Origin of the sequence: Faecalitalea cylindroides (genome assembly GCF_028321995.1) — a bacterium.
In the GTDB taxonomy this organism is placed as follows: Bacteria; Bacillota_I; Bacilli_A; order Erysipelotrichales; family Erysipelotrichaceae; genus Faecalitalea; species Faecalitalea cylindroides.
In genome coordinates this window covers 559-58,229 of the sequence record NZ_JAQLXG010000003.1, presented here as the reverse complement: position 1 = coordinate 58,229, position 57,671 = coordinate 559, and the positions used below count along the sequence as shown (strand labels likewise).

The following is a 57,671-nucleotide window of genomic DNA, read 5'->3' as shown; positions in this document are numbered from 1 at the left end:
TGTATTCTGACTATGCTCCAATGACGTTGGATGAGTGGATCGAAATTGATAAAAAAAGGCGACAAAACCCAGAATCAAATGTTATAATGTTATAAAAAGAAAAGGACAATGATTATGGAGAAGTTAACAACAAAAAAAGGTGGAAAAGCACTTTACATTCAAATCAAGGACATCTATCGAGATAAGATTTTGTCGGGTGAATTAAAACTAGGGGATAAGATTGAAAGTGAGATGGAAATCCAACAAAAGTATAATGTGTCCAGGATCACAGCAAGACAAGCTATCTTAGATCTTGAAAAAGAAGGTATGGTCAAAAGAGGCCGAGGCAAGGGAACTTTTGTTATTTGGCAACCGGCAATTGAAGAGGAATTGTCGCACATCATGTCTTTTACAAAAGAAATGGAACATCGCAATCGAGTGCCGGGAACCAAGGGCTTGAGTGTTTCAATTGAACCATTACCAGAAGGGTTTGGTTCACATTCAAAAGAAAAAATGTATTGTATACGCCGAGTGAGAACTGCAGATGATGTAAAACTTGTTTATTTTGTATCATATTTTCCTTTATCAACAAATTTACCACTGGATCCAGATGAATTTTCAGAATCTATTTATGAAATCCTGGATTATACAGGAACAGGGTTGCCAGTACGTATTGAAGAAAAAATTAGTGCACAGATGCCGGATAAAGAAGTACGCGATGCATTGAATATTCCTAAAACTCTGCCTGTTTTAGTTCGACAGCGCCTTTCTTATAGCGCAACAAATGAATTGATCGAATATACGACATGTTACTATCGCGGTGATCTTTACACATATTCTATTTCAACAACAAATCAGTCTGCTGAGTAAGTAGACTGATTTTGTGTTATATTATAGTTATGAAAAAGAGTTTAGTTATTATTTTTTCCATACTCTTAGTGATAAATATTGGCTTATTCTATTATTTGTATGGATATGAGGAAAACGAACCGGCAAAAACTGAAACAATTGTTAAAAAAACATCTAACAAAACAGGCAGTTCTTCTTTCTCTTTTGTCGGTGTAGGGGACAATTTAATTCATGCGGCAATCTGGTATGAACAAAACAGTCAAGGTCTTCCTTTTGATTTCACGGATATATACGAGTATACAAATCCCTATACCCAGAATGCAGATCTTGCATTTATTAATGGAGAAACTATCTGTGCCCCTGGGTATGAATTAAGTCACTATCCAGTATTTAATGGGCCTACTGAAATATTAGATGCGGTACATAGTGCTGGATTTGATTGGATGGCTCTTTCCAGCAATCATTCAATGGATATGTCATCGGATGGACTGATTGCCGAAATCAATTATTTAAAAGAGAACTATCCAGATATACTTTGGACAGGAAGTCATGATACAAAAGAGGATGCTTCTAATTATCGTGTAAAAGAAATCAATGGCATCAAAGTTGGTTTGTTAGGTTATACCTATGGTTTAAATGGCTATAACTTACCTGAGGATAAACCTTGGTTGATAGATTTGATCGATAAAGACAAGATAAAGCAAGATATGGAAGAAATTTCTAAGATCAGTGATGTTCAGATTGTCAGCATGCATTGGGGCCAAGAATACAATACTTCAATCACAGAAGAACAAGATCAATTGGCAAATTATCTAAATGAATTAGGTGTTGAAGTTATAATTGGTCATCATCCACATGTTATTGAACCGGCCGAAATCATTTCAACAGAAAATCAAGATACTTTAGTTTATTATTCCTTAGGAAATTTCTTAAGTGCCCAAGATAGTGCAGAAGGCATGGTTGGAGGAATGGCAAGTTTTACTTTGAATTATGATTTTGATACACAAAAGACAACATTCGATGATGTGAAATTTATTCCAACGATAACGTATTATGATTCAAATTACTATAATTTTAAAACGATGACAATTCATGAATATAATGATGAATTCGCCGCAAGTCATTGTGTAACGGCGAATGGAATCGATATTTCCAAAGCATGGGTTCAGAATTATGTGCAGTCGATCATGCAGAATCCAAAGGGAATTGAAATTGTACTCGAATAGTTTATGAAATTATGGAAATTCGTTCTAAATGAGCATATTTTTGATATAATATAGTAGTTAGTGAAAGGTTTGTGATTTTATGGATGTGAAAAAATATAATATTAAAGATTTAACATTAGCTTATTTCAACAAAAAATCGCAAATATATCGTTCAGGTGGCTATAAACAGGCACATGTTTTAACTCGGGATAAAGAGGATTATATAAATCATTTTTTTGCCTTTCTGATTGATATTAATATATGTTTATTACCTGTATATATATGGGTCATTGAGTTTCTGTTAATATTATGTGGTTTGATTTCTCCACATTTTTTCGATTTATTGTTTTATATTATGTATGGCTGTTTGTTTGTGGTGGCTGTACTTTTGTTAGGTTTGTTTACCGCACGTTCTAAAGGTCAATCCTTTGGATATGTTTTGACAGATCTAAAACTTGTAAGACGTGACAAACGAGAAGCCATGGCTTTAAATTTGATCATGCGTCAGGCTTTAGGTATTGGGATTCCTTTGATGATCTTAGGTTATTTCTTTGGAACGCCGGGAATTTTGGCATGGTGGTTGTTAAATGGAATTATCGTATTGATTACACCAAATCAACAGTCTTTATTTGATCTTGTCTTTGGGCTTGTTACTGTAAATGAACCAGAAATTAATATTACCTTTGACAATAAAAAACCGAAACCAAAAGTACAGCATGATATTTGTCCTATCGATTTACATATCCGCTCTAATTACAGTGATGATGGATATTATGATGTGGAAGAAATCTTTAAGCAGGCTAAGCAGTTAAAAATGGAAGTGATTTCTATTACTGACCATAACTGTGCAAGAGCGAATGCGGCAGCAACTCGATTTGCTGAACTTTATGGAATTCAGTATATTCCAGGGGTTGAATTAGATGCTCAGTACAACGGAACTCGTGTTCGCGTGCTAGGATATTATATAGACTGGACAAAAGATATCTTTGAAATATTAGAAAGTGATTCATTACTCCGTGAAAAGGAATGCTCAATTCAACGTGTGAAGAAATTTGAAGAGTTCAGTGGTATTTCTATTGATGTAGATTCTATAATTTCAAATTCTCGCTTCCAAACAATTACCGCAACAGATATTACCAAGATGGTTTTCAATAATGAAAGAGTTCGTTCTATGTCTTTTGTGAAAAGATACATAGATCAAGCTTCAACACAATCCGAAGCTATGGCACGATTTAAACGGGATTTATTTGGAAAAGGTGGTCCATGTTATGTCAAAGGTAATTATCCTGAGCTGGATTCAGCTATTGAAGCTATTCATCAAGCTGGTGGTATTGCAATCCTTTCCAGCTGGCAGCTGGACAACATTTCAGATGAAATGATCGAAAGAATGATTTCTCTAGGCATTGATGGTGTAGAAGTGTTCAGCCCAAATGTTCACGATGAAACAATTGCAGCGGTTTTAAAAATTGTTCAAAAACATAAATTGCTAGTTTCCTGTGGTAGTGATTATCATGGTCCAACAAAACCAAATCGACGACTTGGAGAAACAAATTGTCCTGAAAAAGGATTGGCACTTGTCAAGATCCTTACTAAGGCGGTGAAAAAAGACTGATAAAAATGCTTCATTTTGGAGCATTTTTTCTTTTTTTAGGCTAAAATATGAAAGATGTAGAAAGGAAAAACAAAGTGTCAATAGAAAGAGTAAGAGAAGAATTTAGTTTGTTAGGAATTGATGATCGTATTGTTGAACTCGATGCAAGCAGCGCTACGGTAGAATTGGCAGCAAAAGCTTTAGGATGTGAACCTAAAAATATCGCAAAATCTTTGGCTTTTTTAGTTGGAGATCAGCCTATCTTAATTGTCGCAAGTGGTCATGCCAAGATTGATAATGCCAAATATAAACATTATTTCGGCAAGAAAGCTAAGATGATGCATGGAGATCAGGTTGAAAAATATATAGGTCATGCAGCAGGTGGAGTCTGTCCTTTTGGACTGAATGAAGGTGTCAAAGTTTATCTCGACGATTCTTTAAAAACTTTACAGTATGTATTTCCAGCTTGTGGCAGTTCGAATTCCTGTATCAAATTAACAATAGAAGAACTAGAGCGATATAGTCATTTTATTGAGTGGATCGATGTATGTGGATAAGAGAGGGGAAAATGGAGAAAAAAACTAGATAAGGAGATACCAGTTAGTAATATCAGTGATGAAAAACTTTATTGTTTGAATGGTCGCGTTCCTTTAAAAAAGGCAATTCCTTTTGGCTTACAGCATGTTTTAGCAATGTTTGTATCAAATTTAGCTCCAGTTTTAATTGTTTGTTCTGCCGCATTTATTCAAGGGACTAATGAACATTTAACACCAGCCGAGATTACTGAAATCTTACAGTGTGCCATGTTTGCTGCAGGACTGGGAACGATTATGCAATTATATCCAGTATGAAAGATAGGATCAAAATTACCGATTGTGATGGGTGTCAGCTTTACTTTTTTAGGAAGTCTTTTAGTGATTAGCACTAATCCAGATCTTGGTTATGAAGGCATGGTTGGTGCTATTATCATGGGTGGAATCTTTGAAGGAATAGTTGGGTTAAGTGCTAAATATTGGAGAAGATTTTTAACTCCCGTGGTATCAGCCTGTGTTGTCATTGCAATTGGTTTATCTTTGTTATCGGTAGGAATGGATTCCTGGGGAGGAGGCAGTGGCGTCGAAGATTTTGGAGCATGGTATCATTTATTTGTTGGAACGTTTACTCTAATCGTGTGTCTGGTTTCGCGTTATTTACTAAAGGGTGTGTATAAAAACTTGAATATCTTGGTTGGTTTAGTTTTAGGGTATTTAATGGCTACTGTTTTTACCGTAAGTGGTATTGCTCCAATGTTAGACTTTTCATCAGTTTCACAGACGATTTCTCAGGTCGGATATTTCAGCCTTCCAACACTCGTCTTTTTTACAGAACATAAACCAATTTTTGATATTGGTGCTTTTTTCACAATCGCAATCGTATTTCTTGTATCTGCTGCCGAAACAACAGGTGCAACAACGGCTGTTTGCACGGGAGCTTTACATCGTGATATCAAGGTGGAAGAATTACAAGGATCGTTGGCCGTGGATGGTTTTTCAAGCTCTATTTCCGGTTGTTTTGGTTGTTTGCCTTTAACCTCATTTTCACAAAATGTTGGTCTTGTGACAATGACTGGAGTAATCAATCGATTTACGATTTGTATAGGAGCTTTAATTCTAATTCTTGCTTCTTTATTTTTACCACTTGGTGCTTTCTTTAATTTGATTCCTCAATCCGTATTAGGAGGATGTACAGTCATGATGTTTGGCTCTATCATGTATGAGGGTATCAAAATGTTGAAAGATTGTGTCTTTGATGATCGAACTATGATCATTGTATCTTTGTCATTTTGTATTGGAGTGGGTCTTACGCAAACCACAGGGAATTTTTTCTCAGCTTTCCCACAGGCAGTTGGTGATGTTTTTAATGGCAATGCAGTTGCAGGCGTATTTATTGTCTCGTTATTATTGAGCTTATTTTTGCCAAAAGAAAAAAATGAAAAATAATTCTCTTTACAAATCTTAGAAATTCAAGTAATATAGTCCTACGATGAGGGAGTAGTCTCACAATAGTGTGATTTAGCCAACAATCTCGAATGTAAATTCTGGCTAATCTTAAAGACAAGACTCGTCAAAGTTTTTCTTTGACGTATCTTGTCTTTTTTTAGGAGGTTTGTATGAAAGAATACCAAAAAAGTATACAGGAAGTCTTAAGTGAGTTTGATGCCAGTCGAAATGGTTTGACATCTTTTCAGGTTGATGACAGACAAAAACAGTATGGTCTAAATGAGATGGATCAGCAGGAAAAAGAAAGTCCGCTACAGATTTTCCTTTCCCAGTTTAAAGATTTACTGGTCATCGTTTTGATCGTTGCCGGTTTTATTTCTATGGCAACAGGAGAAATTGTGAGTTCAATCGTAATTTTTATCGTTATTACGATCAATGCTATTTTAGGAACTGTTCAAACTTTAAAAGCTAGAAAGTCTTTGGAAAGTCTTTCTAAGTTATCAATGCCACATGTTAAAGTTATTCGTGATGGTCAGCTTCATCAAATCGTTTCCAATGAATTAACGATTGGTGATCTTGTTTATGTCGAAGCGGGAGACGTAATCGAAGGAGATGGCCGTTTGATCGAATGTGCTAATCTACAAGTGAACGAAAGTGCATTAACTGGAGAATCTTTGCCACAAGAAAAACAACTGGAAGTGATTGCAGGGGAAGTGGGGATTGCCGATCAAACGAATATGGTATTCTCCAGTGGTCTGGTTACCAATGGAACTGGTAAATATATTGTTACCAAAATTGGTATGAATACGGAGATTGGAAAAATCGCAACTATGTTAGAAAACGCTAAAGAAAGAAAAACACCTTTACAGTTAACATTGGAAGATTTTTCTAAAAAATTGACAATCAGTATTTGTGTAATTTGTGCCATCATTCTAGCTATGAATGTTATCGTTGCTCATGAAGATATTTGGGATGCCTTATTGATTGCAGTTGCTTTGGCAGTGGCAGCAATTCCAGAAGCATTAAATTCTATTGTAACGATTGTGTTATCTATTTCTACACAGAAAATGGTTAAAGAACATGCAATCATTAAACAATTAAATGCAGTAGAAAGCTTAGGCTGTGTATCTGTTATTTGTTCCGATAAAACAGGGACCTTAACTCAAAATAAGATGAAAGTCATGGAACTATTCTTGAATAATGAAGTCATCAAACCGGAAATGCTGGATGTGAAAGATCATAGCCATGATGTGTTGTTGAAATCATGTTTGTTGTGTAATAATGCAGTATCGAATGGATCCACTCAAATTGGGGACCCTACTGAAATTGCCTTGTTAGATTTATTTGATCGTTATGGTGAAAAAGATGCAGATTACCATGTTGAAGCGATTCGAATCAAAGAACTTCCTTTTGATTCAACACGTAAGATGATGTCTATTAACTCGGAAAACCACCTTTATACAAAAGGGGCTGTAGATGTTATTTTGGATCGATGCGATCAGATTTTGATTCATGATAAAAAGCGCCCAATTACTGAAGAAGATATTAAATTGATCAAAGAGCAAAATGAAAGTTTTGCCAAAGAAGGACTTCGTGTATTGGGCTTTGCGTATAAAACGATGAAACCAAAAGAATTAAGTTTGGAAGATGAAAACAATTTAACGTTTGTAGGTATGGTTGCTCAAATGGATCCACCTCGTCTTGAAAGCAAGAATGCAGTTTCTAAGTGTAAGATGGCTGGTATCAAACCAATCATGATCACAGGAGATCATATCATTACCGCAACTTCAATTGCCAAAGAGATTGGAATCTTTGAAGATGGGGACATTTGTTTGGAAGGAAAAGAATTGGAAACAATGTCGGATTCGGCTTTAGATGAAATTTTATCAAAAGTATCCGTATATGCGCGTGTTGCTCCAGAACATAAAATTCGTATCGTAGAAGCATGGCAAAAACGCAATGAGATCGTTGCCATGACCGGAGATGGTGTCAACGATGCTCCAGCCTTAAAACAGAGTGATATCGGAGTAGCGATGGGTATTACCGGTACAGAAGTTTCAAAAGACGCAGCCAGCATGATCTTAACAGATGATAACTTTTCTACGATCGTTAAGGCTGTTATTACCGGAAGAAATGTGTACGCTAATATTAAGAATTCCATTACGTATTTATTGTCAGGAAACTTCTCAGCTATTTTAGCCGTTGTCTTTACTTCATTGGCATTGATGCCAACACCATTTATGGCAGTTCATTTATTGTTTATTAACTTAATTACCGATTCTTTACCAGCGATAGCTATTGGAATGGAAAAAGGAAAAGATGATGTGTTGAAACAAAAACCACGTAAGCGTGATGATTCAATCTTGAATGCGAAAACAATGATCAAAATTGGCTATGAAGGTTTGATCATATTTTCCGGTGTTATGGCGGCTTACTTTATTGGATTGCAGACAAGTGATCTTATGGCAAGCACGATGGCTTTTTCAACTCTATGTCTTTCTCGTTTGTTGCATGGTTTCTCTTCAAGAGGAAATGCTCCATTCTGGAAATTAGGTAAGAATGAATCTAGTATTTATGCTTTCTTAACTGGTGCTGTACTTCTTGTGCTGATTTTATTTATTCCAAATATGCACGGATTATTCTCAATTGGTCCAATTACTTTAATACAATTCTTTATTGTTGTTGGATTATCATTAGCAACTTTTGTTATTGTGCAGATTACCAAAGTAATTCAGTATAGAGGCTAAAGATATGAGTGATAAAAAACAAAATGCTGTAAAAACAGGAATCACGTTTGGCAGTGCATTAGCTATGGTCATTAGTTATACGACATGGAAATCTGTCGGATGGGCCATTTTTCATGGTTTATTGAGCTGGGTATACGTTATCTACTTTATTTTACGTTACTAGAATACGATTTAACTTGCTCAAAATGTCGGTGTTATCGTATAATACATGCATAAAACAGTGAAAAGAAGAGTAGTATCTTGTGATTGTTTCAAAGAGAGCGATTGTATGGTGAAAATTCGTAGCATAGCAGATATGAAGATGGTCTTGGAGTTTCTCTTTTGAGACGTAAGTTTAGAAAGGGACGTATTTCGACGTTATCGAATTGAGGTGCATTGTGCACAAACTAAGGTGGTACCACGAAAAGCTTTCGTCCTTTGATGGAAGCTTTTTTTATAGAAAGGAAATGAAATTATGTGTAAGAAAGAACCATTTTATTTAACAACGGCAATTGCCTATACTTCTGGACGCCCACACATTGGGAATACTTATGAAATTATTTTGAGCGATTCTATTGCTCGATTTAAAAGAGCACAGGGATATGATGTTTTCTTCCAGACAGGTACAGATGAGCATGGTATCAAGATCGAAGAAAAAGCGCGTGAAGCAGGTGTAAGTCCTCAGGAATTCGTAGATAAAGTAGCAGCTCAAATTAAATCAAACTGGGATCTGATGAATACAAGTTATGACTATTTTGTACGTACTACAGATGATTATCATGTAAAACAGGTACAGAGAATCTTTAAACGTCTTTATGAGCAGGGAGATATTTATAAAGGAGAATATGAAGGCTGGTATTGTACTCCTTGTGAAAGTTTCTGGACTGAATCTCAATTGGTTGATGGAAAATGTCCGGACTGCGGTCGTCCTGTAAAAAAAGCCAAAGAAGAAGCCTACTTCTTTAATATGCAAAAATATGCAGATCGTTTGATCCAATATATTGAAGATCATCCGGATTTTATTCAGCCAGAATCTCGTAAAAATGAGATGTTAAATAACTTCTTGCGTCCAGGGCTGCAAGATCTTTGTGTATCTCGTACTTCATTCAGCTGGGGTGTTCCAGTGGATTTTGATGATAAACATGTTGTTTATGTTTGGATCGATGCTCTAAGCAACTATATCACGACACTTGGATATGATGCTCTTGGTGAAAGTGATGAAAAATTCCACAAATACTGGCCAGGAACACATATCATTGGAAAAGATATCTTGCGTTTCCATACGATTTATTGGCCAATTATTTTAATGGCTTTGGATCTACCTTTACCTAAGAAAATCTTTGGACATCCATGGTTATTGATTGGTGATGGAAAAATGTCTAAATCAAAAGGTAATGTAATTTACGCAGAAGATTTAGTAGAACACTTTGGTGTCGATGCAGTTCGCTACTATTGTTTGCATGAAATGCCTTTTGCTCAGGATGGAACAATTACCTGGGAACTTGTAGTAGAGCGTATCAATTCAGATCTAGCCAATATCCTTGGAAACTTAGTATCTCGTACGATCGCCATGTCAAATAAATATTTTGGCGGAATGATCACAAATCCACAGGTAAAAGAAGCTGTGGATGAAGAGTTGATTTCTTTAGCTGAAAGCACAAAATCAAAAGTAGAATCGAAGATGGAACAATTCCGTGTTGGTGATGCTTTAGATGAAATCTTTACATTATTAAGAAGAACAAATAAATATATCGATGAAACAATGCCTTGGGCTTTGGCTAAGGAAGAAAATAAGAAAGATCGTCTTGCGACAGTATTATATAACTTGTTAGAATCTATTCGAATCAGTGCTGTTCTTTTGGAAAGTTTCCTGCCTGAAACAAGTCAGAAAATCTTGGATTATCTTAATACTTCTAAACGTGACTTTGATTCTATTGATACATTTGGTCAATTGGAAACTGGAATTCAAGTGGTAAAGAAACCAGAAGTTTTGTTTGCACGTATTGATGAAAAAGATTTTATGGAAAAACTAGCGAAGGAAAAAGAAGAAAAGGCAAAAGAAGAAAATGAGAAAGAAGAAAACTTGATTACGATCGATGATTTTGCCAAAGTTGAAATGAAGATTGGTACAATTGTGGATTGTAAACCACATCCTAAGACAGACCGCTTATTGGTTGAACAGATTGATCTAGGGGATGAAGTTCGTCAGGTTGTCAGCGGTATTGCCAAATACTATAAACCAGAAGATTTAATTGGTAAGCAGGTTGTTGTGGCAACAAATCTAAAACCAGTAAATCTTAGAGGCGTAGAGTCTAATGGTATGATTCTTTGTGCAACGAATGATAAAGAGCTTTCATTTTTAACAATTGAAAAAGAAGTGAAGAATGGATCTAAAGTTTCTTAATCATGAATGATAAACAAAAAGCTTTATTTAAACAGATACAGCTTGCTGGGTTAGGTATTGTAATTGCGGTATTTGGATTCTTCGTGAATCATACAGCTTTGATGATCATTGGGGCTGGTGTATTTATCTTTGGTATCGCTCGAACGATCCTAATAAAAAAGTTGATCGATGAATTAGAAGAAGATGATTGATCTTCTTCTTTTTATATGAAAAAGATCATATCACTTGGATATGATCTGGTTACTTGTGTAATTTCATATAGCTTGTTAGTCCGTATGCCGCTTTGGCTTTGGTAGCAGCATTTACGATTGCCATTTCAATGGCTTTAGTAGCCATAATACCGACAACATCAGGATCTGCTTTTACTTTTTTAGAGCCTAAGGCAAAAATCGTATCTCCATCATTAGATGTATGTACTGGGCGAATGCAATGAGCATAGCCATTATGGGCAACACTGGCAACTTTATTCATTTGCGCTTTGGTTAGATCAGCGTTTGTAATGATGCAACTGATCGTTGTATTAGCCATTGGATCTTTCATGATCTTTTCATACATTTCTAAAATGGCTTCTTCAGAATTGATTTCTAGATTGTTTTCTTGATCATAGATTCCAGCAATTCTCTTATCAGAATTAGGGAAATAAATGTCACCGCATGCGTTTAATGCAACGATCGCACCTACTTTTAAATCGTGTACTTGATATGCAGCATAACCTAGACCGGTTTTCATGGCTTTATCAAATCCTAAAAATTTACCCACACTAGCTCCTGTTCCGGCTCCTACATTGCCTTGTTCCGGCCTGTTTTTTTCTGCGTTGATACATGCTTGATAACCCATTTTTTTATCTGGGTATGCCTTTGGATTTGCTACGCTACAGTCAAATAAACTTGCTTGACATACAATAGGAATGGTGATTCCTTTCATTGCAAATCCTATATCATGCTCACTAAGATATTGCATGACACCACTGCTTGATTCCAGACCAAAGGCACTTCCTCCACTTAATACAACTGCATGGACTTCTTCAACCATATTTTTAGGATTTAATAAATCGGTTTCACGAGTTGCAGGTCCACCTCCTCGAACGTCAACTCCAGCAACGGCTCCTTCTTTTGAAATGATGACTGTACATCCTGTGGCGTTTGTATCATCCTGAGCATGTCCTACTTGAAAACCTTCGATGTCTGTAATGTTGATTTCTTTCATTGTTTTGGTTCCTTTTCTACTAAATCATAGATATCTTTTCGACGAATCTTCCAAAATGGCATTCGCTTACGAATTTTATCGATCATGGCTAGATCAATATCATAGACGATGTAATCATTTTGGTTGGCATCGATCAATACTTTTCCAAATGGATCACAAATCAAAGAGTGTCCATATGATTTAAATTGTTTATAAACATAATGCTGAGGATTTGCCCCGACGATGAAGACTTGATTTTCCATTGCTCTTGTCTGTAAAAGCGGTTGCCAATGTGCTTTTCCTGCACTTTCGTTAAAAGCGGCAGGGCAAAAAATCACTTTTGCCTGCTTCATTGCCAGTAATCTTGTCTCTTCGGGGAAACGAATGTCATAGCATACTAAGATACCAAATCGTCCGTATTTGGTATCAAATGTTTTGATTGAATTTCCTGGAGTGAACACTTCGCTTTCGCTGTAAAGCTTATGTCCTTCGATATTTACTTCAAATAGATGCATCTTATCATATTGACAAATGTGCTTTCCATTTTCAAAAATATGACATGTATTGTAAATCTTATTGTTTTCTTTTCTGGCAATTGTGCCTCCTATGATAATGATCTGGTGTTTTCTAGATTCTTCCTGTAACAGTTGATAGCATTTGTCATGTGTTTTGTAAGACAGCAAGATTTGTTCATTATCGTAGGGCGCATTCCACATTTCATTTAAAACAATGATTTCAGCATGTTCTTTTATGCATGATTGTATGTGTTTTGCGACAAAGGAAAGGTTTGCCTTTATATCAGAGCTGACTTTCACTTGTATGATACCTATTTTCATATTTATTCCAACTTTTAAAAATCTACGATTTTCGTATCATCATTATAGCAAAACTATTACTTTTTTACTATAATAACTATATCAGTAGTCAGCAAAGGAGAGATATTATGGCTATCGTTAAATTGGCTCCAGCTTTTAAAGATTATTTATGGGGTGGAACAAAATTAAAAGAGTCTTATGGAAAGAAAACAGATTTAGATATCGTGGCAGAAAGTTGGGAGCTTTCTACACATCCAGATGGTGAAAGTGTGGTAACTACTGGACCTTATGCAGGAATGAAATTATCTGAATACGTTAATGCCTTAGGCAAAGATTGTCTTGGGACAAAGGGGAATGCATTTGAATTTTTCCCAATTTTGATCAAATTCATTGATGCGAAACAACCATTATCTATTCAGGTTCATCCGGATAATGAGTATGCATTACGTGTTGAAAAAGAATACGGAAAAACAGAAATGTGGTACGTATTGGATTGTGAAGAAGGCGCTTCTCTTTATTTTGGTGTAAACAAAGAAGTGACAAAAGAAGAGTTTGCTCGTCGCATTCAAGATGGAACATTATTGGAAATCTTAAAAAAAGTTCCAGTTCATAAAGGTGATGTGTTCTTCATCAAAGCTGGTACGATCCATGCGATTGGGGCAGGTATCCAGATTTGTGAAATTCAACAGAATTCAAATACAACATATCGTGTATTCGATTATGGACGTGTTGGCAAGGATGGAAAACCTCGTGAACTTCATATTGAAAAAGCAATTGATGTTTCTAATCTATCTCCAATTGAATCAGACTTCAAGCCATGTGGTCCTCAAACAACAAATGGAGATGCAAAGACTGTCATGTTAGCAACATGTGATTTATTTACAACATACGAAACAACATTAAATGGTTCAACGACATTGAACGTAGATAAAGAAAGTTTTGGATCAATCGTAGTTCTTGAAGGCGCTGGCACAATCGAAAATAATGGTGAAACACTCACTTTTGCGAAAGGAGATTCAATTTTCATTGCAGCTAACAGTGGTGAAGTTAAGATCACTGGAAATTGTCAATGGATCTACAGCAGGGTTTAATACCCTGTTTTTTTAGAAATGATACGTGAATTATTAAGTTGGTATGATGTAAATAAAAGAGAACTACCATTTCGAAAGGATAAAGATCCGTATCGAATCTGGATCAGTGAGATCATGGCTCAACAAACTCGTATTGAAGCAATGCTTCCTTACTATGATCGGTTTATTGAAAAATATCCGGATGTCAAATCATTAGCCAATGCTGATGATGAAGAACTTCATAAAATGTGGCAAGGCTTAGGATATTATTCCAGGTGTCGAAATTTAAAGAAGAGCGCTATTGAATGTATGGAAAGATACGATGGAAAACTGCCAGGATCCAAAGAAGAATTAGTTAAACTTCCGGGAATCGGTCCTTATACAGCAGGCGCAATAGCTTCAATTGCGTATGATGAAAATGTCAGTGCAATTGATGGAAATGTCATTCGTGTCTTTTCTAGATTATATGATATTCATGAAGATGTAACACTTTCTAGTACAAAGAAGAAAATCGAAAAACTTGTGAATGAAAGTTTACCAGGCTCAGAATATATCAGTGATTATAATCAAGCTTTGATGGAGTTGGGAGCTTTGATTTGTATTCCACAAAATCCGCGTTGTGACAAATGTCCGTTACAAAATGAATGCGAAGCAAAAGATCCTTCATCTCTTCCTGTCACACCGCCAAAAAAGGGAAGACCTTGTCTTGAAAAACAAATTTTTATTTGGGTGTGTGACGAGAAGATTCATTTGAAGAAAAGAGAAGAAAAAGGCCTGTTGCATGGATTATATGGCTTTGATGAAACAAAACCGGAAAACATTATAAAAGAAATACGTTTAAATCCATATTCACATATCTTTTCACATGTAACATGGAAAATGGATGCCAAGGTTGTCTATGTAGATTCATGCGTAGATACATGTTTTTACACCCTTGATCAGATTGTTGAAAAATACGCAATACCTAGTGCTTTCAAACCGTTTTTAGATGAAATTATCGATAGAAAATTAGTTAAGTATAAGCCCTGAATGTAGGGCTTTTTTCTTTACAACATCTTAATACGGATATTGTTGATTTTTGGTATAGCGGGCATATAATTTACTTAGTAATACTAAGTAGGTGATGCGATGAATCCAAAGTATGAAAGACAATTAAAAAAAGGTGTATTGGAAATGCTGGTCTTAAAGCTTTTATCAAAAGAAAAGATGTATGGATTTCAATTGATTCAAAAACTCCAGTTATGTAACAGCAAGTATTTCTCATTAAAGGAAGGTACTTTATATCCGATTTTGTATCGTTTAGAAGATGATGGTTTAGTAAAAAGTGAAAAGATCGTAAACAAACCTAAAGAGCTAGCCAAAAAATATTATGTAATCACAGATCAAGGTGTTGAAGTTTTAAAGGAATTAGAAATTCTTTGGAAAGATTTTTCTAAGGAAGTATCAAAGATCATGGAGGATTAAGGATATGAATAAAGAAAAATATCTGCATAAAGTAATCAAATATCTGAGCTGTTCAAAAAAAGATAAAAAACGCATTTATGAAGATTTAAATTCGGATATTGATGAAGCTTTAGAAAATGGTGAAAGTTGGCAGGAGATTGAAATGCGATTTGGCAATCCAAAAGATTTAGCTGATGAATTGATGGAAAACTTGGAAGTGGATACAAAAGGCAGACACAAAAAGCTTTGGATTGGTTTGATTTGCGGTGTATGTGTTGTTGTAGCTATTGGTTTTCTAGCTTATAAGATGTTTATTCCAACGACAATTTTGTTAAAGGACTCCACATATTTTGATTATGATGAAGTTCATGATAAAGCAATGGAAGTGATCGAATATGCATCGAATGATGATTATGAAGCCATTGCCAATATAGGAATTGATGAATTTAAACAGGATTCTGTTAAAGAACAAATTAAAGAGACAATGACTATGATGAAACATGGAGCCTTTTTAAAAATTTCAAGTGAGCAGTATGTAGAGAATTCAACATTGACTTCTAAATATGCAGCTGCTTCGATCACGGTAATGTATGAAGACAATGCGATCACGTATACTTTGGCTTTTGATGAAAATTTGAATCTAAGCGCTTTCTATATGAAATAGAGATGATTTATATGACTTTGATTAAGAAACTTGCATTAACGATAGTTTTATTGAATGTTTTGATATTTTTATTAATTAATTTGATTTATACAGATGATATTTATCTTTTCTATAATGGTGTATCTATGGAGAATAATTTTAATAAACCATTTTTGGCAATCGGCTATCCAATGGTTTCAATTTTTATTTATTATTTTCTTTCCCATATGCCGGTATATCTATTTTCAAGTTCAAAAATGGTATGGGCTTTTAAAGGAACGATAGCAGTCTTAGATAATGAGAAAAATAGGAAAATTATTCAAAAAAGAGGAAAAGAATTATTCGAACAAGAAAATGTGTTGATTCAAAGCATAATTCTTATGGCAAGTTTTCAAGTCTTATTTCAACAAAATATCTCCAGTGTTTTTGTGTATAGCTGTCTAGGATTGATAATGGTTGCGATGGTGCGTACAGTGTATCTGATTCATAAAGAAACGATGTTTTCCTGAGGTGTAGAAATCATGAAGAAAATGATATTTTGTACATTGTTTATAACTGCAGTAATGTCGATTATGATCTTGATCATATATCAAAATGATATAGTGTGCATTACAATTCACTAGGACAAGCAGATGTTTATGCTCCTGCATATCAGGTGATTTTCTTACCACTATTCGGCGTTTTAATACATTTTTTGTTTTCTAGAATAAACAAGAGTCACGTGATCAAAGGTGAATCAATTCAATTGTTTCAATATCGTCTTCCTATAATGGTGACAAATAATAATGCATATAAGGTGCAAAAAGTGATTTCTGATTTTATTTGGAGCATTGATTTAGTGATTCAATTGATCATGTTATGGGTAACATTTATATTATTGATTCAAAAGAATATATGTTCATGGATGGGGTATATCTTTATTCTATTCATAGTTTTAAGTTTGATTTTATTTATATATCGTTTATATCGATATACATATCGATTCGATTAGGAGGATTTAATATGAGGATCGAATTAATCACAGGTTTATTATTTTTAGCGCTAAGTATTTTATTTCTTTTGGGTAAAGGTAGTTTTCTGATTGCAGGATATAATACTTCCAGTAAAGCAGAGAAGGCTAAATATGATGAAAAGAAGATATGTCGTTATGCTGGTATTGCTATGTTGATAGCCAGCATTGGACAATTTGTCCTTCTTTGGAACAAAAATTTAATGTGGTTAACCTTGCTTGTGAGTTTTATCGCTGTTGCCGTTGCCATTGTTGGTACCAATTTCTTCTCTAAGAAAAAAGTTGAGGATATGAATGAAGCAGAAATCAAACCATATGATAACAATGCCTCTAAGATTGTAAAGATTGGTAGTTTAGTGTTTACTTTTATTATTTTAGCTGGTGCTGGTGGACTTCTATTTGCTGGAGATGTCAGTGTAAGTGTTGGCAAGAATGCAGTAGAGGTCAATGCATTCATGGCTGCAGGTTCAACTGTCAAATATACAGATATAGAAGAAGTGTATTTATCGGATGATGTACATTATGGATCTCGTGTTGGCGGATTTGGCGGATTAAAGATTAGTTCAGGTAATTTTGAAAATGATGAATATGGAAGATATAAACTGTATGTATATAATGACAATGATACTTTAATTGTATTAAAAACAAACGAAGATAAATATATAGTTTTCAACCAATCAAGTCAAAAAAACACAGAGAAAGTGTATGAATCCATTTTAGAGAAGGTGAGTTAAGATGTTTTGGTTTATGCTGTTGATGAATTTGTTGATTCCATTAACGATGGTGTTCGTGGGTATTTACTTTAAAAAAGCAGCATTACCTGAAATTAATCCATTATTTGGTTATCGAACTAGACGTTCAATGGCAAGTTTAGAAGCGTGGCAGTTTTCAAATCGTTTAATGGGCTCGTACTGGTTTAAATATGGATTGGCTTTAAGTATGATTTCGATTATTTTTTCTTTCTTGTTGAAAGACCAAATAGAATATGGCTCCTTATTTATCATGCTTGTTCAGATGTGTGTAATGTTTTATACGATTTATTTGGTTGAAAAAGCTTTAAAACAAAAATTTGGAAATTAAAAAGAACGATCGCTTTGATCGTTCTTATTGTGTTATATAGGCGATGACTAATTTGATCGTGTTTTCAATTCCATCCCAATGTGTTCTCTCCATACCGTGACTAGCGTTGACTCCAGGTCCAACCAGTCCACCTTTAATATTGTTTCCACCTTTTAAGGCGGCTGAAACATCAGAACCATATTGAGGGTAGATATCTACTGCGTATTTTAGATTGTTTTCTTTTGCAAGCTTGATAAGCTTCGATGTGATTTCGTAATCATAAGGCCCACTAGAATCTTTAGCACAGATAGATACATCTTGTTCTGTGCAGGCAAGATCTAATCCTATGCATCCCATATCTACGGCAATGAATTCTTCAATGTCTTCTGGAATCCAACTGGATCCATGTCCAACTTCTTCATATGTACTAAATATAATTTTGATGTTACAGCTAGGTTGTATTTGATGTGTATGTAAATATTCTAATACTCCCATTAAAGCACTGGCAGAAATCTTATCATCCAAAAATCTAGATTTGATAAAGCCGCTTTCGGTGACTGTAAATTTAGGTTCAATGGCAATGATATCACCATTTTGGATACCTAGTTTTTCCGTATCTTCTTTTGAGTAAACAATTTCATCAATGCGAATTTCCATTGTGTCTTCTTTTCTTGGCGCGCTGGTCGCATCTGGGAATACATGGGCTGCTGGAGTTGTCGATAAAATCGTTCCAGTGTAGATTTTACCTTCGCGTGTCAAAATGCGACAATATTCACCGTCCAGTGTTGGCAGCATTGGTCCACCAATTCGTGTGAAGGCAAGTTTACCATCACTTTTGATTGAACGGACCATAAGTCCTAATGTGTCCACGTGAGCACTTAATCCTATTGTGTGGCTTGTGTCTTTGCCAGGTATGGAAACAATCAGATTTCCTTTATTGGATAGGGTTGTTTCAAAGTTAAACTTGGCAATATTTTCTTTTAGATAATTGATAGCTGATTTAGTATAGCTGCTTGGTGAATCAATGTTAATTAACTCGTTGGCAACTTTCAGCACAAATTCTTTGTTTATTGATTCCATTTCGAAATACCTCCGTTATTAGTATATAACTTTTTTGAATATTTCTATAATGAAAAAAATATTATTCTAGCGTTAAATGATTTTATTATGGAGTATAATAGAAATGAAAAAACTATTACATATGAATAATGATCATGAATATTTAAAGAAAGTTACAATAGGTATTCCGAAAAAACATAATGCGACAATTTATCTTAGTGAATATGATCCAAATTGGCCTTTGGTTTATAAACAACTTTCAAAGGAAATTCAATCGGTTTTACAAGAGAAAGTTATTTTGATCGAGCATGTGGGATCAACGTCTGTACCAGGTCTTTGTGCCAAGCCAATCATAGATATTTTATTAGAGGTCGAAAATAGTGCTGATGAAAACCAGTATGTTTCTAAATTAGAAAGTATAGGGTATGTATTGAAAATCAGAGAACCTGATTGGTATCAGCATCGTTGTTTCAAACATTTTGATCCTGAAGTGAATTTACATGTGTTTTCTAAAGACTGTAAGGAATCAAAACGAATGATTTGGTTTAGAGATCATTTAAGAAATAATGAAGCAGATCGAACACTTTATGCAAATACAAAAAGAGAATTAGCTTTGCGAAAATGGGAATATATTCAAGATTACGCAGACGCGAAGAGTCGTGTTGTATCGAATATAATGTCACATATGGAGGTGTTATCATGAGTGAAAAAATTATTACGATTACGCGTGAATTTGGTAGTGGAGGACGAACAATAGGGAAAAAAGTAGCCCAAAAACTGGGCATTCCTTGTTATGATGAAGAACTGCTGGAAAAGATGGTTAAAGAAAGTGGGTTCGTCAAAGAATATATTGAAGAACAAAGTGAAGATAGTGTTGGATGGTTAAATTCTATTCTTTCTTATAATGGTCTTACTATGACGAATCAAGATAAGCTTTGGGTCATTCAACAAAACCTGATCTTAGATTTAGCTCAACAAGGTTCATGTGTAATTGTTGGACGTTGCGCTGATTACATTTTAAGAGACGAAAATATTTTAAGCGTTTTTATCCATGCGGATATGGAACATCGTGCCAATCGTATCGTTACAGAATATGGAGAAAGAGAACAATCTCCTCAGCAACGATTGAATGACAAAGATCGACGTAGAGCGGCTTATTATCGTTTCTATACAGATATGAAATGGGGTAAGGCGCAAAACTACCATTTGTCCTTAGACAGTGGAAAATTTGGGATCGATAAATGTATCGATATAATCATTTCAGCTTTTCAGGATTGATCATTCATGATCGATCCAAAGTTCAGGCAAAAGCTCTTTTAAAGGTATTTCTTTGAAATCAGGCAGGATGATCAAAGTGTTTAAATTATCTTTATTCACTTGTATCATAAACTCTCGGCATCTACCGCAGGGAGGAAGGATGTTACCGTTTTTGTAGACGGCTATCAGTCGTTTGATTTTCATTTCGCCATGTTTAAGCATGTCGGCTATAGCAGCCTGTTCCGCACAAAATCCCAAGTTGCAGGCAAGGTCTATATTGATGCCGGTATAGATATTGCCACTTTCGCTTTCTAAAGCACAGCCAACTTGTCCACATTCGCCATCATGTTCCAGCGTTAAATGTTGAATCGTATTTTTTGCGATAGTATAAAGTTCAATCTTAGTCATATTTAGTATCTCCTGAAATTATTTAAATATAATTGTGAGATCAATACAAGGTAAAGTGTGAAAAACATTTTTAAAAAAATGTGTTATAGTTTTTCCATCAATAATAAGGAGAATTGTATGGTTAGAGATATTGTGAAAGATACATTTATTTTGAGTCGAATTTCTGTGTTGGCTAATAAAGATGATTTATCAATTGCTCAGGATTTGATTGATACTTTAGAAGCACATAAAGAAAGTTGTGCTGGTATGGCAGCTAACATGATTGGCTTTCATAAAAGAATCATTGCCTTTCAGGATGAGGGAAAGATCGTAGTGATGCTTAATCCGGAAATCATAAAAAAATCACAAATCTACTCAGCAAAAGAAGGATGTCTATCTTTATCTGGTCAAAGAGAAACAAAACGATATCGAAGTATCAAAGTTCGTTATTTAGATATGCAGATGAAGATAAAAATAAAAACATTTAAGGATTTTACAGCGCAAGTCATTCAACATGAAATTGATCATTGTGATGGTATATTGATCTAGCATTTCATCTTGAGATGATTTGCCTTTTTTTAGTTCACAATATCGTGTATCGATATTATAATGAAAGTGAAGATATCGAGTGTCGATATTAGATGAAGAAAGAAGTGATTCTATGGCAAAAGAAACTTTGGAAATACTAACAGAATCTATGTTTTATGTGTTGATGGCGCTTTTAAAACAACCAAAATGTGGAACGGAAATTGCGCAGTTTGTTTTAGAAAAAACAAAAAAAAGAGTGGAAATTGGTCCGGGAACTCTGTATACGATCTTATCTAAATTTGAACAGTCTGAATATATTGAAGAGATTGCCGTTGAAGGAAGAAAACGAACGTATCAGATCACGGATATAGGTAAAAAAGCTTATGTAAAAGAAAAAAGCAGACTTTATCAAATGTTGGATGATGCGGCTGCGGAGGAAATGTCATGAAAAGAAAATATCGATTAATGCGTGTCATGATTTATGAAAGAAAAGCTTTGGAAAATTATATAAATTCTATGGCTAAAGACAATTGGCACGTGGATAAACTAGGATTAAATTATATTCGTTTTGAAAATAGGGAAGATTCAATTCATTATGTAGTTGTCTTAAATGGGGATATAGAAGAGAAAGATATGATGTATGAAACGAATGCACAGAAGAAATTAAGATCTTTTATGGAAGATTTTGATTTAAATTTTGTGTGTTCAAATGGAATGTTCCAAATATATTCTTCAAGACAAGATTTGGATATCTATACGGATGAGCAGACGGAGTTATCAACGATTTGTCAAACAAAAATTAAAAATGGATATCCTTCATGCTACCACTGGGCCTTCTTGTGGCTGGCTATTGTTGTTGCAGGAATTTGGGCGATGTATGCTGGGATGCTTTCATTAAATAGCAATGCCAATCTTGCAAAAGCTTTATTGATCTTGGTCTCTTTTTTTGGCTTTATATTTGCGACCCGAGAAATTATAACACTATATCGATACAAAAAAAGACAGATACTTCAAGATGATCCAGGTGTATTTCATACAAGATGGTGCTTTTCTGTAATGGTGATTCTCAGTATATTGTACATGACTTGTTTTTTGGAATTTAAGTATTTGTTCTTTCTTATACATTTTTAGGAAAGTATATAATTTTTCCGTTATTAAAAACGGTATCAGAAGAAACAAAAGAAAAAGTATTTTTTGGACTATTGATCATATTAACGATCATCGTTTGTCTATAAGATAATAATTAAGAAGCCTTAATATTCGACTTTATGTATGAAAAGTGAGAGAATAGGGAAGCAGGAGGGATTTATGCATACAATTAAATGTCCAAATTGTCATACGATGTTTGAACTGGATGATTCTATTTATATGGATATCGTTAAACAGGTTCGTGATGAAGAATTTGAAAAAGAAAAGAAATCTATTGAGAGTTATTATAATGAAAAAAGCCAAAGCATGGTCAATGAAGCTAGAAGCGATTTAGAAAAAGAGATTGTTTTGTTGAAATCACAAATCAATGAGATGAAAAATACAGCATCTGTCGATAAAGAATTGGCAATTTCCAAGGCTCGTTTAGAATTCGATGAACGACTTAATGAAAAAGAAAAGATGATTCAAAAACTTGAAAGTCAGATCAAAGAAAATGAAGTCAAGGCAAAATATGAATTAACTCAACAAATATCTGAACTAACAAATCAATTAACGTCGCAAAAGACACAAGCCAAGCTTTTGGAGACAAATTTAAAAGAGAAGTATGAAACTCAATTAAAACTAAAAGACGAACAAATTGCCTACTACAAAGATTTTAAAGCAAAACAATCGACCAAAATGGTAGGAGAAAGCCTTGAACAGCATTGTGAAATTCAGTTCAATCAATTAAGAGCGACAGGATTTCAAAATGCATATTTTGAAAAAGATAATGATGCCCGTACAGGAAGCAAGGGCGATTACATTTATCGTGAAAATGATGATCAGGGTAATGAGATCATCTCTATTATGTTTGAGATGAAAAACGAAAATGATGAAACAGCAACAAAGAAGAAAAACGAAGATTTTTTAAAGGAACTGGATAAAGATCGTAATGAAAAGCATTGTGAATATGCAATCCTTGTTTCTTTGTTGGAACCGGATAATGAACTGTATAATTCTGGAATTGTAGATAAATCACATCGATATCCAAAAATGTATGTGATTCGACCACAATTTTTCATTCCAATGATTACTTTATTAAGAAATGCAGCACTAAATTCAATGCAGTATAAACAGGAACTGGCGATTGCGAGGGCTCAAAATATTGATATTACACATTTTGAAGAGAATATGATGAAGTTCAAAGAAGGATTTGCGCGAAATTATGAATTGGCCAGTCGTAAATTTAAAACAGCTATTGATGAAATTGACAAGACAATCTCGCATTTACAGAAGACAAAGGATGCTCTGATATCCAGTGAGAATAACTTACGCTTAGCCAATAACAAGGCGGAAGATCTAACAATCAAAAAATTAGTAAGAAATAATCCTACGATGAAAGCAAAATTTGATGAATTAAAAAATGAATGATAATTAAGTTGACAAAAAAGCAATTTGATTTATAATGTGAACGGTTCACAAAGAGAACTAATAGAAAGAGTGTATATGAAAGATTTCAATGAAGAACTTTTAGATGCCTGGTTAAATTTAACTGGAGCTATTAATAATGAAAAAATTGTTTCTCAATTACCATATAATGAGGTAATCATCTGCCGAATCTTATATAGAAACCGATCAAAACAGATTACGGCAACTGATTTATGCGAGATGACAAAGATGCAAAAATCTCAAATGAATCGTACATTGACCTCAATGGAAAATAAAAAAATATTGACTAGAACAAGATCTAGTGGTGATAAGCGAAAAATCTATGTAACTCTAAATGAAGAACAGATCAAAGTCTACGAAGATGAACATGAACGGATTTTAAAAATCGTGGACAAGTTGATTGAACGGGTTGGTAAGGAGAATGCACAAAAGGCATTGGAGTTGTTCGAATTGATTGCTCATATCGCTAAAGAGGAGATTAAATGATACGCTTATTAGTGGATTCATCAGCTGATTTTTCAAAAGCAGAAATAGAAGAAAAAAAACTGTTATTTGTTCCTTTACAAGTGACGATTGAAGACAAAAACTATTTAGATGGTATTGATATTTTTACAAATGAATTTTATGAGAAGATGATCGCAACAGATGGTTTCTTTAAAACAAGTCAACCATCACCGCAGCAGTTTCTTGACCATTTTCAAAAAGCAAAAGAAAACAATGGTACATTAATTTGTGTTTTGATTTCAAGTGCATTAAGTGGAACGATTCAAAGTGCAATACTTGCCAAAAATATTGTTGAATATGACAATATCTATATCGTTGATGCTCTAACTACCACAGTAGGTATTCGAGTGATGATCGATAAGGCGATAGAAATGATCAAAGAAGGCAAAGAAGCAAAAGAAATCGTAACTTACCTTGAGGAAATGCGTTCACATATCAAAATTCTTGCAGCTGTCGATACACTTGAATATTTATGTAAGGGTGGTCGTGTTTCTAAGACTACGGCTGCCATTGGAGAGATGGCAAATATCAAGCCAATCGTTACAGTGAGTTTAGATGGAAAAGTAGATGTCATTGGAAAACGTTTAGGAATCAATAAAACCATTAGCTATATTTGGAGTAAAATGGAAGAATTTAAGATTGATAAAAACTATCCGATTTACTCTTTGTTTACATATGGCACAGAAAATTGTGAGAAACTGGAAGCTCGCTTTGAAAAGAATGGTATCAAAGCTTCTGGTAGATTACAAATAGGGCCTACAATTGGAACCCATGTTGGACCAGGCGCATTTGGTGTGTGTTTTGTGGAAGAATTCTAAAAGACCTTTTGAGGTCTTTTTTTATGGGGTCTTGGTTTAAAAGAATGATAAGATAGTTATCAGAATAATATATTTAGAAAGTAAGAGGAATGTCATGAGGAAAAGATATAAGGTTGCCTTTATTTGTGTACATAATTCTTGTCGAAGTCAAATTGCAGAAGCGTTAGGGAAGTATTATGCCTCAGATGTGTTTGAAAGTTATTCGGCAGGCACTGAAACGAAACCTATGATTAACCAGGATGCCGTTCGTATCATGAAAGAGCTTTATGGTATTGATATGGAAAAGAGTCAGCGAAGTAAACTGTTATCTGATATACCTCCTGTGGATGTAGTGATTACCATGGGGTGCAATGTACATTGTCCCTATCTGCCTTGTTCTCTTAGAGAGGACTGGGGTTTAGTGGACCCAACTGGAAAAAGTGATGAAGAATTTATTAAGGCTATTGAAGAAATAGAAACCAAAATCTTGGAATTAAAGAGAAAACTTAGTGTATAGAAATCGGCATATATATTATCAATGCGACTTTTCTTAAGTCGTTCTTAATGTGTGTACAAAAGTGAAAAATGTATATGAAGGCATAAAAATTTATGTTAGATTTACAATCTTTCATGTATAATAAAATCATAAAAGTATTAAAAGCAGTAAGGAGGTTTTATCATGAAGTATGCTGCTGCAGTGGATATCGGAAGAGTAAAAGTTCAAGTGGCTCTTTTCGACGAATCGTATAATATCGTAGATCATCAAAGTTTTGATAGCTGTATCGATGATCCAAACAAAACTTTAGATGAGATTGCCAGTCGTGTTTTGAAGTTTACTAAGACGATTTGTGGTATTGGAATTTCATGTCCGGGAATTCTGGATGCGATGAAAGGTACTCTGCTTTATACACCAAATTTAGGTGATAAATGGTGCGGTCTTCATGTTACGGAAGCTTTATCTAAGCGTACGGGCTTACCTGTATATTTGGAAAATAATGCAAATCTTGCCGGCCTGGCTGAAGCTGTTATTGGAAAAGGAAAGGATTGTAAAGTGATTCAATTCTTGCGCCTTTCAACAAATGTTGGAGCTGGTTTGATCATTGATAAGAAAATTTTTAAAGGAGCTCATGGCTTTGCCAATGAATTCTCTCCAATCCGCATAACCTCTTCTTCCGGGAAAGAGTCGGATAAAATTGGAAATCATATTTCAGAAACTGGAATTCTTGATAAAGCAAAAAAAGCTGGTTTAACTGCAGAAACTGTAAAAGAAGTGGATGACTTGGCTAAAGCAGGAAATGAGAAAGCAGTTTTGATCATGAAAGAAGCCAAAGAGCATTTAGCAAATTTGATCAATGCCATCATTGCTTTTGCTGATCCGGATATGGTGGTACTTGGTGGCTCGGTTCCTTTTGAAATTGAAGGATTCACTGAAGAAATTGAGGAAATGGTAAAATCGCAAATACCAGAAGTAGTTTGTCCTATGGTTAGAATCTGTCGTTCTGGATTAAATGAAAATAGCAACCTTATCGGTGCTTGTAATTTGGCTTTTTCAAAAGAAGTATATGGTTCAAGATAAAAAAGAAAATCAGGAAGTTGAATGGCTTTCCTGATTTTTTTGTGCAATTTTTTTTAATTTTTGAACAATTTGTTTAGCTCTTTTTAAGTCCTCTTTAAATTGTTGATTATGTTGGATCACAGGTTCTTTTGAAATATAAACATAGACAGGATCTTTATTTAATAATTTAATTTCAATGCCTATATACACCTTCTTCATCTCGATAAATAAACTGTTATTGAAGGTGGAAATCAAAACTCTGTGGGAGAACATCTTGGATTTTCCTTTGTATGGCGCGTGTTCATATAGAATTTGACTTTTTATGATATCTTTGTAGGTATATGTGCCTATGCTTCCATCGAATATCTGGATCGTTTGATTTTGAGGATCAAAAAGAATGTCCTGTCTCGGGTTCATAATGATGCCTCCTCTCTTTTAGTATAACAAAAAAAGCGTGTATTAAACACGCATATCAATAGAATAGTTGTAAACCAATATAAGCTATCAATGCCATAGCAATTAAGAAACCAAGCCCATATGGAAGGATCTTAGATAATAAGATTGAATCCTTTCCTTTTTGATCAACCGAGCTTAATGCGATTGCAATACTTTGTGGAGAAAGCATTTTACCAGCTGCAACACCTAGTGAGTTTAAAGCAACAATCCAATATGGATCTGCATTTAATGAAACGGCTGCATTTTGTTGAACAGCACCAAATAAAACACCTGAACTTGTTCCTGAACCAGTAACGAAAGTACCTAGACATCCAAGGCAAGGAGCAACGAATGGATAGAAACTTCCGGTAACCGCAATCGCAAATGTTGCGATGGAAGCAATCATACCGGCATATCCCATGATCTTGGCACAACCCAGAACGCATAACATAGTAATGATGGTTTCTTTCATCTGTTTTAAAGTAGCAATAAAAACTTTTTTAAAATCATTGAAAGAGGCTTTTTGAATTAATCCTCCTAAAATAGCAGAAAGGAAGATCCAAACTCCAGCTGTATTGATCCATGTAAATGTCATCGCATTTGGATTTTCTCCGGAGTACACATAGATTGTAGAAGCAAACTGTGCTAAAAAATCATTTACCGGCGCAATCAATTTTGATGTTGATAACAAGAAAATAAATATGAAAATGAAAGGACTGCAGCTTTTTAAAGCGTCTTTTGCGTTAATTGAATGTTTTTCCACTTTCATCTCATATGCAGGATCTGTTTTCTTTTTAGAGGCAAGTAGGACTGTAACCAATAAAGAACAAACACTTCCTACAACAACAGCAAGTTCAGCCCCCACAAAATAACTGACGGCAAGCTGCGGAATGACAAAACTGATACCAGTTGCCAAAGTGATTCCAGTTACACCTTTTAAAGCTTTAGGACCTTTTCCAGTGACCATAACGATCAAGAAAGGAATAACCAGCATAAATGGTGCAAGCTGTAAAGATGTAATGAAAGAAAGTTGCGTATTTTCTAACCCAACTAGATTTGCCAAAGTTACAGTTGGAATACCAATTGATCCAAAGGGTGTAGGAGCACCGTTGGCAATCAAACAAACTAGGCAAGAGAAAATTGGATCAAATCCAAGTGTCAATAACATTCCAGCTGGAATAGCAATCGCTGTTCCAAATCCAGCCATACCTTCCATAAATCCGCCAAAACACCATGCGATCAATAATACAAGGATACGTTTGTCGTTTGAAACGGATGTAATCATTTGTTTGATGACATCAATACCACCTGTTCTTAATGACAAGTTATATGTAAATACTGCTGCAATAATAACGACGACGATAGGCCAAATTGCCATTAGGATACCCTCAAGAGCAGCCGTTAAAACTTCCATTGCAGGCAATTGCCAAACAATAAAGGCTAAAACACCAGCTACGATCAGACTGCCCAATGCAGCTTTATAAGTTGGCATCTTCAAAACAGTTAAGGCAAATATCAGCCATAAAATCGGGCATAAACCCAGAATAAAATATAAAAGTTCCATAATTTAATCCCTCTTTCTTGAGCATTATATCAGAAAAAATAGATAGTTAAAAAAAATTGCAATATTTTTTAAAAATTTATGGATAATACAGCCAATTTGATGTATTATAGTGGTACAAAGTAGCGGTTTGTGTCAGAAAGTGGGGGTGATGGCACGTGTTTATGGGGGAATATGCACATAATATTGATCGTAAGGGGCGATTGATTATGCCTGCAAAATTTCGAGAAGAACTAGGTGAACACGTTGTCGTCAATCGAGGCTTAGATGGCTGCTTGTATGTGTATACTGTTGAACAATGGCAGGCAGTATATGAAAAACTTTCCACTTTACCATCAACGAATAAGGATGCTCGTATGTATCAACGTATGATGTTATCAAAAGCGGCAGAGTGTGAAATGGATGGACAGGGAAGAATATTGATACCATCTTCTTTAGTGGCGTTGGCTGGCCTTGAAAAAGAATGTTTGATTATTGGGGTTGCCAATCACTTGGAGATTTGGTCAAAAGAAAGATGGGAACGTTTGGAAGAAGAACAGAGTGCATCTTTTGAAGAAGCAGCTGAACATCTTTCCGGCTTGATGGGTTAGTTATGGAACATGTTAGCGTATTACTAAATGAATCTATAAAAATGCTTCAAATCAAAGATGATGGTGTCTATGTGGATTGCACACTTGGTAGAGGGGGCCATAGTAGTGAAATCTTAAAAAGATGTACCAAAGGTTATTTATATGCGTTTGACTGCGATCAAAACGCAATTGATGAAAGTACACCTCGACTTCAGAAAATAGGGGATAACTTTACTTGTATTCATGATAGTTTTGAACACCTGAAAGAACAATTGGATTCATTGAATGTAGATAAGGTTGATGGAATCTTGTTGGATCTAGGGGTTTCCAGTCCACAGTTCGATGATGCAAAAAGGGGATTTAGTTATCGATTTGATGCAAGATTGGACATGCGCATGAATCAGGAACAAAAATTGGATGCCTGGACAGTGGTCAATGAATATTCATTGGAAGACCTATGTCGTATATTGAAGGATTATGGTGAAGAGCCATTCGCTTATAAAATTGCATCCAAAATTGTAGAAAAACGGAAAATGAAGTCGATTGATACGACATTTGAGCTCGTAGATGTTATTAAATCAGCACTTCCCAATGCAGTATTAAGAAAAAAGGGACATCCAGCCAAACAAAGTTTTCAGGCAATACGAATGGAAGTAAATCAAGAACTTCCGCAGTTGGAGGTTGTTTTAAAAGAGGGGTTAAAACGATTGAAACCACATGGCCGAATGTGTGTGATCACATTTCATTCTTTAGAAGATAGGATCGTAAAGAAAATCTTTAAAGAAGTGGCAGTGCCAAAAAAAGTGGATAAAAGATTGCCGAGTCTTGGGATAGAAAATTTAGAATATCAACTTGTGAATAGGAAACCGGTACTGGCTTCGAAACAAGAATTAGATACGAATTATCGTGCACATAGTGCCAAATTAAGAGGGATAGAAAGGAATGAGTGCAATGGACAAGAAACGAATTAATAAAAAACATAATAGAAAGCCAAAGATTCGTCCGGAATCTTTGTTGTGCATTGCGTTTGCTCTTTCTTTCTGTTTTTATTGTGTTACTAAGATTGGATTGAATTCTTATAACATCACCTTATCTGTAGAAGATCAAAAATTAGCGGCTGAAGTAGAGGAAAAACAGCAGCAGATTGATGAACTTCAAAGTGAAGTAAACAACTTGGAAGATAAGACTAGAGTGCTTGGTATGTTAGGTGATGAGGTTAAGGATAATCAGGATAATGTTTACATCATTGATTAATAATGTATAATTAATTATTAGAAGGAATGATGTGAATGAGTGTTAAAAAAAGCAATAAACAGCTTTATAGAGTAATACAAATCATGACTTTAACGGGAACATTAGTAGTTGCTAATGTTCTTTTTACCATGGTCACACATAGACATATTTGGTCTGGGCAGGATGTTTTGGATACACAAATTGCCAGCAGTATTGTTAATACAAGCGTAGAGGCAAAGCGTGGTACAATCTATGATAGAAATCACAATGTAATTGCACAGGAAGTAACGGCATATACTGTTGTAGCTTATTTGGATGATAGTTTGGAAGATGAGGATGGCAACCCAGATTATGTCAAAGATGCTGACTATACAGCCAAACAATTAGGTACTGTTCTAGATAATATTAATGAGGAAAAAGTTGCTAAGATCATAGAGGATGCAATTGATGATGAGCGTTCACAAACAGAATTAGGTACGGGAACAAAACGCTTGGATAAAGATACAATGGAAAAAATAAAGGATCTAAATCTGCCGGGAATTGACTTTATTGAAACGACAAATCGTAATTATCCAACTACACCTTTTTCTAGCAATTTAATTGGATTTGCAGCTTATGATGAAGAAAAAGAGAAAATTTCTGGTGTTATGGGTCTAGAACAGACATTGGACGAATATCTGAGTGGAAAAGATGGACAGGTTCAGTATCAACAAACAGTAGATGGTTCTATATTGCCAGGAACTACGCAAGTTTTTGAGGAAGCTGAAGATGGAAAAGATGTGGTTTTAACATTAGATGCTTCTTTACAAAGAACGGCAGAAGAACAGATGCAGATCACAATGGAACAAAATAATGCAGAAGCTGCTTGGTGTGCAGTCATGGAAGTTGAAACTGGAAAGATCCTAGCTTGGGCTAGTTATCCAACTTTTGATCAAAATAAGCACCTGGAAATACCAAGTTATCAAGATCGGGTTTCCCAGGCGGTTTATGAACCTGGTTCTGTTATGAAACCATTTACTTATGCAATTGCCTTAGATACGGGTGTTTTTCCACGAAACACAACTTTCAGAGCTGGAACATTTACATATACTTTTGACCCAAATACAAATAAGATCACTCGCGTTGCTAATGGAACTGAAACAGCATATCCACCAATTTCCGATGCCTTAGAAGAAGATTTTGGTGTAATTACATTTGAACAAGGTCTTGCATTCTCCAGTAACGTAGGTATTTGTGAATTGTTATCAAATTATGTAAACTATAATCAATATGTAGATTATATGGATAAATTCGGTTTCTTTAAATATGTTGACAGCCCATATGTTTCAGAATCTTTGGGCGTAAACAATATTGCAAATTTACCACAGGATTACTTGTCCAGTGGATTTGGTCAATCAAGTTCAATTACTATTTTGCAACTATTGCAAGCTTATACTGCAATATTCAATGGTGGAACGATGGTTAAACCATATGTTGTGGATTCAATTGTAGATTCCACAACTGGAGAAGTCGTAGAAGAATATGATACAGAAGTTGTTGGAACCCCAATTTCAGAAGATACAGCTAACCAGGTCGTTGATCTAATGGAAGGGGTTCTACAGGATGGAGCAAGTGGTGCACGCTTTCAAATTGATGGTGTCGATATGGCCGCTAAGACAGGTACAGGTGAAATTTATAATGAAGAAACAGGAGTATATGATAAATATAAATACACGTCTTCAATTATGGCAGCAGCTCCATCATCAGATGCGAAGATCATGGTCTATTATGGAATGGTTTCAACTAACTATGTTAACTATTCAGCGGAACCATTTAAGCAGATCATGCAGGCAGCATTGATTGCAAATGGTATTTCTGGAAGTGAATCGGATACATCATCTGAAGAAGAAACTTACGAAAAATGGGAAACCTACACTATGCCGGGATTAACCAATCACAGTTTAACTTATGCAAATAACAAATTAGCTGATAAAAAAGTCCATGTCACAGTGATTGGGGATGGACAAAATGTTGTGGATCAATACCCAGCTAAAGATAGCACGATCAATTCCAATGATAGGGTCTTTATTTTGACAGATGGTCAGACAATCACTATGCCGGATATGACAGGCTGGACTCGAAAAGATTTAACAGCTTTCTGGCAGCTGACAGGAATTAGTATTGAAACAACCGGCTATGGAAAGGTAAAATCCCAGAATATCGAAACGGGACAGACAATATCCACAGATACAGAAATCCAAGTGGAATTAGAATAAATTTCATTTTTTCGATAATTTCTTTCATGAATTCTCGAATAATATGATATTATTATACCGAAGTGGTTAAAGGAGAAGTCGAATGAGTAAGAAAAGAGTGTATGCGTCTATTGAAATCGCGGATCAGGAAATTCGTCTTGTTGTATTGGAGATATTTGAATCGCGATACAACGTGCTTCGAGTTGAGAGCGTAGCTTGTTCAGGCGTTCAAAATCAAACCATTGTAAACGAAGCCAATGTCGTTAGTGCAATTAGAACGGCAGTTACCAATGCGCAGGCAGCTTTAGGATATAGAATTGAAAGAGTTCTTTTGGCAATTCCTAGTGTTAATGTTATGCGCAGTAATCAAAAAGTGCATGTACAGATCGAAGATGGAACCAAATCAATTCGTTTATTTCACATTCAACAGGGTTACAACAAAGCCATTCAAAAAAAGCTTGGGGATGATGTTGAATTTGTTAATGCGAATCGCATTTCCTATATTGTTAATGGACAGGAAACAAAAAAGATTCCTTTGTCACAGACCTGTGAAGAATTTACTATGGATATAGATCTTCTTTATGCGAATAAAGAGATGATCTATGCTTATGCTCGTTGTATTGAACAGGCAAATTTAGAAATTTTGGATCTATGTTTGGATAGTTATGCAATTGCACAGGAAACAGCTGTGCTAGTTCAGTCCAATGATCGTCCGATCATTCAGTTAGATTTAGAAAAAGATCACTGTACGATGGGTTTCTTTACAAATGGGCGTTTGATTAGTTGTGCTAACCTGGAAAATGGATATAATTCATTTGTTGAAGATATTACGAAAAAGTATCGTCTATCTGATGAAGTAGGATATCGCTTGTTGCAGAATATCTTTTCAGGGAATGAAGACGAAAATTCTGATGTGATCGTTTATATTGAACAAAAAGAAGATATGCGTGTAGAAATTACCGCTAAAGAATTGGCTAATGTTTGTTTACCAAAGATTCGTCAATGGATTGCCAATGTGAATGAAGCTTGTACGCCAATTGTTCGTCAAGGTAATGCAAAATATGTCATTACAGGAAAGGGGAGCAATATCTCTGTTTTGAAAGATATGGATAAAGCGTTTAATGCTGAAGCTCTTATTTATGAAGAACAAAGTATTGGTGCAAGAGATGGCAGCTACGTATGCGGTTTAGGTATGGCATATGCATGGCAGGATATCAATCGTATTCGCCATTCAGATAAAATCAGTGCAAACAACAATGAGTTGGAAGCAAGCATTGATTCGATCAATCAACAGTCAAAAAATGGTGAAGGCGGATTTACAAAAAAATTAAAGAGTGTTATTTTATCTGAAAATGATTAAAGGGGTGTAAAAAATGACAGAATTCAATCAAGTAGCAAACATTAAAGTATTTGGTGTTGGAGGCGGAGGTTCCAATGCCGTTAACCGAATGGTAGCTGATGGGGTAAAAGGTGTAGAATTTTATATCTGCAACACAGATGTACAGGTAATGAAAAACTCACCTTGTCAGAATAAAATCGTTCTAGGCCGTGAAACAACAAAAGGTCTGGGAGCTGGTGGAAATCCAGAATACGGTCGTAAAGCGGCTGAAGAAAGTGAAAGCGAAATTCGTGAAGCCATCAAAGGTAGTGATATGGTATTCATCACTGCTGGAATGGGTGGTGGAACAGGTACTGGTGCTGCACCGCTAATTGCGAAGATCTCTAAAGAAGAAGGCGCTTTAACTGTTGCGGTTGTAACTCGTCCATTTACTTTCGAAGGTAGAAGACGTGCAAACAACGCAAAAGACGGTATCGAAGAACTTAAAAAATACGTAGACTCTTTGATCGTAGTTTCAAATGATAATTTATTAGAAGTAATCGGTCGTAAACCAATTGAAGAAGCATTCCAGGCAGCTGATAACATCTTGCGTCAAGGTGTTCAGACTATCTCTGATTTGATTGCGGTTCCTGCTCTTGTTAACTTGGACTTTGCAGATGTTCGTTCTGTAATGCAGAATCAGGGGCGTGCTTTGATCGGCATTGGTATGGCTGAAGGCGAAGATAAAGCAGTATCTGCTGCTGAAAAAGCAATTCAGTCTCCATTATTGGAAGCACAGATTGCAGGTGCAAAATCAGCTATCATTAACATCACTGGCGGTGACAAAGTAAGCTTGTTTGATGCACAGAACGCTGTAGCTGTAATTCAGGATGCTGCAGGTGGAGAAGTTGACTGCATCTTTGGTATCGCAATCAATGAACAGTTAGGTGATGCAATTATCGTAACAGTAATCGCAACGGGGTTTGAAGAACCAAAACCAGTAACAAAGAAACGTTCTGACAATACAGCTAGACAGGAATCTTTGTATACACAGCCAACTGTAAAAACACCAGTGAATGCCGGTGTAGTTACAAGTGTTGAAGAAACAAGTCAGGATGATCAGATTCCTAATTTCTTCTTTAATCGTTAATGAAGATATATTATATTGATGATTCATTCTTTGCTCATTCTGAATTCGCCCGCCAAATGGCGTATAAATTAGAAGTTTTGTTAAGAGAAAACGAAATAAACTATTTATTGATTTCTGTATCTAAGAATACGGAGAAAGAAATCAAGCGGTTTGAGGAAAGATTGAAGAAATTTAAGATAGAATTCAAACTCAGCACCCAGACTGTTGAAATTGATGGAAATTCGTTTTTGTTGACCAATAATACGCTTCGTATGCCAAATGAAGAGATTCGTGGATTTGCCGGAACTCTTTGTGTAATTGATACAACGACTTTAAAATGGAAGAGAATCTATCTTGATTTATTCCCGGATGAAGAGACGGATATCATTACCTTATTAACGGAGGCAATTGAAGAAAGCCTTGGTCTTGATGATTCGAATAGAGAAAAATCTTAAAGCTTGAGATGATGATGATCATCCAAGCTTTTTTCTTGTTTAAAAAAAACCACCGTAAAGATGGTCGTAACTATAATTAATCCCAGTAGTAATCATAATCATACCAGTCATCATCAAAATATGGCTGAATATTATATTCATCTTGATAAGTATAATAATATGAATTGCTGGTAATAAGCTCTAAGATTCCATTTTCGATGGATAAGACGGCATTTATGCAGGCTATGATCGATAATACAAGGGCAATGATCCAACGTTTATTATTCTCAAAATCTTTCAAGGCAAATGCTATACTTACTATTGCCATGGCAATTGGAATTATTACTAATAGCCATAACCTTGAAAAGATAGGTAATAAGATGATTGAAGCAATCGATAAGATCAATACCAGCAACCAGGTGCCTTCATTTTTATTTTGATGTTTTTGTGTTTGTTTTGTCTCCTTAATAGGTGGCATATCATTGGGTTTTTCTGTCATAGTATTCCTCCTAATAAAAGTATTCTATCATAAAAGGAAAAAATCTGAAATTTTAGTGCCAAAAACCTCAAAAAATAATTTTTTTAAAAAAAATTAAAAAAAGTGTTGCATCATATATAAAGTCGTGATAGTATATGTAGGCACTTGTTAAGGAACAAGTTAAATATAAATGGCGCGTTGGAGAAACGGTTAACTCACATGCCTTTCACGCATGCATTCACGGGTTCGAATCCCGTACGCGTCACCAATGAAAAACTAAGCCCTAGAGATAGGGCTTTTAATTTATATGTTATTTGAAATAATAAAAAGATAGATGAGGCAGGCAAAAATAGGAAGTGGAATTTTAATCGTTTCACTTCATTTTGTGATTGACAATTGTTGACTTTTAGTCTAATATTGTAAATTGCATAAAAGTCTGCCATTTTTTATAATGCGCAGATGAAAAAATGAAAAAATCAAACGAAAGGATGGCATGCATGGACAGCAACAAAGCGTATCGTATAGTTTCATGTGGTAAGAAATCCACACGCCGAGACTACTCAAAAGTTAGTGGTAAGCTAGAACTACCAAACCTTGTCGAAATCCAGACAGATTCCTTTAAATGGTTTACTCGCCAGGGAATCCAAGAAGTTTTTGAAGAAATCTATCCAATCGAAAACTATGGTAAAAACATTAAGTTAAATTTCATTCGTTATCATTTTGACGAGCCAAAATATAACGCTGAACAATCCATGTACAGAGAATGTAATTACGCAGCACCTCTGTATGCCGAGATGGAACTAGAAATCACAGATCCTGAAACAGGTGAATTGGTTACTAAAAACGAGGAAGTATATTTAGGGGATTTCCCTTTGATGACAGAAACTGGAACATTCATCATCAATGGTGCCGAACGTGTTATCGTATCTCAGATCGTACGTTCTCCAGGAGCATATTTTTCTGAAAGTTATGATGATAAGACTGGTAAACAAAATTTTGAATGTGAATTGATTCCAAGTCGTGGTACTTGGCTTGAGTTTATGACAGAACAAAAGAAAACAATGGCAGGACGCACAATCAATGTTTCAATTGATCGTCGTCGTAAAGTTCTTTTCTCAATTTTGTTTAAAGCTATTGGTATGTCTTTGAATCTTGAAGTTAATGAAGATACATTGGATACAACAGAAATGGAAACATTCCTGCATACGATTGGACGTAACTGGGAGGATGTAGCTCAGGATCCAGAAAATCGTGAATACATGAACTTGTATTTGTTGTTGTATACAGCTTTCTTTGGAAAATACGAAGAAATTGAAAATTCTTTATTAAACGATAAAGTTAAAACGACTCAGGAAGCATTATTGTCTTTCTATGAAAACCAGCGCAGTGATGAAATTCCTACTCTTGATGGATCTATTTCATTGATGCAGGCAAAATTCTTCGATCATCGTCGTTATGATCTAACAAAAGCTGGAAGATATAAATTAGGCAAGAAATTGAATGCCATTGCCCGTATGGATGGTATGACTCTTGCTCATGATATTATCGATGTAGACGGAAATGTTTACATGGAAAAAGGCTTGATGATCCATCGTGATGAAAGAAATGCGTTACGTGAAGAACTTGCCAAAGGTACATATTGTACAGCTTATCCATTTAGAGCTGAATTCCATGAAGCAGATATCGTAAGTATACCTACAAGCTTTAATACAGGTCTTGTTGGACGTATTTTAGCAAAAGACATCGAAGTAAATGGTGTACTTTATGAACAGGGAACTGTTTTGACGCAAAAAGATGTAGATGTTTTAAAGGAAAATAAAGAAGAAGTTGCAATCTATGCCGGCTTATTTGCAAAACCGGTTGTATTGACCAAAGAAAACTGCAATGCTGTATTCAACTATGGTCAGCGTTTATATGTGCTAGGTCGATTAACAAATGCCAAGGGACAGGATATCGTTGATGAGGATATGGAACTAGTTGCACAGCGTTATATGATCGGTGTAACTCCAGATAAGATCAGCGATGAAGATCGTTTAGCCGTTAGTCAACGTGCTTTAAACGAAGAAGTAACCGCATGGTTGGTTGGTGCCTGCATCCAGGAAGTTTATGTAACAGACAAAGCAGGAAATGAAATTAAGATTGCCGGTAATGATCCATTCGCTAATAAACATACGATCACAATGTCTGATATGTACGCATTCTTCTCTTATAGCTTGAATGTTATGGAAGGTGTCGGAACAACAGACGACATCGATATGTTGGGTAACCGTCGTATCCGTTCAGTTGGTGAGTTGATCCAGAACCAGTTTAGAATTGGTTTATCAAGAATGGAACGTGTTGTTAAAGAACGTATGTCTATCCAGGAATTAGATAGCTTAACACCAAGAAAATTAACCAACATTCGTCCATTAACGGCAGCTATCAAAGAGTTCTTCTCAAGTTCTCAGTTATCTCAGTTCATGGACCAGCAGAACCCGCTAGCAGAACTTACAAACAAGCGTCGTATTTCTGCATTAGGACCTGGTGGTATCACTCGAGATCGTGCAAGTTATGAGGTTCGTGACGTTCACAGTTCTCACTACGGGCGTATTTGTCCAATCGAGACACCAGAAGGTCCAAACATCGGTTTGATCTCTAACTTGACTACATATGCAAAAATCAATAAATATGGTTTCATTCAGACTCCATATCGCATCGTAAATAAAGATGGTACTGTTCAAGAAGAAGCTGTTTATCTAAGTGCGGATGAAGAAGCAGATTATGTAATCGCACAGGCCAACGAGGTTCGCGATGGACGTTTGGTTAACGAACGTGTCGTAGCTCGTAAGGCTGGAGATACGATCATCGCTCGTCGTGAAGACGTAGAACTTGCTGACGTTAGTCCAAAACAGATCGTTTCTGTTGCGACTGCCTGTGTCCCATTCTTGGAAAACGACGATGCTTCTCGTGCCTTGATGGGTGCCAACATGCAGCGTCAGGCCGTACCTTTGTTAGTTCCACATTCTCCATATGTAGGAACAGGTATCGAATATAAGATCGCTAAAGACTCTGGTGTTGGTGTTGTTGCCAAAGAAGATGGAATCATTACTTATGTTGACTCAATCCGTATCGTTGTCAAAGACAATGAAGGCGAAGAGCACACATATCAGCTAAGAAAATTTGCTCGCTCTAATGCAAGTACTTGCATTAACCAGCGTCCAATCGTGGAGGTTGGTGAAAAGGTTGAAAAAGGTGATATCCTTGCCGATGGTCCAAGTATGCAAAATGGTGAGCTTGCTTTAGGACAAAACGTAACAATTGCTTACATGACATGGTATGGTTACAACTATGAGGATGCGATCATCATGTCAGAAAGAATGGTAAGTGATGATGTATATACTTCAATTCATATCGAAGAATATGACATTGACTGCCGTGATACTAAACTTGGCCCAGAAGAAATCACCCGCGATATTCCAAACGTTGGTGAAGCAGCTGTTCGTCAATTAGACGAAAGAGGTATCATCCGTATTGGGGCTGAGGTTAAAGAAGGAGATATCCTTGTTGGTAAGGTTACGCCAAAAGGACAGAGCGAAGTAAGCCCAGAAGAAAAACTTCTATTAGCTATCTTCGGTGAAAAATCACGTGAAGTACGTGATAACTCATTGAAAGTACCTCATGGTGGTGCTGGAATCGTTCATTCGATCCGTGTATTCAAACGTGGCGATGGATCTGATCTTCCACCTGGAGTAAATCAGCGAGTTAAAGTATATATCGTCCAGAAACGTAAGATTTCTGAAGGGGATAAAATGTCTGGACGTCATGGTAATAAAGGTGTCATCTCTAAGATCCTTCCAGTAGAAGATATGCCATTTATGGCAGATGGTACACCAATTGATATCATCTTGAACCCATTCGGTGTGCCTTCTCGTATGAACATCGGACAAATCTTGGAAATCCATTTAGGTTATGCAGCTAAGAAATTAGGCGTTAAGTTCTCAACTTCAGTATTTGATGGTTTATCAAATGAAGAACTTGCAAGCGTAATGGAAGAAGCAAACATGACCAAAGATGGAAAACAGGTTCTATATGATGGACAGACAGGACAGCCTTTCGATGAAAGAATTTCTGTTGGTGTAATGTACATGATCAAGCTTGCTCACATGGTTGACGATAAACTTCATGCTCGTGCAACGGGACCTTACTCATTAGTAACTCAGCAGCCATTAGGTGGTAAAGCACAAAATGGTGGACAAAGATTTGGTGAGATGGAGGTTTGGGCACTTGAAGCTTATGGTGCTGCTCATACATTGCAGGAAATCTTGACAATCAAATCCGATGATATTCAGGGACGTATCAAAACATATGAAGCTATCATCAAAGGTAAAGATATTCCAGAACCAGGAATTCCAGAATCATTCCGCGTATTGATGCACGAGTTACAAGGTCTTGCGATTGATGTTCGTTTGTTGGATGAAAATAACAATGAAGTTGATATCACAAGCGATGACGATGAACCAGGAACAGTGCATGAACATAATCACGAAGAACACAAGGAAGAACTTGTGAATGATATGGATGAATCAAATGATTCATTTGAAGAACTAGAAGAAGAGGAGGCTTAAAAATCTATGAGTATAAACAATTTTGCCTCAATTCAGGTTCGTTTGGCATCACCTGAAACGATCTTAAAATGGTCACATGGTGAAGTAACAAAGCCTGAAACGATCAACTATCGTTCTCAAAAAGCAGAACGTGACGGACTTTTCTGTGAGCGCATTTTCGGCCCTACAAAGGACTGGGAATGTGCCTGCGGTAAATATAAGAAGGTGCGTTTTAAAGGCGTTGTCTGCGATCGTTGTGGTGTTGAAATCACAAAAGCGAGCGTAAGACGTGAACGTATGGGTCATATCCATTTGGCTGCTCCAGTAGCTCACATTTGGTATCTACGCGGTATTCCAAGTCGTATGGCTTTATTGTTGGATGTGACACCAAAACAACTTGAAGAAGTAGTATACTTTGTAAGCTATATCGTAACCGATCCTAAGGATACAGATCTAGGATACAAACAGATCTTGTCTGAAAGAGAATATCGTGAAAATATGGCTATCTATGGGGCAGGTTCTTTTACAGCACAAACAGGTGCTGAGGCTGTATTGCGTCTATTACAGGATGTAGATCTTGAACAGGAATATGCAGATGTTCAAGAAGCTCTAGAAAAAGCTCAAGGTGAAAAACGTAAAAAATTGATCAAACGTCTTGATACGATCAATGCGTTTAGAAAATCAGATAACAAACCTGAATGGATGATCCTGACAAACATTCCGGTAATACCACCAGATTTAAGACCAATGTTACAGTTGGATGGTGGACGTTTTGCGACAAGTGATCTAAATGATCTATATCGTCGTGTAATCACTCGTAACAATCGTCTTCGTAAATTGTTGGAACTTGGTACACCAAATATCATCGTTCAAAACGAAAAACGTATGTTACAGGAAGCAGTTGATGCTTTAATCGATAATGGACGCCGTTCTAAACCAATCACAGGAGCTGGAGGACGTGCTCTAAAATCACTTTCACATTCATTGAAAGGTAAACAGGGACGTTTCCGTCAGAACTTGTTGGGTAAACGTGTTGACTTCTCTGGACGTTCTGTTATTGCCGTAGGACCAGATTTGAAGATGTATCAGTGTGGTATTCCTCGTGAAATGGCAATCAACTTGTTTAAACCATTTATTATTAATGAAATCGTAAATCAACAATTGGCAGCCAATCCAAAAAATGCTGAAAAGTTGATCGAACGACGTGATCCTAGAATTTGGGATGTTGTTGAAAAAGTAATTGATGGATATCCAGTTTTGATGAACCGTGCTCCTACGCTTCACCGTTTGGGTATTCAGGCTTTCCTTCCTAAACTTGTAGAAGGACGTGCTATGCGTCTACATCCACTTGTTTGTACCGCATTTAATGCTGACTTCGACGGTGACCAGATGGCTATTCACGTTCCTTTGTCTGAAGAAGCACGTGCTGAGGCATTGGTCATGATGCTAGGTTCTCATAATATCCTTGGTCCAAAAGATGGAAAACCAATCGTTACTCCAGGTCAGGACATGGTTATGGGTAACTTCTATCTAACAATGGAAGAAACGAAACAGGAATTGTTGGAAGAATCTCAGCGTTATATGGATGCAGATTGTCCAAAAGAAGCTGCAGCTTGGAAACGCTATGCATTAAATGAAGGTCATGTATATTCAGATGTAGATGAAGTTATGCTTGCATATCAAACAGGGCAGATTCACTTGCATTCACGTATTGCATTGCCTGTTAAGGGTATGAATAAAACTTCATTTAATCCAGTGCATGAAAATGATTACTTGATCACAACTGTAGGAAAGATCATCTTCAATGATATGTTCCCTGCAGACTTCCCGTATTTGAACGAAGTTTCAAAAGAAAACTTTGAAGAAACTCCAGCTAGATACTTCGTAAAACCTGGAGAAGATATCAAAGCATATATCGAGCAGCTACCAATCGTAGATGCTGTTAAGAAAAAAGACTTAGGTAAAGTTATTGCTGAAGTATTTAAACGATACTCTGTTGATGAAACAGCTGAAATCCTTGACCAGATCAAGGCAAAAGGATTTAAGTATTCAACAGTTGCTGGTATTACCGTTTCACTTTCTGATATTGAAGTGGCTCCTAATAAATGGGAACATGTCGATGAAGGTCGTGAAAAAGCGGATCAGTTAAAACGTCTACAGCGTAAAGGTATGTTGACGATGGAAGAGTGGGAACGTCATCTTAATAAGCTATGGGCAGATGTAAAAGATGATATCGTAGGTGAGTTGATGGCTAACTTACCTAGAAAGAACCCAATCAACATGATGGCTACTTCTGGTGCCCGTGGTAATACATCTAACTTTACACAGCTTGCCGGAATGCGTGGTTTAATGGCTAAACCTGGTAGTGGTAAGGGTAGAAGCGGTGAATACGTTCCTTCTATCATAGAGGTTCCTATCTACTCTTGTTTCCGTGAAGGTCTAAACGTATCTGAGTTCTTTATCTCTACACACGGTGTGCGTAAAGGTTTGACCGATACAGCCTTGAAAACAGCGGAATCAGGTTACTTGACTCGTCGTCTTGTTGACGTTGCACAGGATGTTATCGTAAAAGAAGATGACTGTGGAACTGATAAAGGATACTGGGTAGAAACATTGATGGATCGTAAGACAAACACTGTCATTGAACCATTGATGGATCGTTTAGTTGGACGTTATTCTAAACAAGATGTAACAGATCCAAATACAGGTGAACTTATTATTGCCAGTGATGAATTCATCACGGATGAAATCGCAAAACGCATCGTAGATGCTGGAATTGAAGGTATGTATATCCGTTCTGCATTTACTTGTAAGTCAAGACATGGTGTATGTCGCAAATGTTATGGACGTAACATGGCTACAGGTAAAGATGTAGAAGTTGGTGAAGCTATTGGTATCATGGCTGCTCAGAGTATCGGTGAGCCAGGTACACAGTTAACAATGCGTACATTCCATACCGGTGGTGTTGCCGGCGGTGATGGAGGAGACATTACACAGGGTCTTCCTCGTGTCGAAGAGTTATTTGAAGCACGTTGTCCAAAAGGTGTTGCCGTAATCGCACAGATTACAGGTGAGATCACTTCAATCGAACGTATTGAAGGAACAATGCGTCAGGAAGTTATCGTAACAAACGCTAACGAAAGCGTTTCTCATAAGATCAATGCAAACCAGACACTTCGTCCATGGGTACAGGTTGGAGCAACAATTCAGGCTGGTGTTGCCATGACAGAAGGTCCATTGGATCCAAAAGAATTGTTACGTGTAGCTGGTGTTCGTGAAGTTCAGGATTATATCTTGAAAGAAGTTAAAAAGGTTTACCAGTCACAAGGTATCGAAATCAGCGATAAGCACATCGAAGTTATGATCAAACAGATGCTTAAGAAAGTTATCGTTGTAGACAGCGGAGATACAGATCTAAATGTTGGTGTTCAGTTATCTTTGAATAACATCACTAAGATCAACCGAGAGGCTTTACTTTCTGGAAAGACACCTGCTCAGTTCAAACCAGTATTGTTAGGTATTTCAAAAGCCAGTGTTGAGACAGATTCATTCTTATCAGCAGCCAGCTTCCAGGAAACTACAAAAGTGTTGACAGATGCTACGATCAAAGGAAAAGTTGATAATTTGATTGGTCTTAAAGAAAATGTCATTATCGGTAAGTTGATTCCTGCCGGAACTGGATGCGAAGGCGACCGTCCTCAGAATGCAATCGTTATGGCAAAGGCAAAAGAACTACGTGATAAACGTATTGCTCGTATGCATGAAGTTCAAGACGAAGAGTTTGATAACATCGTCAATGAAAATTTAACGGAAGAACTTCCAAAAATGGATGAAGAACCATCTTTAGATCAAGATGGAATCATCAATGACAGTGATGTTCTAGACAACCAGTCTATTGAAATCAATGAATAACATAAAAGATCCAGATATACGTCTGGATCTTTGTGTTATTATAGAAAGAGAAAAGAGGGATGATTATGGATTATAGAAAACTACAAAACGGAAGTGACATCCGAGGGATTGCCATTGAAGGAATCGAAGGCGAACATGTAAACTTAACTAATGAGGCCGTATATGATCTAGCTCGCGCTTTTTTAACTTTTATTCGTGAAAAACATAGTAAAAAAGATTGTCGTATTTCAATCGGGCATGATTCCAGATTAAGTGCTGATAGTCTATGCCATTCCATCATGGATGGTTTGATCTTTGATGGAGCACAAGTTTTGGATTGTTCTTTAGCGAGCACACCGAGCATGTTTATGTCTTGTATCTTTGAAGAATATGATTGTGATGGAGCTATTATGGTTACCGCAAGTCATTTACCATTCAATCGTAATGGTATGAAGTTTTTTGATAAAGATGGAGGGTTAAATAAAGAGGATATTGCCCGTATTATTGAAATTGCCAATACCCAGTCATTTATTCATGAAAACAACGGTTCCTGCACAAAAGCAAATTTGATGGATACGTATTCAAGACATTTACAGGAAATCATTAAAGAGGGTGTCAATGCCCCAGATCATGAACATCCGTTAAAAGGACTGCATATCGTAGTGGATGCAGGAAATGGAGCTGGAGGCTTTTATGTTGAAAAAGTTTTAAAACCGCTCGGTGCCAATGTAGAAGGTTCTCAATTTTTAGAACCGGATGGTCATTTCCCAAATCATATTCCAAATCCAGAAGATAAAAAAGCAATGGATTCTATCTGTCAGGCTGTAGTAAAACATAAAGCCGATTTAGGTATTATCTTTGATACAGACGTGGATCGAAGTAGTGCGGTTGACAGTCATGGAAAACCTATTAGCCGTAATGCGATCATTGCGTTAGCAGCAATGTTAGTAAAAAAAGATCATGCAGGAACTACGATCGTCACAGATAGTGTAACAAGTGATGAGCTTCACGATTTTTTAAATACTCACGGTTTAAAACACCATCGTTTTAAAAGAGGATATAAAAACGTCATTAATGAAGCGATTCGCTTAAATGAAGCTGGCATTGATTGCCAATTAGCAATTGAAACAAGTGGACATGCTGCCTTAAAAGAGAATTATTTTTTGGATGATGGGGCTTATCTAGCAACCAAGATCGTTATTGAAGCAGCTAAAACACCGGTGGATGAACTGATCAAAGATTTAAAATATCCATTAGAAGAAAAAGAACTGCGTTTTAAGATCAACGCAGAGGATTTTCAAGACTATGGAGATCAGCTATTGGATAGTTTAAAAGAGTTTGTAGCAAAACAACCAAATATGGAGCCCGCAAAAGATAATTATGAAGGATATCGTGTTTGTTTTGATCATGGTTGGTTCCTTCTTAGAAAATCATTACATGATCCAATCTTGCCTTGTAATATTGAATCCACAAAAGAAGGCGGTTGTAAAGAAATCGCCAATACGATGTATCCTTTCATGGTTCAGTTTGAAAAGCTGGATCTTGCATCATTAAGACAATTCATTGAATAAAAAAGATATCCAGATCATAAGATCTGGATATTATTTTTTAGACAGGTTTCAATCATTTCTTTAGGCCAGATACTGGCTTGAACTTCACCAATATGTGCTTTCTTTAATAGAAGCATGCATAGCCTTGATTGACCGATTCCTCCGCCAATAGTGTAAGGTAATCGCTTTTCCATGATTGCTTGATGGTATGGATAATTTAATCTTTCTAGACAACCTTCTTTTTCTAATTGAATTGGCATTGAGTTTTCGTCTACACGAATTCCCATACTGGAAATTTCTAAAGCACACTGCAGCGGTTCATACCAGAATAAAATATCTCCATTTAAGCTCCAATCATCATAATCTGGGGCACGTCCATCGTGTTTTTTACCATTTGATAACTTATCACCTATTTGCATGACAAATACGCAGCCGTATTTTTTTGTGATTTCATTTTCTCTTTCTTTTGCGGTTAGCTCAGGATATAGATCCAACAGTTCCTGGGTTGTGATAAAGGTAATGTCATCTGGAAGGTGATTTACAGCTTGAGGATATTTATACCACACTTCATGTTCCATGTGTTTGATGACTTTAAAGATACGTCTAACATGACTTTTTAAGACATTTTCGGTTCTTTCTTCTTTTGCAATAATTCTCTCCCAGTCCCACTGATCAACATAGGCTGAATGGAGATTGTCTAATTCTTCATCTTTACGAATGGCATTCATATTCGTATAGAGTCCTTCATGATTTGAAAAACCGTATAATTTAAGTGCCATACGCTTCCATTTTGCAAGTGAATGAACGACTTCAATATCTTCGTTTGGAATGGCATTCATTGAAAAGTGCACTGGAGATTCAAATCCATTTAAATTATCGTTTAACCCAGAACTTTTTTCTACAAACAATGGTGCAGAAATTCGGGATAGATGTAATTCCTTACCAAACTCATGCTGGAATGTATCTCGAATGTATTTGATAGCTTCCTGTGTCTCACGAACGGATAAAACAGGATTATAATCCTTAGGAATAATAAGGCTCATGAATATACCTCCTTGAAAACATGCTCATATTGTATCATATCAAAAAGCTAATGAAAATTATTTCTTGTTGTTTATGAAAGAAATTTGCGCATATCAAAATTCCATTGAAACCACTTACAATATTTGATAAATTATTTGTTAGGGAGGATTTGATTATGAGAGATCGTTTTTCAAGCCGTTTAGGCTTTATTTTAATCAGTGCCGGATGTGCTATTGGTTTGGGTAATGTCTGGCGTTTTCCGTATATTACAGGTCAGTATGGAGGAGCTGCTTTCGTAGTTGTTTATTTATTTTTCTTGATCGTACTAGGCTTACCGGTCATGGTTATGGAATATTCTGTTGGTAGAGCAAGTCAAAGAAGTGCTGCAAAATCTTTTGATGTTCTTGAACCTAAGGGAACTAAATGGCATTGGATGAAGTATTCCTGTTTGGTAGGCAATTATTTGTTGATGATGTTTTATACAACAATATGTGGTTGGATGCTTGTATATTTCATTAAGATGATCACGGGGGATTTCAACGGTCTAAGTACTGAGCAAGTCTCAGCTGAGTTTAATAATATGTTGGCTAATCCACTCATACAGGTAGGGTTTATGTTTATTGTTGTTTGTATCGGTTTTTGGGTTTGTTCCAAAGGCTTACAAAATGGGGTGGAAAAGATATCTAAATATATGATGATCGCACTTTTAGCAATCATGTTGGTGCTGGCAGTTCGTTCTGTTACTCTTAATGGAGCGGTTGAAGGAATTAAATTTTATTTATTGCCTGATTTTTCTAAAATGATTGATTCAGGCTTTGGTGAAGTTGTATTTGCAGCTATGGGACAGGCTTTTTTTACTTTGAGTCTGGGAATTGGAGCTATTGCGATTTTTGGAAGTTATATTGATAAAGAAAGAAGACTTACAGGTGAGGCGATTCAAGTTGTTTGTTTGGATACATTTGTTGCCTTAGTAGCTGGCCTGATTGTTATCCCCGCATGTTTTGCCTATGGTGTTAATCCCGGAGAAGGACCAGGCCTTGTTTTTGTGACATTACCTAATATTTTTGCCAATATGCCTATGGGGCAATTATGGGGTGCATTATTTTTCTTATTTATGGCTTTTGCAGCTTTAACGACAATTATTGCGGTATTTGAAAATATCTTGAAGATGACGGAAGAATTGACCGGATGGGATCGTAAAAAATCGGTTCGTATTAGTTTTATTCTTGTATTTCTTTTATCTTTGCCTTGTGCTTTAGGATTTAACTTATTTAATTTTATTCAACCATTTGGTACTGGTACGACTATCCAGGATCTTGAAGATTTTATTGTTTCAAATAATTTACTACCATTAGGGTCTATGATTTATGTGTTATTTTGTACGTCTAGATATGGTTGGGGATGGAAAAATTTTCTTCAGGAGGCCAATACCGGAGAAGGGATACGTTTTCCTAAATCGATTCGTTTTTATGTTGTATACATCATTCCTTTGATCATTTTGGTCATCTTTATTCAGGGATATTGGAGCAAGTTTTTCTGATATTATTGATTTATTAAAATAAATTGCCTATAATGTAAATTATGAAAATATATTGAAAATTAGGAGGAATATTATGAAAAAAATAATGAAAGCGGCTGTAGCAGCAACTTTGATGTTGTCAATGACGGCCTGCAGTTCTAGTGATGGGACATCCGATGCAAATACGAAAGTAGGTATCATACAATTAACAGAACATCCAGCTTTAGATGCTTCTTATGAAGGATTCATGGATGCCTTGAATGAAGCAGGATATACAGAAGAAAATACATCTTTTGACTATCAGAATGCTTCAAATGATTTATCGAATTGTGATACGATTGCCGATAAATTGGTGAGTGATGGAAATGATTTGATTTATGCGATTGCGACTCCAGCTGCACAAAGTGTTGCTGGTAAGACAAGTGATATTCCGATTGTCGTTTCTGCGGTAACGGATCCAGCAGAATCTGGATTGGTTGATTCTAATGAGGAACCAGGTACAAATGTAACCGGAGCTAGTGATTTAACTCCTGTATCAGAACAAATTGATCTTTTAAAACAATTATTACCAGATGCGAAAAAGATTGCAATTATGTACTGCAGTAGTGAAGATAATTCTATTTTACAGGCAGAATTAGCTCAAGAAGCAGCTCAAAAAGCAGGTCTGGAATATGAGATTGCAACTGTGTCTGATTCAAATATGATTCAGCAGGTAACGGAATCTTTGATTGGTAAAGTAGATGCTATTTATATTCCAACAGATAATCTTCTAGCGGAAGGTATGAGTACTGTAGCTCAAGTTGCCAATGCGAATAATCTACCTTGTATCGTAGGCGAAGAAGGAATGACAGAAAATGGTGGATTAGGAACGTATGGTATTGACTATTATGAATTAGGGAAATTGGCAGGCCAGCAAGCCGTAGCTATCTTAAATGGTGAAAAAACAGCGGCTGAAACACCAATTGCTTATTTACCTGCTGAACAATGTACATTAACAATCAATAAAGGTGTTGCCGATGAACTTGGTATTACAATTCCTGCCGATTTATTAGAAAGTGCAACAGTGATTGAATAATTATGAGTGTCTTATTAGCAATGCAGGGAGCCCTATCACAAGGTGTTTTGTGGGGGTTGATGGCATTAGGTGTATATATAACATATCGAATCTTGGATATAGCTGATTTAACCGTTGATGGATCTTTCGCAACAGGGGGTGCTGTATGTGCAGTGTGTGTCGTGAATGGAGTGGATCCCATTCTAGCTTTATTATTAGCGACAATAGCTGGAGCTGTTGCAGGGTTTGTAACTGGTTTTCTTCATACAAAGTGTGAAATACCAGCAATTTTGGCAGGAATCTTGACGCAGATTGGTTTGTATTCAATTAATTTAAGAATTATGGGACGTTCTAATACGCCACTTTTGAAATCGGAAACGCTGTTTAAAAACATCTCGGAAATGACAGGTCTATCATCAACCTGGACGGCTTTGATCATTGGTATCATTGTTTCTGTTGTAATCGTAGCTATCTTATACTGGTATTTTGGAACGGAAATAGGTTCAGCAATTCGTGCAACAGGAAATAATGAACAAATGGTTCGAGCCCTAGGTGTTAATACAAGTGTTACTAAGATCTTAGGTTTAATGATTGGAAATGCTTTGATTTCTCTTTCTGGAGCTTTGGTTACGCAATCACAGGGATATGCGGATATTAAAATGGGAATCGGTGCTATTGTCATTGGGTTAGCATCCATCGTTATAGGTGAAGTTATTTTTGGTCAAAAAGGAAATTTTGCTTTTCGTTTAACTTCTATTATTGTAGGGTCAATTATTTATCGTATCATCGTTGCGATTGTATTGCAGATGGGAATGAATACAGATGATCTAAAGCTTTTAACGGCTATATTAGTGGCAATTGCTTTAAGTGTTCCTGTGCTTATCTCAAAACGTAATCAAGTTGCTATGTATAAAAAGTTGACAGGGAAGGAGGAATAAAACATGTTAAAGATCAAAAACGTGTCAAAGACCTTCAATCCTGGTACGGTAAATGAAAAGAAAGCTTTGAATAATATCAATCTTGAAGTACATGATGGTGATTTTATCACGATCATCGGTGGAAATGGTGCTGGAAAGAGTACCTTGATGAATATGATTGCCGGTGTGTATCCGATTGATTGTGGATATATTTATTTGGCCGATAAGAATATTTCGCTTTTAAAAGAACATCAAAGAGCTCAGATGATTGGACGAGTTTTTCAAGATCCGATGTTGGGGACAGCTTCCGATATGGCAATCCAGGAAAACTTAGCTATGGCTAATCGTCGTGGAATGAAGCGAGGCCTTCGCTGGGGCATTACCAAAGAAGAAAAAGAAGTTTTTTATAAAACGCTTCAACGTTTGGGGTTAGGTCTAGAAGACAGAATGACAGTAAAGGTTGGACTTTTATCTGGTGGGCAAAGACAGGCATTGACTTTGTTAATGGCAACTCTAAAAAAACCTCAGTTATTATTATTGGATGAACATACGGCAGCTCTTGATCCGCGTACGGCTCATAAAGTTTTAAAAATCACCGAAGAAATCGTAGATGAACAAAAATTGACGGCTTTGATGGTTACACACAATATGCAGGATGCAATCAATATAGGAAATCGTTTGATCATGATGCATGAAGGACGTATTATTTATGATGTTAAAGGTGAAGAAAAGAAACGTTTGAAAGTGGAAGACTTATTGAAAAAATTTGAAGAGGCAAGTGGCGATGTATTTGCTAATGATAGAATGATGTTAGGATAACGGGCACAATGTCCGTTTTCTTTTTAAGAAGGAAATTAATATGACAGAAAAAGAAAAGATGGAACAGGGTCGATGGTATGATGCCAACTATGACATTGACTTGGTTAAACAACGAATGCATAGTTATGATCTTTGTTTTGAATATAATCAGTTAAAGCCAAGTGACCCTAGAAAGAAAGATGTCCTTAATTTGATCTTAAATGCTTCATGTGAACACATTGAAGTGTTAAGTCCAGTCACATTTGATTATGGAAAAAATACAACATTTGGCGAAAATGTTTTTGTGAATATCAATTGTTATTTTATGGATGGCGCAAAGATTACAATAGGTAACAATTGTTTTATTGGGCCATCTTGTGGATTTTATACGGCCAATCACCCTTTAGATCCTGATAAGAGAAATCAAGGTTTTGAGCAGGCATTGCCTATCAAGGTCAAAGACAATTGTTGGATCGGTGCCAATGTTTCTATTATGCCAGGGGTAACAATCGGTGAAAATAGTGTTATCGCAGCAGGGGCTGTTGTGACAAAAGATGTTCCAGATAATTGTCTTGTGGCAGGTGTTCCGGCAAAGATCATAAAGTTTATAGAATGAAAATATCTTACATTTTTAAAGAAAACTGTTTACATTCATTTATTTTTGCGTTATAGTTAATTAAACCAAAGCGGAAGAGATCAAACAGAAAGATGTGCGCAAAGCGAGTCGGGATGGTGGAAGCCGATCGTAACAGTTCTGCAAATGGACTTCCAAGGGCGAGGTGAAAGAGTTTTCGAGTAGCTAAGACGGGTTCAACCGTTATATTGATGAGAATGTGATCGCATTCAAGAGGTGGGTATTCGTTTACCAATTCAGGTGGTACCGCAGATTATTGTATATTCTGTCCTGTGTCAAAGTTTTTTGATGCAGGACTTTTTTTATAAGGTGGTGAGACGATGGATAAAGATGATTGGAAATTAACAGAAGCTAGAATAAAAAAACAAGTAGAAAGAAAAAAGGAGAACATTATCATGAAAACAATTACGAAAATTTCAACCATTTTATTATCAACAACTTTATTGTTTGGGTGTGCATCCAATACAGATGATTCAATTCCTGTGGTAGGTGTAGCTCAGATCGTTTCGCACACATCATTAAATACAATACGTGATAGTTTTAGTGCACAGATGGAAGAACTAGGCTATATAGATGGCGAAAATATTGAAATCAATTATGCAGATGCATCCAATCAGCAAAGCAATCTAAATTCAATCATTACCCAGTTCGAAGATGATGAAAGTGATGTTATTGTTGCGATTGCGACGCCGACAGCTCAGACAGCAGCCAATGCAGCCGAAACAATTCCAGTGGTATTTTCAGCTGTATCGGATCCAGTAGGATCTAAATTAGTTAGTGATCCAGAACATCCTGATCTTAACATCACGGGAACTAGTGATGAGGTTCAAGTGGATCAAATCTTAGATCTTGCCTTGCAGATTGATCCAAGTATCAAAACAATTGGTTTCTTGTATAACGCAGCCGAAACAAATTCAGTTTCTAATCTAGAGAAGGCAAAAGAGTATTGCGAAGCTAATAATTTAGAATTAATTGAAGGGACTGGAAAAGATATGACTGAACTACAATCAAGTGCGGTAAGTTTATGTGAGAAAGTGGATATTCTATTTGCTCCAAACGATAATACTGTAGCCAGTGGCATGCAGTCATTGTCGCAGATTGCCTTGGACGCTAAAATTCCTTTCTATACCGGTGCAGACTCAATGGTGCAGGATGGAGGCTTTGCGACAGTAGGAATCGATTACGAAGAACTGGGTAAGGAAACTGCAAATATGGTAGATCAAATTTTGAATGGAACACCTGTAAGTGATATTCCTGTTAAAGTCTTTAAGGATAATTTAAATATTTATATTAATCAGAATGCATTGGATACTTTAGGAATTCAATTAAGTGATGATATCAAAAATAACGACAGATTGATTATGGTGGAATAGGAGTGGTTTGATGTCTTTGACGATCATTTTAAAAGCAATTGAATTAGGACTCATTTTCTCAATCTTATCTCTAGGTGTTTATATATCTTTTCGTGTTTTAAATGTACCGGATCTTACAGTGGATGGCTCTTTTGCGACAGGATGTGCTGTTTGTGCTGTAATGACGATTGCAGGTCATCCTTATCTTGGTTTATTGTTGGCGTTTGTAGCGGGTGGTTTATGTGGAATGGTAACGGCATTTCTTCAAACCAAAATGCATATGCAGCCTTTATTGGCTGGCATATTGACTATGGTTGCTCTCTATTCGATTAATTTACGAATTATGAGTGGAGCTCCCAATATATCGTTGTTTTCTACCAATACATTATTCACGTTGATTGATTCGGAATTGTTGATCTTATTAATCTTTTCATTGGTTATCGGGTTTGTTCTTTTTGGTTTCTTTAAAACAAATTTAGGGTTGATGTTAAGAGCTACTGGAGATAATGAAGTCATGGTTCGTTCAAGTTCAATCAATGTTGATCGTATGAAGTTTATTGGTATGGCTTTATCCAATGGAATTGTTGCTTTATCTGGAGCATTATTGGCTCAATATCAAAACTTTGCTGATATCACTTCAGGAACTGGAATGATGGTTCTTGGATTGGCTGGCATCATTATTGGAGAAGCTATCTTAAGAAAAAGAACGATTGGATTTGGAATTGCATCGGCAATCATAGGAGCCTGCATCTATCGTCTTTTGTATCAATTTGCCTTACAGTTTGGAATTCCAGCAACAGATATGAACTTAATGTCTGCAATCTTGGTTGCGATTACGATATCGTTACCATATTTAAAAAGAAAGGGTGTCAAACATGTTAGAGCTTAAAGATGTATCTGTAATATTTAATCAGGGAACGCAGCTTGAAAAAGTGGCATTACATGATATGTCCTGTAAGATTCAAGATGGCGATTTCATTACTTTATTAGGGAGCAATGGAGCTGGTAAAAGTACTTTATTTAATGTGATCTCAGGATCGGTTGAAGTCAGCCAGGGAAGTGTGTATATGGATGGCATAGATATTACCAATGAGAAAGAACATGTTCGAGCTAAAAACATTGGGCGACTGTTTCAAAATCCTGAACATGGTACGGCAAAGCATCTGACAGTTGAAGAAAACCTTGCCTTAGCCTATTCTGCAAGAAAAAGAGGTTTGTTTTCTTTAGCGGTACATAAAGAAGATCGAGAATACTTTAAAGAGAAACTGAGAACTCTAGATATGGGTCTGGAAGATCGCTTAAAAACGCCGATTGGATTGTTATCAGGTGGTCAAAGGCAGGCTGTAGCTTTAATGATGGCTGTCTTAAATCCACCAAAAATCTTATTATTGGATGAACATACAGCGGCTTTAGATCCAAAGAGTGCCAAAAAAATTTTAAGAATTACAAATGAGTTGATTGAAAAAGAGCATATTACTGCACTTATGATTACGCATAATATTAATGATGCCTTGGTTAATGGGAATCGTCTCTTCATCATGAATGATGGAACTTTGATCCAAGATTTTGAAACCGAAAGAAAAAAACAGCTGAAACCAGCTGATATATTAAATTACTATGAAGTTTGACAAAATCACCTTTTAAGCATAGAATGAAGCTGCGAGGTAATAAGATATATGAAAACTTTAATTGATGAATTAAAAGGCGTAAAAGCAAAAAAACACGTGGTAACTTCCATTGAATATGATTGTAAAAAAGAAGATAAAGAAGATGAAGTATTTGAAACGGTAAGAACAATCGTTTCTGATCACTTGGAGGAAATTGCCAAGATCACATATGATTTACAGGCCGATCATAAAGTCAAAGTAGAAGTCACTCAAAACATGTAGAAGGGAAATATCCCTTCTATTTTTTTGTGGTCTTGGAAAAAATAATGGCAGCAGCCAAGCAGGCAATGCCTAAATATAGACAAATAGAGTTTGTTGTAAAGGCATATCCAAATAGTAAGGCAGCAGCGCCAAAATATAAAAACATGCTTATAATGTGTTTGTTCATAATTTCACCTCAAAGCGATTATAACATAAAAAGATGGAATGTATCATTCCATCTTCGAAAGCAGTATTTCAAGGCCTTGGGAAACCGTATTGAGCGGATCATCGGTAACATAAATTGGGCATGGAAGCATAGCTTTTAGATTTTTTTCCAGTCCCTTTAATAACATCGTGCCGCCACAGGCAACGATACCACGCATATAGACATCTTCTTTTTGTTCATTACTTAAAGAATCAATGAAACTCATGATCCAATGAGCCCATTGTTGACAAAGAGGATAGAGAACATCCACAAGTTGATTTTCATTCAGTTCAAGAGAACATAGCTGCCCATTTGCACGATTAATTCCCTGGATGATCATAGTTTTTGGGCTTTCCTGCTTGATGGTTTGACCTATACCACATTTTATCATCTCTATCATATCTTCAGTAACATCCAGACCATATTGTAAGCTGAGCCAATTTTTAATCTGCATGTTTACATGGATGCCAGATATTTTACATTCGTCCTTTTTTTGCATGGTTCCAGAGGCAAAGAGTGCAATATCACAATTAGAAGAACCGATGTTCATGACACAACTTGCGACTGGTAAAAATAAATCCAGCTTGGCACCAATTGCCGCAATCCAAATTTCCTGATCAAAATAAACGCGTGAAGCACCAAATTCCAATAAGTGTTTTTTTAGTTCTTCACAAAGCTCATTTGATAAATTTGTAGGATAGCTAAACAATAAAATCGTCTTCTTTAACATTCGAAAGACATGATAATCATAACATAGTTGATCAATCAAAGCATGCAGAGCATCAAAATCTATATTATTGGTCAAAAGTGGAGAGACGATACGAATATCGTCATTCATTAGCTCCTTCATATCTCTTGCTTCATTTCCGATTGCCAGAACGTGTCCTTTCTTGTCGAAAGCTACCATACTTGGTTCATCAAAAACCAAACCTTCTTCATGGCTGACCAGACGTATGTGGTCGCAGCCCAAATCAATCCCGACTCGAATCATAGAAAATCCTCCTAACGATATAGTAACCCATTTTTGGTTGTGATACAATATTACAAACGCATTCGAATTAAGGCATGAATAGTAGAGAATTGTTAGAGTTAGAACAGAATCCATATATATTATTGTTTTTAGATAATTTATATAAAAAAAGAATTTGTGAATATCACGATCTTTTTAACAGTTGGACAAATTGTTTTATAGAAGCTGGAATCCAGGTGTTCATTGTAAAAAAAGAAATCAAAGACAAAAGGGATTTGAATCCAAATTTTATATATATAGACAGCTGTGATAATGAAGTATATAGTGATTTTCATATTTATCAAAAAAAGTCTATTTTTGGCAAAGAACAAATTATTTATAAATCATGTTTCTTTGTGATCTATGAGTCTAAAATCTTAAAGGAGTTTAAAAGAATCAATCAATTGACGTTGGAAAAAGCTCTATTCTTAGCTATAGATAAGAAGAATGAAAAAAATAATAAAAAAATTAAGAAAATGATTGACATGAATAAAAAGCTTTGATAATATTAATGAGCACTTGAGGAAACGGAGGTTTAGCTCAGTTGGGAGAGCATCTGCCTTACAAGCAGAGGGTCAGCGGTTCGAGCCCGTTAACCTCCACCATTTCTTTGAGTTTACTATATCTTACGGAGGAGTAGCGAAGTGGCTAAACGCGGCTGACTGTAACTCAGTTCCTTTTGGTTCGGCAGTTCGAATCTGTCCTCCTCCACCACTTTGGGGTATCGCCAAGCGGTAAGGCACAGGACTTTGACTCCTGCATTTCCCTGGTTCGAATCCAGGTACCCCAGCCAAATCCTGAACATGCAGGTGTAGTTCAATGGTAGAACTTCAGCCTTCCAAGCTGACTACGTGAGTTCGATTCTCATCACCTGCTCCATTTTAAAAAAAGTTATTGACATTATCGTTGGGAAATGTTAACATTGAGAGGCACTTGGAGGCTTAGCTCAGTTGGGAGAGCATCTGCCTTACAAGCAGAGGGTCAGCGGTTCGAGCCCGTTAGCCTCCACCATTATTTGCCGACTTAGCTCAATTGGTAGAGCAACTGACTTGTAATCAGTAGGTTGTGGGTTCAATTCCTATAGTCGGCACCATTTTTTTGACCCCTTAGCTCAGATGGTAGAGCATTTGACTTTTAATCAAAGGGTCGGGCGTTCGAATCGCCCAGGGGTCACCACTTATGCAGGTGTAGTTCAATGGTAGAACTTCAGCCTTCCAAGCTGACTACGTGAGTTCGATTCTCATCACCTGCTCCAT

Annotated in this window: 57 protein-coding genes, 9 tRNA genes, 1 pseudogene and 1 other annotated feature (1 of these 68 running past the window's edge); of the genes and pseudogenes, 57 read left to right on the top strand and 10 right to left on the bottom strand. The window is 36.1% G+C overall.

The annotated features are described in order from the left end of the window. The 10 genes and pseudogenes from PND65_RS02675 to PND65_RS02630 all read left to right on the top strand — a co-directional run. Nucleotides 1-95, top strand: partial view of a metallophosphoesterase gene (locus PND65_RS02675; protein WP_035401016.1) — the 3' portion only. 544 nt of this gene lie to the left of the window's left edge; 95 of the gene's 639 nt are visible here — the last part of the coding sequence; its start codon lies off the left edge, out of view; the stop codon is at nucleotides 93-95. A gap of 19 nt (nucleotides 96-114) precedes the next feature. After that, the gene (locus tag PND65_RS02670; protein ID WP_022355463.1) at nucleotides 115-849 is read left to right on the top strand and encodes a GntR family transcriptional regulator; all 735 of its coding nucleotides are present in this window, start codon (nucleotides 115-117) and stop codon (nucleotides 847-849) included. A 29-nt stretch (nucleotides 850-878) separates the two neighbouring features. After that, entirely contained in the window at nucleotides 879-2,054 is a 1,176-nt protein-coding gene (locus tag PND65_RS02665) for a CapA family protein (RefSeq protein WP_271990180.1), read from the top strand. Between the two features lie 79 nt (nucleotides 2,055-2,133). After that, nucleotides 2,134-3,645 (top strand): PHP domain-containing protein, encoded by a 1,512-nt coding sequence (locus PND65_RS02660; RefSeq protein ID WP_271990177.1) that lies wholly within the window; start codon nucleotides 2,134-2,136, stop codon nucleotides 3,643-3,645. 47 nt (nucleotides 3,646-3,692) lie between these two features. Further along, nucleotides 3,693-4,181 carry a YbaK/EbsC family protein gene (locus PND65_RS02655; RefSeq protein WP_430734185.1) on the top strand — a complete coding sequence of 163 codons (489 nt, stop codon included), beginning with the start codon at nucleotides 3,693-3,695 and terminating at the stop codon, nucleotides 4,179-4,181. A 75-nt stretch (nucleotides 4,182-4,256) separates the two neighbouring features. Next, a pseudogene (locus PND65_RS02650) lies at nucleotides 4,257-5,603 on the top strand (uracil-xanthine permease family protein). 170 nt (nucleotides 5,604-5,773) lie between these two features. Then, nucleotides 5,774-8,350, top strand: coding sequence for a cation-translocating P-type ATPase (locus tag PND65_RS02645; protein WP_271990171.1), 2,577 nt, complete (start codon nucleotides 5,774-5,776; stop codon nucleotides 8,348-8,350). Between the two features lie 4 nt (nucleotides 8,351-8,354). After that, nucleotides 8,355-8,513, top strand: coding sequence for a hypothetical protein (locus tag PND65_RS02640; RefSeq protein WP_022355473.1), 159 nt, complete (start codon nucleotides 8,355-8,357; stop codon nucleotides 8,511-8,513). A 48-nt stretch (nucleotides 8,514-8,561) separates the two neighbouring features. Next, nucleotides 8,562-8,771, top strand: a binding site (T-box leader). Nucleotides 8,772-8,804: 33 nt separating this feature from the next. Next, nucleotides 8,805-10,733 (top strand): methionine--tRNA ligase, encoded by a 1,929-nt coding sequence (metG, locus tag PND65_RS02635; RefSeq protein WP_271990169.1) that lies wholly within the window; start codon nucleotides 8,805-8,807, stop codon nucleotides 10,731-10,733. A 2-nt stretch (nucleotides 10,734-10,735) separates the two neighbouring features. Beyond that, nucleotides 10,736-10,924, top strand: coding sequence for a hypothetical protein (locus PND65_RS02630; protein ID WP_015536181.1), 189 nt, complete (start codon nucleotides 10,736-10,738; stop codon nucleotides 10,922-10,924). Nucleotides 10,925-10,973: 49 nt separating this feature from the next. Here the strand turns inward: PND65_RS02630 and PND65_RS02625 are convergent, their stop codons facing one another. Continuing rightward, nucleotides 10,974-11,939 carry a P1 family peptidase gene (locus PND65_RS02625; protein WP_195294354.1) on the bottom strand — a complete coding sequence of 322 codons (966 nt, stop codon included), beginning with the start codon at nucleotides 11,937-11,939 and terminating at the stop codon, nucleotides 10,974-10,976. Continuing rightward, complete coding sequence (locus PND65_RS02620) at nucleotides 11,936-12,754, bottom strand: nitrilase-related carbon-nitrogen hydrolase (RefSeq protein ID WP_022355477.1); 819 nt, start codon at nucleotides 12,752-12,754, stop codon at nucleotides 11,936-11,938. The genes PND65_RS02625 and PND65_RS02620 overlap by 4 nt, the downstream gene beginning before the upstream one ends. A 107-nt stretch (nucleotides 12,755-12,861) precedes the next feature. Between PND65_RS02620 and PND65_RS02615 the strand changes: the two genes are divergently transcribed. The 8 genes from PND65_RS02615 (at nucleotide 12,862) to PND65_RS02580 (ending at nucleotide 17,978) form a co-directional block, all read left to right on the top strand. Continuing rightward, entirely contained in the window at nucleotides 12,862-13,824 is a 963-nt protein-coding gene (locus PND65_RS02615; RefSeq protein ID WP_015536176.1) for a type I phosphomannose isomerase catalytic subunit, read from the top strand. A gap of 18 nt (nucleotides 13,825-13,842) precedes the next feature. Next, nucleotides 13,843-14,832, top strand: coding sequence for an A/G-specific adenine glycosylase (mutY, locus tag PND65_RS02610; RefSeq protein WP_022355479.1), 990 nt, complete (start codon nucleotides 13,843-13,845; stop codon nucleotides 14,830-14,832). 99 nt (nucleotides 14,833-14,931) lie between these two features. Further along, a complete protein-coding gene (locus tag PND65_RS02605) occupies nucleotides 14,932-15,267 on the top strand; it encodes a PadR family transcriptional regulator (protein WP_015536175.1) in 336 nt (111 codons plus the stop codon). 4 nt (nucleotides 15,268-15,271) lie between these two features. Next, nucleotides 15,272-15,910, top strand: coding sequence for an HAAS signaling domain-containing protein (locus tag PND65_RS02600; protein ID WP_271990167.1), 639 nt, complete (start codon nucleotides 15,272-15,274; stop codon nucleotides 15,908-15,910). A gap of 11 nt (nucleotides 15,911-15,921) precedes the next feature. Next, the gene (locus PND65_RS02595) at nucleotides 15,922-16,398 is read left to right on the top strand and encodes a hypothetical protein (protein ID WP_271990165.1); all 477 of its coding nucleotides are present in this window, start codon (nucleotides 15,922-15,924) and stop codon (nucleotides 16,396-16,398) included. A gap of 95 nt (nucleotides 16,399-16,493) precedes the next feature. Further along, nucleotides 16,494-16,880 carry a hypothetical protein gene (locus PND65_RS02590; RefSeq protein WP_271992394.1) on the top strand — a complete coding sequence of 129 codons (387 nt, stop codon included), beginning with the start codon at nucleotides 16,494-16,496 and terminating at the stop codon, nucleotides 16,878-16,880. An 11-nt stretch (nucleotides 16,881-16,891) separates the two neighbouring features. Beyond that, on the top strand, nucleotides 16,892-17,632 hold the full coding sequence (locus PND65_RS02585; protein WP_087320053.1) for a DUF3784 domain-containing protein: 741 nt from the start codon (nucleotides 16,892-16,894) through the stop codon (nucleotides 17,630-17,632). Between the two features lies 1 nt (nucleotide 17,633). Next, nucleotides 17,634-17,978 (top strand): SdpI family protein, encoded by a 345-nt coding sequence (locus PND65_RS02580; protein ID WP_015536171.1) that lies wholly within the window; start codon nucleotides 17,634-17,636, stop codon nucleotides 17,976-17,978. 24 nt (nucleotides 17,979-18,002) lie between these two features. Here the strand turns inward: PND65_RS02580 and PND65_RS02575 are convergent, their stop codons facing one another. Continuing rightward, nucleotides 18,003-19,037: a M42 family metallopeptidase gene (locus tag PND65_RS02575; RefSeq protein ID WP_430734186.1), complete on the bottom strand. Its 1,035-nt coding sequence runs from the start codon at nucleotides 19,035-19,037 to the stop codon at nucleotides 18,003-18,005. Between the two features lie 103 nt (nucleotides 19,038-19,140). Here PND65_RS02575 and PND65_RS02570 point away from each other — a divergent pair, with 103 nt between their 5' ends. After that, the gene (locus tag PND65_RS02570; RefSeq protein WP_271990161.1) at nucleotides 19,141-19,719 is read left to right on the top strand and encodes a GrpB family protein; all 579 of its coding nucleotides are present in this window, start codon (nucleotides 19,141-19,143) and stop codon (nucleotides 19,717-19,719) included. Further along, the gene (locus PND65_RS02565) at nucleotides 19,716-20,294 is read left to right on the top strand and encodes a cytidylate kinase-like family protein (protein ID WP_271990159.1); all 579 of its coding nucleotides are present in this window, start codon (nucleotides 19,716-19,718) and stop codon (nucleotides 20,292-20,294) included. The genes PND65_RS02570 and PND65_RS02565 overlap by 4 nt, the downstream gene beginning before the upstream one ends. Here the strand turns inward: PND65_RS02565 and PND65_RS02560 are convergent, their stop codons facing one another. Next, a complete protein-coding gene (locus PND65_RS02560; RefSeq protein ID WP_015536166.1) occupies nucleotides 20,295-20,681 on the bottom strand; it encodes a cytidine deaminase family protein in 387 nt (128 codons plus the stop codon). A gap of 117 nt (nucleotides 20,682-20,798) precedes the next feature. Between PND65_RS02560 and PND65_RS02555 the strand changes: the two genes are divergently transcribed. The 8 genes from PND65_RS02555 (at nucleotide 20,799) to PND65_RS02520 (ending at nucleotide 26,642) form a co-directional block, all read left to right on the top strand. Then, the gene (locus PND65_RS02555) at nucleotides 20,799-21,209 is read left to right on the top strand and encodes a peptide deformylase (RefSeq protein ID WP_022355489.1); all 411 of its coding nucleotides are present in this window, start codon (nucleotides 20,799-20,801) and stop codon (nucleotides 21,207-21,209) included. A gap of 79 nt (nucleotides 21,210-21,288) precedes the next feature. After that, nucleotides 21,289-21,636 carry a PadR family transcriptional regulator gene (locus tag PND65_RS02550; protein WP_239414212.1) on the top strand — a complete coding sequence of 116 codons (348 nt, stop codon included), beginning with the start codon at nucleotides 21,289-21,291 and terminating at the stop codon, nucleotides 21,634-21,636. Beyond that, on the top strand, nucleotides 21,633-22,319 hold the full coding sequence (locus PND65_RS02545; protein ID WP_271990157.1) for a hypothetical protein: 687 nt from the start codon (nucleotides 21,633-21,635) through the stop codon (nucleotides 22,317-22,319). The genes PND65_RS02550 and PND65_RS02545 overlap by 4 nt, the downstream gene beginning before the upstream one ends. A 177-nt stretch (nucleotides 22,320-22,496) precedes the next feature. Continuing rightward, a complete protein-coding gene (locus PND65_RS02540) occupies nucleotides 22,497-23,747 on the top strand; it encodes a DUF2130 domain-containing protein (protein ID WP_087158515.1) in 1,251 nt (416 codons plus the stop codon). Nucleotides 23,748-23,822: 75 nt separating this feature from the next. Next, nucleotides 23,823-24,251, top strand: a complete 429-nt coding sequence (locus PND65_RS02535) for a MarR family winged helix-turn-helix transcriptional regulator (RefSeq protein ID WP_022355493.1) — start codon at nucleotides 23,823-23,825, stop codon at nucleotides 24,249-24,251. After that, nucleotides 24,248-25,087, top strand: a complete 840-nt coding sequence (locus tag PND65_RS02530) for a DegV family protein (protein ID WP_271990154.1) — start codon at nucleotides 24,248-24,250, stop codon at nucleotides 25,085-25,087. Before PND65_RS02535 ends, PND65_RS02530 begins: the two co-directional genes overlap by 4 nt. Before the next feature lie 94 nt (nucleotides 25,088-25,181). Continuing rightward, a complete protein-coding gene (locus tag PND65_RS02525) occupies nucleotides 25,182-25,583 on the top strand; it encodes an arsenate reductase ArsC (protein ID WP_195191356.1) in 402 nt (133 codons plus the stop codon). A gap of 162 nt (nucleotides 25,584-25,745) precedes the next feature. Next, the gene (locus PND65_RS02520) at nucleotides 25,746-26,642 is read left to right on the top strand and encodes an ROK family protein (protein WP_195191357.1); all 897 of its coding nucleotides are present in this window, start codon (nucleotides 25,746-25,748) and stop codon (nucleotides 26,640-26,642) included. A 9-nt stretch (nucleotides 26,643-26,651) separates the two neighbouring features. On the opposite strand, the gene PND65_RS02515 is transcribed toward PND65_RS02520, so the two are convergent. Together PND65_RS02515 and PND65_RS02510 are read right to left on the bottom strand one after the other, a co-directional pair. Then, nucleotides 26,652-27,038 carry a hypothetical protein gene (locus PND65_RS02515; protein WP_051335142.1) on the bottom strand — a complete coding sequence of 129 codons (387 nt, stop codon included), beginning with the start codon at nucleotides 27,036-27,038 and terminating at the stop codon, nucleotides 26,652-26,654. Nucleotides 27,039-27,093: 55 nt separating this feature from the next. Next, the gene (locus tag PND65_RS02510) at nucleotides 27,094-28,620 is read right to left on the bottom strand and encodes an L-lactate permease (protein ID WP_271990152.1); all 1,527 of its coding nucleotides are present in this window, start codon (nucleotides 28,618-28,620) and stop codon (nucleotides 27,094-27,096) included. 161 nt (nucleotides 28,621-28,781) lie between these two features. On the opposite strand from PND65_RS02510, the gene mraZ reads away from it, so the two are divergent. The 7 genes from mraZ (at nucleotide 28,782) to PND65_RS02475 (ending at nucleotide 35,555) form a co-directional block, all read left to right on the top strand. Beyond that, the gene (gene mraZ, locus PND65_RS02505) at nucleotides 28,782-29,207 is read left to right on the top strand and encodes a division/cell wall cluster transcriptional repressor MraZ (protein WP_015536302.1); all 426 of its coding nucleotides are present in this window, start codon (nucleotides 28,782-28,784) and stop codon (nucleotides 29,205-29,207) included. Between the two features lie 2 nt (nucleotides 29,208-29,209). Beyond that, entirely contained in the window at nucleotides 29,210-30,157 is a 948-nt protein-coding gene (gene rsmH / locus PND65_RS02500; protein ID WP_087158519.1) for a 16S rRNA (cytosine(1402)-N(4))-methyltransferase RsmH, read from the top strand. After that, complete coding sequence (locus PND65_RS02495; protein WP_015536159.1) at nucleotides 30,138-30,440, top strand: FtsB/FtsL family cell division protein; 303 nt, start codon at nucleotides 30,138-30,140, stop codon at nucleotides 30,438-30,440. The genes rsmH and PND65_RS02495 overlap by 20 nt, the downstream gene beginning before the upstream one ends. Nucleotides 30,441-30,475: 35 nt before the next feature. Beyond that, nucleotides 30,476-32,674: a penicillin-binding protein gene (locus PND65_RS02490; RefSeq protein WP_271990149.1), complete on the top strand. Its 2,199-nt coding sequence runs from the start codon at nucleotides 30,476-30,478 to the stop codon at nucleotides 32,672-32,674. 82 nt (nucleotides 32,675-32,756) lie between these two features. Continuing rightward, nucleotides 32,757-34,013, top strand: a complete 1,257-nt coding sequence (locus tag PND65_RS02485) for a hypothetical protein (protein ID WP_035400957.1) — start codon at nucleotides 32,757-32,759, stop codon at nucleotides 34,011-34,013. Nucleotides 34,014-34,026: 13 nt separating this feature from the next. Continuing rightward, nucleotides 34,027-35,121 carry a cell division protein FtsZ gene (gene ftsZ, locus PND65_RS02480; protein WP_022355504.1) on the top strand — a complete coding sequence of 365 codons (1,095 nt, stop codon included), beginning with the start codon at nucleotides 34,027-34,029 and terminating at the stop codon, nucleotides 35,119-35,121. Then, nucleotides 35,121-35,555 (top strand): hypothetical protein, encoded by a 435-nt coding sequence (locus PND65_RS02475; RefSeq protein WP_204714697.1) that lies wholly within the window; start codon nucleotides 35,121-35,123, stop codon nucleotides 35,553-35,555. Before ftsZ ends, PND65_RS02475 begins: the two co-directional genes overlap by 1 nt. Nucleotides 35,556-35,631: 76 nt before the next feature. On the opposite strand, the gene PND65_RS02470 is transcribed toward PND65_RS02475, so the two are convergent. Further along, nucleotides 35,632-36,033, bottom strand: a complete 402-nt coding sequence (locus tag PND65_RS02470) for a hypothetical protein (RefSeq protein ID WP_271990147.1) — start codon at nucleotides 36,031-36,033, stop codon at nucleotides 35,632-35,634. A gap of 171 nt (nucleotides 36,034-36,204) precedes the next feature. Here PND65_RS02470 and PND65_RS02465 point away from each other — a divergent pair. The 4 genes from PND65_RS02465 to PND65_RS02450 all read left to right on the top strand — a co-directional run bounded on the left by PND65_RS02465 (nucleotide 36,205) and on the right by PND65_RS02450 (nucleotide 46,057). Further along, nucleotides 36,205-36,280, top strand: a tRNA-Glu gene (locus tag PND65_RS02465). A gap of 229 nt (nucleotides 36,281-36,509) precedes the next feature. Then, the gene (gene rpoB, locus PND65_RS02460; protein ID WP_087320033.1) at nucleotides 36,510-40,616 is read left to right on the top strand and encodes a DNA-directed RNA polymerase subunit beta; all 4,107 of its coding nucleotides are present in this window, start codon (nucleotides 36,510-36,512) and stop codon (nucleotides 40,614-40,616) included. 6 nt (nucleotides 40,617-40,622) lie between these two features. After that, the gene (gene rpoC, locus PND65_RS02455; protein WP_271990144.1) at nucleotides 40,623-44,507 is read left to right on the top strand and encodes a DNA-directed RNA polymerase subunit beta'; all 3,885 of its coding nucleotides are present in this window, start codon (nucleotides 40,623-40,625) and stop codon (nucleotides 44,505-44,507) included. 65 nt (nucleotides 44,508-44,572) lie between these two features. Further along, nucleotides 44,573-46,057 carry a phosphohexomutase domain-containing protein gene (locus tag PND65_RS02450; RefSeq protein WP_271990141.1) on the top strand — a complete coding sequence of 495 codons (1,485 nt, stop codon included), beginning with the start codon at nucleotides 44,573-44,575 and terminating at the stop codon, nucleotides 46,055-46,057. 14 nt (nucleotides 46,058-46,071) lie between these two features. On the opposite strand, the gene asnA is transcribed toward PND65_RS02450, so the two are convergent. After that, nucleotides 46,072-47,079: an aspartate--ammonia ligase gene (asnA, locus tag PND65_RS02445; RefSeq protein ID WP_015536152.1), complete on the bottom strand. Its 1,008-nt coding sequence runs from the start codon at nucleotides 47,077-47,079 to the stop codon at nucleotides 46,072-46,074. 155 nt (nucleotides 47,080-47,234) lie between these two features. On the opposite strand from asnA, the gene PND65_RS02440 reads away from it, so the two are divergent. The 9 genes from PND65_RS02440 to PND65_RS02400 all read left to right on the top strand — a co-directional run bounded on the left by PND65_RS02440 (nucleotide 47,235) and on the right by PND65_RS02400 (nucleotide 55,222). Further along, entirely contained in the window at nucleotides 47,235-48,599 is a 1,365-nt protein-coding gene (locus PND65_RS02440; RefSeq protein ID WP_408611287.1) for a sodium-dependent transporter, read from the top strand. A 73-nt stretch (nucleotides 48,600-48,672) separates the two neighbouring features. Further along, a complete protein-coding gene (locus PND65_RS02435) occupies nucleotides 48,673-49,653 on the top strand; it encodes an ABC transporter substrate-binding protein (RefSeq protein WP_271990136.1) in 981 nt (326 codons plus the stop codon). Between the two features lie 2 nt (nucleotides 49,654-49,655). Beyond that, nucleotides 49,656-50,570, top strand: coding sequence for an ABC transporter permease (locus PND65_RS02430; protein WP_015536151.1), 915 nt, complete (start codon nucleotides 49,656-49,658; stop codon nucleotides 50,568-50,570). A 3-nt stretch (nucleotides 50,571-50,573) separates the two neighbouring features. Further along, complete coding sequence (locus PND65_RS02425; protein WP_015536150.1) at nucleotides 50,574-51,368, top strand: ABC transporter ATP-binding protein; 795 nt, start codon at nucleotides 50,574-50,576, stop codon at nucleotides 51,366-51,368. Nucleotides 51,369-51,408: 40 nt separating this feature from the next. Next, entirely contained in the window at nucleotides 51,409-51,963 is a 555-nt protein-coding gene (locus PND65_RS02420; RefSeq protein ID WP_015536149.1) for a sugar O-acetyltransferase, read from the top strand. 338 nt (nucleotides 51,964-52,301) lie between these two features. Next, complete coding sequence (locus PND65_RS02415; RefSeq protein WP_271990133.1) at nucleotides 52,302-53,354, top strand: ABC transporter substrate-binding protein; 1,053 nt, start codon at nucleotides 52,302-52,304, stop codon at nucleotides 53,352-53,354. Between the two features lie 10 nt (nucleotides 53,355-53,364). Then, the gene (locus tag PND65_RS02410; RefSeq protein ID WP_022355515.1) at nucleotides 53,365-54,222 is read left to right on the top strand and encodes an ABC transporter permease; all 858 of its coding nucleotides are present in this window, start codon (nucleotides 53,365-53,367) and stop codon (nucleotides 54,220-54,222) included. After that, nucleotides 54,209-54,961, top strand: coding sequence for an ABC transporter ATP-binding protein (locus PND65_RS02405; protein WP_015536146.1), 753 nt, complete (start codon nucleotides 54,209-54,211; stop codon nucleotides 54,959-54,961). Before PND65_RS02410 ends, PND65_RS02405 begins: the two co-directional genes overlap by 14 nt. A gap of 48 nt (nucleotides 54,962-55,009) precedes the next feature. Continuing rightward, nucleotides 55,010-55,222, top strand: coding sequence for a hypothetical protein (locus tag PND65_RS02400; protein ID WP_015536145.1), 213 nt, complete (start codon nucleotides 55,010-55,012; stop codon nucleotides 55,220-55,222). 16 nt (nucleotides 55,223-55,238) lie between these two features. Here PND65_RS02400 and PND65_RS02395 read toward each other — a convergent pair whose 3' ends face one another. Together PND65_RS02395 and PND65_RS02390 are read right to left on the bottom strand one after the other, a co-directional pair. Further along, on the bottom strand, nucleotides 55,239-55,388 hold the full coding sequence (locus PND65_RS02395) for a hypothetical protein (protein WP_015536144.1): 150 nt from the start codon (nucleotides 55,386-55,388) through the stop codon (nucleotides 55,239-55,241). 43 nt (nucleotides 55,389-55,431) lie between these two features. Continuing rightward, a complete protein-coding gene (locus PND65_RS02390) occupies nucleotides 55,432-56,397 on the bottom strand; it encodes a rod shape-determining protein (protein ID WP_087158528.1) in 966 nt (321 codons plus the stop codon). Between the two features lie 74 nt (nucleotides 56,398-56,471). Here PND65_RS02390 and PND65_RS02385 point away from each other — a divergent pair, with 74 nt between their 5' ends. The 9 genes from PND65_RS02385 (at nucleotide 56,472) to PND65_RS02345 (ending at nucleotide 57,670) form a co-directional block, all read left to right on the top strand. Further along, entirely contained in the window at nucleotides 56,472-56,918 is a 447-nt protein-coding gene (locus PND65_RS02385) for a hypothetical protein (RefSeq protein ID WP_022355517.1), read from the top strand. Nucleotides 56,919-56,944: 26 nt separating this feature from the next. Next, nucleotides 56,945-57,020 (top strand) — tRNA-Val (locus PND65_RS02380). Nucleotides 57,021-57,045: 25 nt separating this feature from the next. Beyond that, nucleotides 57,046-57,129: transfer RNA gene (locus PND65_RS02375), tRNA-Tyr, on the top strand. Nucleotides 57,130-57,132: 3 nt separating this feature from the next. Then, nucleotides 57,133-57,208: transfer RNA gene (locus PND65_RS02370), tRNA-Gln, on the top strand. Between the two features lie 12 nt (nucleotides 57,209-57,220). Then, nucleotides 57,221-57,294, top strand: a tRNA-Gly gene (locus PND65_RS02365). 56 nt (nucleotides 57,295-57,350) lie between these two features. Further along, nucleotides 57,351-57,426 (top strand) — tRNA-Val (locus tag PND65_RS02360). Nucleotides 57,427-57,432: 6 nt separating this feature from the next. Further along, nucleotides 57,433-57,508: transfer RNA gene (locus PND65_RS02355), tRNA-Thr, on the top strand. Between the two features lie 7 nt (nucleotides 57,509-57,515). Then, nucleotides 57,516-57,591, top strand: a tRNA-Lys gene (locus PND65_RS02350). 5 nt (nucleotides 57,592-57,596) lie between these two features. Further along, nucleotides 57,597-57,670: transfer RNA gene (locus PND65_RS02345), tRNA-Gly, on the top strand. Nucleotide 57,671: the final 1 nt, after the last annotated feature.

Coding starts and splice junctions, on each gene's coding strand:
- PND65_RS02655 (WP_430734185.1), top strand. CDS start 3,693: ATGAAAGATGTAGAAAGGAAAAACAAAGTGTCAATAGAAAGAGTAAGA.
- PND65_RS02570 (WP_271990161.1), top strand. CDS start 19,141: ATGAAAAAACTATTACATATGAATAATGATCATGAATATTTAAAGAAA.
- PND65_RS02560 (WP_015536166.1), bottom strand. CDS start 20,681: ATGACTAAGATTGAACTTTATACTATCGCAAAAAATACGATTCAACAT.
- PND65_RS02665 (WP_271990180.1), top strand. CDS start 879: ATGAAAAAGAGTTTAGTTATTATTTTTTCCATACTCTTAGTGATAAAT.
- PND65_RS02450 (WP_271990141.1), top strand. CDS start 44,573: ATGGATTATAGAAAACTACAAAACGGAAGTGACATCCGAGGGATTGCC.
- PND65_RS02525 (WP_195191356.1), top strand. CDS start 25,182: ATGAGGAAAAGATATAAGGTTGCCTTTATTTGTGTACATAATTCTTGT.
- PND65_RS02585 (WP_087320053.1), top strand. CDS start 16,892: ATGAGGATCGAATTAATCACAGGTTTATTATTTTTAGCGCTAAGTATT.
- asnA (WP_015536152.1), bottom strand. CDS start 47,079: ATGAGCCTTATTATTCCTAAGGATTATAATCCTGTTTTATCCGTTCGT.
- PND65_RS02405 (WP_015536146.1), top strand. CDS start 54,209: ATGTTAGAGCTTAAAGATGTATCTGTAATATTTAATCAGGGAACGCAG.
- PND65_RS02555 (WP_022355489.1), top strand. CDS start 20,799: ATGGTTAGAGATATTGTGAAAGATACATTTATTTTGAGTCGAATTTCT.
- PND65_RS02430 (WP_015536151.1), top strand. CDS start 49,656: ATGAGTGTCTTATTAGCAATGCAGGGAGCCCTATCACAAGGTGTTTTG.
- PND65_RS02645 (WP_271990171.1), top strand. CDS start 5,774: ATGAAAGAATACCAAAAAAGTATACAGGAAGTCTTAAGTGAGTTTGAT.
- PND65_RS02630 (WP_015536181.1), top strand. CDS start 10,736: ATGAATGATAAACAAAAAGCTTTATTTAAACAGATACAGCTTGCTGGG.
- PND65_RS02400 (WP_015536145.1), top strand. CDS start 55,010: ATGAAAACTTTAATTGATGAATTAAAAGGCGTAAAAGCAAAAAAACAC.
- PND65_RS02490 (WP_271990149.1), top strand. CDS start 30,476: ATGAGTGTTAAAAAAAGCAATAAACAGCTTTATAGAGTAATACAAATC.
- PND65_RS02615 (WP_015536176.1), top strand. CDS start 12,862: ATGGCTATCGTTAAATTGGCTCCAGCTTTTAAAGATTATTTATGGGGT.
- PND65_RS02605 (WP_015536175.1), top strand. CDS start 14,932: ATGAATCCAAAGTATGAAAGACAATTAAAAAAAGGTGTATTGGAAATG.
- PND65_RS02420 (WP_015536149.1), top strand. CDS start 51,409: ATGACAGAAAAAGAAAAGATGGAACAGGGTCGATGGTATGATGCCAAC.
- rpoB (WP_087320033.1), top strand. CDS start 36,510: ATGGACAGCAACAAAGCGTATCGTATAGTTTCATGTGGTAAGAAATCC.
- metG (WP_271990169.1), top strand. CDS start 8,805: ATGTGTAAGAAAGAACCATTTTATTTAACAACGGCAATTGCCTATACT.
- ftsZ (WP_022355504.1), top strand. CDS start 34,027: ATGACAGAATTCAATCAAGTAGCAAACATTAAAGTATTTGGTGTTGGA.
- PND65_RS02440 (WP_408611287.1), top strand. CDS start 47,235: ATGAGAGATCGTTTTTCAAGCCGTTTAGGCTTTATTTTAATCAGTGCC.
- PND65_RS02485 (WP_035400957.1), top strand. CDS start 32,757: ATGAGTAAGAAAAGAGTGTATGCGTCTATTGAAATCGCGGATCAGGAA.
- PND65_RS02600 (WP_271990167.1), top strand. CDS start 15,272: ATGAATAAAGAAAAATATCTGCATAAAGTAATCAAATATCTGAGCTGT.
- PND65_RS02435 (WP_271990136.1), top strand. CDS start 48,673: ATGAAAAAAATAATGAAAGCGGCTGTAGCAGCAACTTTGATGTTGTCA.
- PND65_RS02640 (WP_022355473.1), top strand. CDS start 8,355: ATGAGTGATAAAAAACAAAATGCTGTAAAAACAGGAATCACGTTTGGC.
- mraZ (WP_015536302.1), top strand. CDS start 28,782: ATGGGGGAATATGCACATAATATTGATCGTAAGGGGCGATTGATTATG.
- mutY (WP_022355479.1), top strand. CDS start 13,843: ATGATACGTGAATTATTAAGTTGGTATGATGTAAATAAAAGAGAACTA.
- PND65_RS02395 (WP_015536144.1), bottom strand. CDS start 55,388: ATGAACAAACACATTATAAGCATGTTTTTATATTTTGGCGCTGCTGCC.
- PND65_RS02390 (WP_087158528.1), bottom strand. CDS start 56,397: ATGATTCGAGTCGGGATTGATTTGGGCTGCGACCACATACGTCTGGTC.
- PND65_RS02535 (WP_022355493.1), top strand. CDS start 23,823: ATGAAAGATTTCAATGAAGAACTTTTAGATGCCTGGTTAAATTTAACT.
- PND65_RS02520 (WP_195191357.1), top strand. CDS start 25,746: ATGAAGTATGCTGCTGCAGTGGATATCGGAAGAGTAAAAGTTCAAGTG.
- PND65_RS02470 (WP_271990147.1), bottom strand. CDS start 36,033: ATGACAGAAAAACCCAATGATATGCCACCTATTAAGGAGACAAAACAA.
- PND65_RS02415 (WP_271990133.1), top strand. CDS start 52,302: ATGGATAAAGATGATTGGAAATTAACAGAAGCTAGAATAAAAAAACAA.
- PND65_RS02575 (WP_430734186.1), bottom strand. CDS start 19,037: ATGGAATCAATAAACAAAGAATTTGTGCTGAAAGTTGCCAACGAGTTA.
- PND65_RS02670 (WP_022355463.1), top strand. CDS start 115: ATGGAGAAGTTAACAACAAAAAAAGGTGGAAAAGCACTTTACATTCAA.
- PND65_RS02515 (WP_051335142.1), bottom strand. CDS start 27,038: ATGAACCCGAGACAGGACATTCTTTTTGATCCTCAAAATCAAACGATC.
- PND65_RS02620 (WP_022355477.1), bottom strand. CDS start 12,754: ATGAAAATAGGTATCATACAAGTGAAAGTCAGCTCTGATATAAAGGCA.
- PND65_RS02410 (WP_022355515.1), top strand. CDS start 53,365: ATGTCTTTGACGATCATTTTAAAAGCAATTGAATTAGGACTCATTTTC.
- PND65_RS02425 (WP_015536150.1), top strand. CDS start 50,574: ATGTTAAAGATCAAAAACGTGTCAAAGACCTTCAATCCTGGTACGGTA.
- PND65_RS02595 (WP_271990165.1), top strand. CDS start 15,922: ATGACTTTGATTAAGAAACTTGCATTAACGATAGTTTTATTGAATGTT.
- PND65_RS02565 (WP_271990159.1), top strand. CDS start 19,716: ATGAGTGAAAAAATTATTACGATTACGCGTGAATTTGGTAGTGGAGGA.
- PND65_RS02625 (WP_195294354.1), bottom strand. CDS start 11,939: ATGAAAGAAATCAACATTACAGACATCGAAGGTTTTCAAGTAGGACAT.
- PND65_RS02510 (WP_271990152.1), bottom strand. CDS start 28,620: ATGGAACTTTTATATTTTATTCTGGGTTTATGCCCGATTTTATGGCTG.
- rsmH (WP_087158519.1), top strand. CDS start 29,210: ATGGAACATGTTAGCGTATTACTAAATGAATCTATAAAAATGCTTCAA.
- PND65_RS02475 (WP_204714697.1), top strand. CDS start 35,121: ATGAAGATATATTATATTGATGATTCATTCTTTGCTCATTCTGAATTC.
- PND65_RS02545 (WP_271990157.1), top strand. CDS start 21,633: ATGAAAAGAAAATATCGATTAATGCGTGTCATGATTTATGAAAGAAAA.
- rpoC (WP_271990144.1), top strand. CDS start 40,623: ATGAGTATAAACAATTTTGCCTCAATTCAGGTTCGTTTGGCATCACCT.
- PND65_RS02530 (WP_271990154.1), top strand. CDS start 24,248: ATGATACGCTTATTAGTGGATTCATCAGCTGATTTTTCAAAAGCAGAA.
- PND65_RS02495 (WP_015536159.1), top strand. CDS start 30,138: ATGGACAAGAAACGAATTAATAAAAAACATAATAGAAAGCCAAAGATT.
- PND65_RS02385 (WP_022355517.1), top strand. CDS start 56,472: ATGAATAGTAGAGAATTGTTAGAGTTAGAACAGAATCCATATATATTA.
- PND65_RS02660 (WP_271990177.1), top strand. CDS start 2,134: ATGGATGTGAAAAAATATAATATTAAAGATTTAACATTAGCTTATTTC.
- PND65_RS02540 (WP_087158515.1), top strand. CDS start 22,497: ATGCATACAATTAAATGTCCAAATTGTCATACGATGTTTGAACTGGAT.
- PND65_RS02580 (WP_015536171.1), top strand. CDS start 17,634: ATGTTTTGGTTTATGCTGTTGATGAATTTGTTGATTCCATTAACGATG.